56 protein-coding genes and 1 tRNA gene (2 of these 57 cut by a window edge) are annotated in these 55,660 nt (G+C 71.7%); 36 read left to right on the plus strand and 21 right to left on the minus strand.

The window, feature by feature from the left end; genetic code table 11:
* From glp to ACZ66S_RS31060, 6 genes are all read left to right on the plus strand, one after another.
* On the plus strand, positions 1-1,037 hold the 3' portion of the coding sequence (gene glp, locus ACZ66S_RS31035) for a molybdotransferase-like divisome protein Glp (protein ID WP_469904869.1). 286 nt of this gene lie to the left of the window's left edge; only the last 1,037 of its 1,323 coding nucleotides appear in the window; its start codon lies beyond the left edge, outside the window; it ends in the stop codon at positions 1,035-1,037.
* Positions 1,038-1,099: 62 nt separating this feature from the next.
* Positions 1,100-1,579, plus strand: a complete 480-nt coding sequence (gene moaC / locus ACZ66S_RS31040) for a cyclic pyranopterin monophosphate synthase MoaC (protein ID WP_053852462.1) — start codon at positions 1,100-1,102, stop codon at positions 1,577-1,579.
* Positions 1,576-2,082 carry a MogA/MoaB family molybdenum cofactor biosynthesis protein gene (locus tag ACZ66S_RS31045; RefSeq protein WP_469904870.1) on the plus strand — a complete coding sequence of 169 codons (507 nt, stop codon included), beginning with the start codon at positions 1,576-1,578 and terminating at the stop codon, positions 2,080-2,082. Before moaC ends, ACZ66S_RS31045 begins: the two co-directional genes overlap by 4 nt.
* Entirely contained in the window at positions 2,079-2,717 is a 639-nt protein-coding gene (locus tag ACZ66S_RS31050; protein ID WP_469905027.1) for a GNAT family N-acetyltransferase, read from the plus strand. Before ACZ66S_RS31045 ends, ACZ66S_RS31050 begins: the two co-directional genes overlap by 4 nt.
* A gap of 196 nt (positions 2,718-2,913) precedes the next feature.
* A complete protein-coding gene (sepX, locus tag ACZ66S_RS31055; protein WP_469904871.1) occupies positions 2,914-4,173 on the plus strand; it encodes a divisome protein SepX/GlpR in 1,260 nt (419 codons plus the stop codon).
* A gap of 90 nt (positions 4,174-4,263) precedes the next feature.
* Positions 4,264-4,337: transfer RNA gene (locus tag ACZ66S_RS31060), tRNA-Ala, on the plus strand.
* 60 nt (positions 4,338-4,397) lie between these two features.
* On the opposite strand, the gene ACZ66S_RS31065 is transcribed toward ACZ66S_RS31060, so the two are convergent.
* A complete protein-coding gene (locus tag ACZ66S_RS31065) occupies positions 4,398-4,874 on the minus strand; it encodes a GNAT family N-acetyltransferase (protein WP_469904872.1) in 477 nt (158 codons plus the stop codon).
* 66 nt (positions 4,875-4,940) lie between these two features.
* On the opposite strand from ACZ66S_RS31065, the gene ACZ66S_RS31070 reads away from it, so the two are divergent.
* Entirely contained in the window at positions 4,941-5,744 is an 804-nt protein-coding gene (locus ACZ66S_RS31070) for an exodeoxyribonuclease III (RefSeq protein WP_469904873.1), read from the plus strand.
* 51 nt (positions 5,745-5,795) lie between these two features.
* On the opposite strand, the gene ACZ66S_RS31075 is transcribed toward ACZ66S_RS31070, so the two are convergent.
* The 3 genes from ACZ66S_RS31075 to ACZ66S_RS31085 form a co-directional block, all read right to left on the minus strand.
* Entirely contained in the window at positions 5,796-6,698 is a 903-nt protein-coding gene (locus tag ACZ66S_RS31075; RefSeq protein ID WP_469904874.1) for a recombinase family protein, read from the minus strand.
* A complete protein-coding gene (locus ACZ66S_RS31080) occupies positions 6,695-7,123 on the minus strand; it encodes a recombinase family protein (protein ID WP_469904875.1) in 429 nt (142 codons plus the stop codon). The genes ACZ66S_RS31075 and ACZ66S_RS31080 overlap by 4 nt, the downstream gene beginning before the upstream one ends.
* Positions 7,124-7,267: 144 nt before the next feature.
* Positions 7,268-7,912, minus strand: coding sequence for a MerR family transcriptional regulator (locus tag ACZ66S_RS31085; protein ID WP_469904876.1), 645 nt, complete (start codon positions 7,910-7,912; stop codon positions 7,268-7,270).
* Positions 7,913-8,038: 126 nt separating this feature from the next.
* On the opposite strand from ACZ66S_RS31085, the gene ACZ66S_RS31090 reads away from it, so the two are divergent.
* The 4 genes from ACZ66S_RS31090 (at position 8,039) to ACZ66S_RS31105 (ending at position 11,643) form a co-directional block, all read left to right on the plus strand.
* The gene (locus ACZ66S_RS31090) at positions 8,039-9,556 is read left to right on the plus strand and encodes a flavin-containing monooxygenase (protein ID WP_469904877.1); all 1,518 of its coding nucleotides are present in this window, start codon (positions 8,039-8,041) and stop codon (positions 9,554-9,556) included.
* Positions 9,553-10,470, plus strand: coding sequence for an alpha/beta fold hydrolase (locus tag ACZ66S_RS31095; RefSeq protein ID WP_469904878.1), 918 nt, complete (start codon positions 9,553-9,555; stop codon positions 10,468-10,470). The genes ACZ66S_RS31090 and ACZ66S_RS31095 overlap by 4 nt, the downstream gene beginning before the upstream one ends.
* Positions 10,467-11,351, plus strand: coding sequence for an SDR family oxidoreductase (locus tag ACZ66S_RS31100; RefSeq protein WP_469904879.1), 885 nt, complete (start codon positions 10,467-10,469; stop codon positions 11,349-11,351). The genes ACZ66S_RS31095 and ACZ66S_RS31100 overlap by 4 nt, the downstream gene beginning before the upstream one ends.
* A gap of 88 nt (positions 11,352-11,439) precedes the next feature.
* Positions 11,440-11,643, plus strand: coding sequence for a hypothetical protein (locus tag ACZ66S_RS31105; protein WP_469904880.1), 204 nt, complete (start codon positions 11,440-11,442; stop codon positions 11,641-11,643).
* A 130-nt stretch (positions 11,644-11,773) separates the two neighbouring features.
* Here ACZ66S_RS31105 and ACZ66S_RS31110 read toward each other — a convergent pair whose 3' ends face one another.
* Positions 11,774-14,986 (minus strand): S41 family peptidase, encoded by a 3,213-nt coding sequence (locus ACZ66S_RS31110; protein ID WP_469904881.1) that lies wholly within the window; start codon positions 14,984-14,986, stop codon positions 11,774-11,776.
* A gap of 184 nt (positions 14,987-15,170) precedes the next feature.
* Here ACZ66S_RS31110 and ACZ66S_RS31115 point away from each other — a divergent pair, with 184 nt between their 5' ends.
* Both ACZ66S_RS31115 and ACZ66S_RS31120 read left to right on the plus strand, forming a co-directional pair.
* Entirely contained in the window at positions 15,171-15,776 is a 606-nt protein-coding gene (locus ACZ66S_RS31115; RefSeq protein WP_469904882.1) for a TetR/AcrR family transcriptional regulator, read from the plus strand.
* A 114-nt stretch (positions 15,777-15,890) separates the two neighbouring features.
* Positions 15,891-18,086 (plus strand): MMPL family transporter, encoded by a 2,196-nt coding sequence (locus ACZ66S_RS31120; RefSeq protein WP_469904883.1) that lies wholly within the window; start codon positions 15,891-15,893, stop codon positions 18,084-18,086.
* Between the two features lie 43 nt (positions 18,087-18,129).
* Here the strand turns inward: ACZ66S_RS31120 and ACZ66S_RS31125 are convergent, their stop codons facing one another.
* Positions 18,130-18,759: a GNAT family N-acetyltransferase gene (locus tag ACZ66S_RS31125; RefSeq protein WP_469904884.1), complete on the minus strand. Its 630-nt coding sequence runs from the start codon at positions 18,757-18,759 to the stop codon at positions 18,130-18,132.
* 83 nt (positions 18,760-18,842) lie between these two features.
* Here ACZ66S_RS31125 and ACZ66S_RS31130 point away from each other — a divergent pair, with 83 nt between their 5' ends.
* The 6 genes from ACZ66S_RS31130 (at position 18,843) to ACZ66S_RS31155 (ending at position 25,738) form a co-directional block, all read left to right on the plus strand.
* Complete coding sequence (locus ACZ66S_RS31130) at positions 18,843-19,337, plus strand: YbaK/EbsC family protein (RefSeq protein WP_469904885.1); 495 nt, start codon at positions 18,843-18,845, stop codon at positions 19,335-19,337.
* The gene (locus tag ACZ66S_RS31135) at positions 19,334-20,179 is read left to right on the plus strand and encodes an EamA family transporter (protein WP_469904886.1); all 846 of its coding nucleotides are present in this window, start codon (positions 19,334-19,336) and stop codon (positions 20,177-20,179) included. Before ACZ66S_RS31130 ends, ACZ66S_RS31135 begins: the two co-directional genes overlap by 4 nt.
* 177 nt (positions 20,180-20,356) lie before the next feature.
* Entirely contained in the window at positions 20,357-21,301 is a 945-nt protein-coding gene (locus tag ACZ66S_RS31140) for an ABC transporter ATP-binding protein (protein WP_469904887.1), read from the plus strand.
* Positions 21,298-22,656, plus strand: coding sequence for an ABC transporter permease (locus ACZ66S_RS31145; RefSeq protein ID WP_469904888.1), 1,359 nt, complete (start codon positions 21,298-21,300; stop codon positions 22,654-22,656). The genes ACZ66S_RS31140 and ACZ66S_RS31145 overlap by 4 nt, the downstream gene beginning before the upstream one ends.
* A 4-nt stretch (positions 22,657-22,660) precedes the next feature.
* Positions 22,661-25,396 (plus strand): alkaline phosphatase family protein, encoded by a 2,736-nt coding sequence (locus ACZ66S_RS31150; protein WP_469904889.1) that lies wholly within the window; start codon positions 22,661-22,663, stop codon positions 25,394-25,396.
* A 66-nt stretch (positions 25,397-25,462) separates the two neighbouring features.
* A complete protein-coding gene (locus ACZ66S_RS31155) occupies positions 25,463-25,738 on the plus strand; it encodes a DUF1876 domain-containing protein (RefSeq protein ID WP_469904890.1) in 276 nt (91 codons plus the stop codon).
* A 3-nt stretch (positions 25,739-25,741) separates the two neighbouring features.
* Here the strand turns inward: ACZ66S_RS31155 and ACZ66S_RS31160 are convergent, their stop codons facing one another.
* From ACZ66S_RS31160 to ACZ66S_RS31185, 6 genes are all read right to left on the minus strand, one after another.
* A complete protein-coding gene (locus ACZ66S_RS31160; RefSeq protein WP_469905028.1) occupies positions 25,742-26,902 on the minus strand; it encodes a serine hydrolase domain-containing protein in 1,161 nt (386 codons plus the stop codon).
* 49 nt (positions 26,903-26,951) lie between these two features.
* Positions 26,952-27,398 carry an organic hydroperoxide resistance protein gene (locus ACZ66S_RS31165; RefSeq protein WP_402650003.1) on the minus strand — a complete coding sequence of 149 codons (447 nt, stop codon included), beginning with the start codon at positions 27,396-27,398 and terminating at the stop codon, positions 26,952-26,954.
* A gap of 107 nt (positions 27,399-27,505) precedes the next feature.
* A complete protein-coding gene (locus tag ACZ66S_RS31170) occupies positions 27,506-27,967 on the minus strand; it encodes a MarR family winged helix-turn-helix transcriptional regulator (protein WP_469904891.1) in 462 nt (153 codons plus the stop codon).
* The gene (locus ACZ66S_RS31175; RefSeq protein ID WP_469904892.1) at positions 27,964-28,722 is read right to left on the minus strand and encodes an energy-coupling factor ABC transporter ATP-binding protein; all 759 of its coding nucleotides are present in this window, start codon (positions 28,720-28,722) and stop codon (positions 27,964-27,966) included. The genes ACZ66S_RS31170 and ACZ66S_RS31175 overlap by 4 nt, the downstream gene beginning before the upstream one ends.
* A complete protein-coding gene (gene cbiQ / locus ACZ66S_RS31180) occupies positions 28,710-29,471 on the minus strand; it encodes a cobalt ECF transporter T component CbiQ (RefSeq protein ID WP_469904893.1) in 762 nt (253 codons plus the stop codon). The genes ACZ66S_RS31175 and cbiQ overlap by 13 nt, the downstream gene beginning before the upstream one ends.
* A 1-nt stretch (position 29,472) precedes the next feature.
* Complete coding sequence (locus tag ACZ66S_RS31185; RefSeq protein WP_469904894.1) at positions 29,473-30,516, minus strand: energy-coupling factor ABC transporter permease; 1,044 nt, start codon at positions 30,514-30,516, stop codon at positions 29,473-29,475.
* 168 nt (positions 30,517-30,684) lie between these two features.
* Between ACZ66S_RS31185 and ACZ66S_RS31190 the strand changes: the two genes are divergently transcribed.
* Positions 30,685-31,032: an SsgA family sporulation/cell division regulator gene (locus ACZ66S_RS31190; RefSeq protein WP_053847292.1), complete on the plus strand. Its 348-nt coding sequence runs from the start codon at positions 30,685-30,687 to the stop codon at positions 31,030-31,032.
* Positions 31,033-31,039: 7 nt separating this feature from the next.
* Here the strand turns inward: ACZ66S_RS31190 and ACZ66S_RS31195 are convergent, their stop codons facing one another.
* From ACZ66S_RS31195 to ACZ66S_RS31205, 3 genes are all read right to left on the minus strand, one after another.
* Entirely contained in the window at positions 31,040-32,713 is a 1,674-nt protein-coding gene (locus tag ACZ66S_RS31195) for a penicillin-binding transpeptidase domain-containing protein (RefSeq protein ID WP_469904895.1), read from the minus strand.
* Between the two features lie 95 nt (positions 32,714-32,808).
* Positions 32,809-34,431 carry a penicillin-binding transpeptidase domain-containing protein gene (locus ACZ66S_RS31200; RefSeq protein ID WP_469904896.1) on the minus strand — a complete coding sequence of 541 codons (1,623 nt, stop codon included), beginning with the start codon at positions 34,429-34,431 and terminating at the stop codon, positions 32,809-32,811.
* A 125-nt stretch (positions 34,432-34,556) separates the two neighbouring features.
* Positions 34,557-36,296, minus strand: coding sequence for a dolichyl-phosphate-mannose--protein mannosyltransferase (locus ACZ66S_RS31205; protein WP_469904897.1), 1,740 nt, complete (start codon positions 36,294-36,296; stop codon positions 34,557-34,559).
* Between the two features lie 85 nt (positions 36,297-36,381).
* On the opposite strand from ACZ66S_RS31205, the gene rsmI reads away from it, so the two are divergent.
* From rsmI to ACZ66S_RS31245, 8 genes are all read left to right on the plus strand, one after another.
* Positions 36,382-37,242 (plus strand): 16S rRNA (cytidine(1402)-2'-O)-methyltransferase, encoded by an 861-nt coding sequence (gene rsmI, locus ACZ66S_RS31210; protein WP_469904898.1) that lies wholly within the window; start codon positions 36,382-36,384, stop codon positions 37,240-37,242.
* 234 nt (positions 37,243-37,476) lie between these two features.
* Positions 37,477-37,875 (plus strand): hypothetical protein, encoded by a 399-nt coding sequence (locus ACZ66S_RS31215; RefSeq protein ID WP_469904899.1) that lies wholly within the window; start codon positions 37,477-37,479, stop codon positions 37,873-37,875.
* Between the two features lie 46 nt (positions 37,876-37,921).
* On the plus strand, positions 37,922-38,806 hold the full coding sequence (locus ACZ66S_RS31220) for a TatD family hydrolase (protein ID WP_469904900.1): 885 nt from the start codon (positions 37,922-37,924) through the stop codon (positions 38,804-38,806).
* 118 nt (positions 38,807-38,924) lie between these two features.
* Positions 38,925-40,304, plus strand: a complete 1,380-nt coding sequence (locus ACZ66S_RS31225; protein WP_469904901.1) for a ubiquitin-like domain-containing protein — start codon at positions 38,925-38,927, stop codon at positions 40,302-40,304.
* Positions 40,305-40,385: 81 nt separating this feature from the next.
* Positions 40,386-41,267, plus strand: a complete 882-nt coding sequence (gene rsmA, locus ACZ66S_RS31230; RefSeq protein WP_469904902.1) for a 16S rRNA (adenine(1518)-N(6)/adenine(1519)-N(6))-dimethyltransferase RsmA — start codon at positions 40,386-40,388, stop codon at positions 41,265-41,267.
* Positions 41,264-42,163 (plus strand): 4-(cytidine 5'-diphospho)-2-C-methyl-D-erythritol kinase, encoded by a 900-nt coding sequence (locus ACZ66S_RS31235; protein WP_469904903.1) that lies wholly within the window; start codon positions 41,264-41,266, stop codon positions 42,161-42,163. The genes rsmA and ACZ66S_RS31235 overlap by 4 nt, the downstream gene beginning before the upstream one ends.
* A 49-nt stretch (positions 42,164-42,212) precedes the next feature.
* Positions 42,213-44,015, plus strand: a complete 1,803-nt coding sequence (locus ACZ66S_RS31240; protein ID WP_469904904.1) for an ABC-F family ATP-binding cassette domain-containing protein — start codon at positions 42,213-42,215, stop codon at positions 44,013-44,015.
* Between the two features lie 218 nt (positions 44,016-44,233).
* Positions 44,234-44,920, plus strand: a complete 687-nt coding sequence (locus ACZ66S_RS31245) for a helix-turn-helix transcriptional regulator (RefSeq protein WP_469904905.1) — start codon at positions 44,234-44,236, stop codon at positions 44,918-44,920.
* 188 nt (positions 44,921-45,108) lie between these two features.
* Here the strand turns inward: ACZ66S_RS31245 and ACZ66S_RS31250 are convergent, their stop codons facing one another.
* Together ACZ66S_RS31250 and ACZ66S_RS31255 are read right to left on the minus strand one after the other, a co-directional pair.
* Positions 45,109-45,402, minus strand: a complete 294-nt coding sequence (locus tag ACZ66S_RS31250) for a hypothetical protein (RefSeq protein ID WP_469904906.1) — start codon at positions 45,400-45,402, stop codon at positions 45,109-45,111.
* A 21-nt stretch (positions 45,403-45,423) separates the two neighbouring features.
* Positions 45,424-47,112: a sodium:solute symporter family protein gene (locus ACZ66S_RS31255; RefSeq protein WP_469904907.1), complete on the minus strand. Its 1,689-nt coding sequence runs from the start codon at positions 47,110-47,112 to the stop codon at positions 45,424-45,426.
* A 111-nt stretch (positions 47,113-47,223) separates the two neighbouring features.
* Between ACZ66S_RS31255 and galT the strand changes: the two genes are divergently transcribed.
* From galT to ACZ66S_RS31275, 4 genes are all read left to right on the plus strand, one after another.
* Complete coding sequence (gene galT / locus ACZ66S_RS31260) at positions 47,224-48,309, plus strand: galactose-1-phosphate uridylyltransferase (protein ID WP_469904908.1); 1,086 nt, start codon at positions 47,224-47,226, stop codon at positions 48,307-48,309.
* On the plus strand, positions 48,306-49,268 hold the full coding sequence (galE, locus tag ACZ66S_RS31265; RefSeq protein ID WP_469904909.1) for a UDP-glucose 4-epimerase GalE: 963 nt from the start codon (positions 48,306-48,308) through the stop codon (positions 49,266-49,268). The genes galT and galE overlap by 4 nt, the downstream gene beginning before the upstream one ends.
* Complete coding sequence (galK, locus tag ACZ66S_RS31270) at positions 49,268-50,416, plus strand: galactokinase (protein ID WP_469904910.1); 1,149 nt, start codon at positions 49,268-49,270, stop codon at positions 50,414-50,416. The genes galE and galK overlap by 1 nt, the downstream gene beginning before the upstream one ends.
* Before the next feature lie 88 nt (positions 50,417-50,504).
* Complete coding sequence (locus tag ACZ66S_RS31275) at positions 50,505-51,293, plus strand: hypothetical protein (RefSeq protein ID WP_469904911.1); 789 nt, start codon at positions 50,505-50,507, stop codon at positions 51,291-51,293.
* On the opposite strand, the gene ACZ66S_RS31280 is transcribed toward ACZ66S_RS31275, so the two are convergent.
* The gene (locus ACZ66S_RS31280) at positions 51,283-51,741 is read right to left on the minus strand and encodes a GNAT family N-acetyltransferase (protein WP_469904912.1); all 459 of its coding nucleotides are present in this window, start codon (positions 51,739-51,741) and stop codon (positions 51,283-51,285) included. The two genes, ACZ66S_RS31275 and ACZ66S_RS31280, sit on opposite strands and share 11 nt — an antisense overlap.
* Positions 51,742-52,014: 273 nt before the next feature.
* On the opposite strand from ACZ66S_RS31280, the gene ACZ66S_RS31285 reads away from it, so the two are divergent.
* Complete coding sequence (locus tag ACZ66S_RS31285) at positions 52,015-52,782, plus strand: LuxR C-terminal-related transcriptional regulator (RefSeq protein WP_469904913.1); 768 nt, start codon at positions 52,015-52,017, stop codon at positions 52,780-52,782.
* Here ACZ66S_RS31285 and ACZ66S_RS31290 read toward each other — a convergent pair.
* The gene (locus ACZ66S_RS31290) at positions 52,741-53,238 is read right to left on the minus strand and encodes a MarR family winged helix-turn-helix transcriptional regulator (protein WP_007382615.1); all 498 of its coding nucleotides are present in this window, start codon (positions 53,236-53,238) and stop codon (positions 52,741-52,743) included. The two genes, ACZ66S_RS31285 and ACZ66S_RS31290, sit on opposite strands and share 42 nt — an antisense overlap.
* Positions 53,239-53,327: 89 nt before the next feature.
* Between ACZ66S_RS31290 and ACZ66S_RS31295 the strand changes: the two genes are divergently transcribed.
* The 3 genes from ACZ66S_RS31295 to ACZ66S_RS31305 all read left to right on the plus strand — a co-directional run bounded on the left by ACZ66S_RS31295 (position 53,328) and on the right by ACZ66S_RS31305 (position 54,719).
* The gene (locus ACZ66S_RS31295; RefSeq protein ID WP_469904914.1) at positions 53,328-54,128 is read left to right on the plus strand and encodes a trans-aconitate 2-methyltransferase; all 801 of its coding nucleotides are present in this window, start codon (positions 53,328-53,330) and stop codon (positions 54,126-54,128) included.
* The gene (locus ACZ66S_RS31300) at positions 54,128-54,481 is read left to right on the plus strand and encodes a VOC family protein (RefSeq protein ID WP_469904915.1); all 354 of its coding nucleotides are present in this window, start codon (positions 54,128-54,130) and stop codon (positions 54,479-54,481) included. The genes ACZ66S_RS31295 and ACZ66S_RS31300 overlap by 1 nt, the downstream gene beginning before the upstream one ends.
* A 64-nt stretch (positions 54,482-54,545) precedes the next feature.
* Entirely contained in the window at positions 54,546-54,719 is a 174-nt protein-coding gene (locus tag ACZ66S_RS31305; RefSeq protein WP_469904916.1) for a CsbD family protein, read from the plus strand.
* A 74-nt stretch (positions 54,720-54,793) separates the two neighbouring features.
* On the opposite strand, the gene ACZ66S_RS31310 is transcribed toward ACZ66S_RS31305, so the two are convergent.
* Both ACZ66S_RS31310 and ACZ66S_RS31315 read right to left on the minus strand, forming a co-directional pair.
* Positions 54,794-55,474: a TetR family transcriptional regulator gene (locus ACZ66S_RS31310; RefSeq protein WP_469904917.1), complete on the minus strand. Its 681-nt coding sequence runs from the start codon at positions 55,472-55,474 to the stop codon at positions 54,794-54,796.
* Positions 55,471-55,660: the 3' end of an acyl-CoA desaturase gene (locus ACZ66S_RS31315; RefSeq protein WP_469904918.1), read on the minus strand. 821 nt of this gene lie beyond the right edge of the window; only the last 190 of its 1,011 coding nucleotides appear in the window; its start codon lies off the right edge, out of view; it ends in the stop codon at positions 55,471-55,473. Before ACZ66S_RS31315 ends, ACZ66S_RS31310 begins: the two co-directional genes overlap by 4 nt.

Genomic DNA, 55,660 nt, shown 5'->3' on the forward strand with positions numbered 1-55,660 from the left:
CCGAGCTGCTGCACGTCGGCCCCGGGCAGGCCGCCCGCATCATGACCGGCGCCCCGCTGCCGCCCGGCGCCGAGACCGTCGTCCCCGTCGAGTGGACCGACGGCGGGCTCGGCGAGGGCCCGGTCAGCGGGATGCGCGCCCGCAGCCTCGCCCCCGAGGGCGCCGAGGGGCACGTGCACGTGTACCGGCCCGCCGAGGCGCGCGCCCATGTGCGCGCCCAGGGCAGCGACGTCCGGGCCGGCGACCGCGCCCTTGAGGCCGGGACCGTCCTCGGCCCGCCCCAGATCGGCCTCCTCGCCGCCATCGGCCGCGGCACCGTCCGTGTGCGCCCGCGCCCGCGCGTGGTCGTCATGTCCACCGGCAGCGAACTCGTCCAGCCCGACGAGGGGCTCGGCACCGGCCAGATCTACGACTCCAACAGCTTCGCCCTCACCGCGGCCGCCCGGGACGCCGGAGCCATCGCCTACCGGGTGGGCGCCGTCGCCGACGACGCCGAGACCCTGCGCTCCACCATCGAGGACCAGCTCGTCCGCGCCGACCTCATGGTCACCACGGGCGGCGTGAGCGTCGGGGCGTACGACGTCGTCAAGGAGGCGCTGACCTCCGTGGGCGACGAGGACGAACCGGGCAGCGGCATCGACTTCCGCAAGCTCGCCATGCAGCCCGGCAAGCCCCAGGGCTTCGGCACCGTCGGCCCCGACCACACCCCGCTGCTGGCCCTGCCCGGCAACCCGGTGTCGTCGTACGTCTCCTTCGAGCTGTTCGTCCGCCCCGCGATCCGCACCCTCATGGGGCTCGACGACGTCCACCGGCCGCGCACCCGGGCCACCCTGGCCGCGGACAGGGCACTGACCTCGCCCAAGGGCCGCCGTCAGTTCCTGCGCGGCACCTGTGCCGACGGGCGCGTCAGCCCGGTCGGCGGCGCCGGCTCCCATCTGGTGGCCGCCCTCGCGCAGGCGGACGCGCTGATCGTCGTACCGGAGGACGTGGAGAGCGTCGAGCCCGGCACCGAGGTCGAAGTGGTCCTGCTCGGCTGACCACCCGTGGTTGGCGGTACCGTGTCGCGCACAACAGGCCGGACCGGGAGCGCAGCACAACCATGAGTACGCAGGACCGACTGACGCACATCGACGAGGCGGGAGCCGCCCGCATGGTCGATGTCTCCGGCAAGGACGTCACCGCACGCACCGCGCGCGCGAGCGGGCGCGTCCTCGTCTCGCCCCGAGTGATCGAGCTGCTGCGCGGCGAGGGCGTCCCCAAGGGCGACGCCCTGGCCACCGCGCGCATCGCGGGCATCATGGGCGCCAAACGCACCCCGGACCTCATCCCGCTGTGCCACCCGTTGTCGGTGTCGGGTGTGAAACTGGATCTGTCGGTCGCGGACGACGCCGTGGAGATCCTGGCCACCGTGAAGACCACGGACCGCACGGGTGTCGAGATGGAAGCCCTCACCGCGGTCTCCGTCGCCGCGCTCACCGTGATCGACATGGTCAAGGCGGTCGACAAGGGAGCGGTCATCACGGACGTACGGGTCGAGGAGAAGACGGGCGGCAAGTCGGGCGACTGGAGCCGGGCATGACCTATCGGGCTCTGGTCGTCACCGCCTCGAACCGGGCCGCCGCCGGTGTCTACGAGGACAAGGGCGGCCCGCTGGTCGCCGACGGCCTGCGACGCTTCGGCCTCGCGGTCGACGGCCCGCAGGTCGTCCCCGACGGGGACCCCGTGGAAGCCGCCCTGCGCGCCGCCGTGGAGGCGGCCTACGACGTCGTCGTCACCACCGGCGGCACCGGCATCTCGCCCACCGACCGCACCCCCGAGGCGACCCGCGCGGTGATCGACCACGAGGTCCCGGGCATCGCGGAGGCCATCCGGGCGTTCGGACGGGACAAGGTGCCGACCGCCGCGCTCTCCCGCGGCCTGGCCGGGGTGGCGGGACGCACACTGATCGTCAACCTGCCGGGTTCCAGCGGCGGGGTCAAGGACGGACTGGCCGTCCTGGAGCCCCTGTTGGTCCACGCCGTCGACCAGATCCGCGGCGGCGACCACCCCAGACCCGGCGCCGGCACTGGGGGTGCGAGCTGAACAGCCCGTCATGGCCCGTCGTACTGGCGGACGGCGATGTCGTCCTGAGGCCGATAAGGATGCGCGACCAGCGGGTCTGGCGCGAGGTGAACCGGCGCAACCGGGACTGGCTGCGGCCTTGGGAGGCGACCATTCCGCCGCCCACCCCGAGCGGCCCGATCGCGCACCGGCCGACCTACCGTCAGATGGTCCGGCACCTGAGGTCCGAGGCGAACGCCGGCCGGATGCTGCCGTTCGTCATCGAGTACCGGGGCCAGTTGGTCGGGCAGTTGACGGTCGCCGGGATCACCTGGGGCTCGATGTGCTCGGGGCACGTCGGTTACTGGGTGGACCAGTCGGTGGCCGGACGCGGGGTGATGCCGACCGCTGTGGCACTTGTCGTGGACCACTGTTTCCGCACGGTCGGTCTGCACCGCATCGAGGTCTGCATTCGCCCCGAGAACGTGCCGAGCCGACGGGTCGTGGAGAAACTCGGATTCCGCGAGGAGGGACTGCGGCCGCGCTATCTCCACATCGACGGCGCCTGGCGGGACCATCTCGTGTTCGCGCTCACCGCGGAAGAGGTGCCCGACGGGTTGCTCAGGCGCTGGCAGCGGGCACGCTCCAGCAGTACGCCGCACGACAATCCCGCATAGGCGTCCGGCGGGACCGTAAATTGAATAAGTGTTCGAAAATGATCGGTGCATGACCGTCTCACGGCATTGAATTCGCGTCTGAGGCGGCCTGCTGATCGGATCGGTCACAAAAAAAGCTCGAAATATCAGCCAGATCGTGCGACACACCGGCGCAATTGGCAGATGGCCTCACGCAAACCCCTCTACCGTGTGAGGCGTGAGCAGCAGCGGCCTCATCTACGCAGTCATTGTCGGGGCCTGGGCCGCCTACTTGGTGCCGATGTGGCTCCGTAGGCAGGACGAGCTGAACGAGGCCCGTCCGACGGAACGCTTCAGCACCGCCATCCGGCTGCTGTCCGGACGGGCGGGCATGGAGCGTCGATACGCCAAGGACCTGCGCGCGCGCTCCGCCGACGAGGGGGAGCACGACGCCGACGAACCGGATGTCGTCACCGAGTCGGTGGACGTCCGGGCCTTCGCCATGCCTCCGACCCGTCCGCAGACCCAGGCGCCGGTCCAGCCGCCGGCACCGGAGCGCCGCGAGGCGCCGCGCGAGCCCGCGCGGGAAGCCGAGCGGGACACCGGGCACGGCGAACCGGCACGCGCGAAGAACGCCCCCGCGCCCGAACCCGGCGGCGCCCCGACGCGCAAGCAGACACCCGCCTCCGCGGCCCGGCGCACGGCCGCCGCGGAAGCGGCCGCGGCACGCGCCCGGCGCATGAAGGTGCTCGCGCGCCGACGGCGTACGACCGTGCTGCTCTTCCTCGCCTTCACCCTCGGCGCGATCGTCGCCGCCGTCGGAGGACTCGCCTTCCTGTGGGCACCCGGCGTCCCCGCGGTGATGCTCAGCGCGTACATCGCCTACCTGCGCTCCCAGGAACGCCGCCGCTTCGCCTACCAGATGGACCGGCGCCGGGCCGAGATCGCCGCCCAGCGTCTGCGGGAGCGGGCCCGCCAGCCACGTCGGCGCACGGCCGTGAGTGCCGGCGCGGACGCCGACGAACCGGACGAGGGACCAGGCACCGAGACCGACCCCGGGCTCTCCGCCCTCGCCGCCGACCGGCGCGCCCTCGTCGAGCAGACCGACCACGCCGAGTGGGTCGACCAGCAGCGCGAGCGGCAGCGCAGGCCGGGACACGGGGAGAGCTGGGACCCGGTGCCGGTGCCGCTGCCCACGTACGTGACCGCGCCGGTCGCCCCGCGCGCCACCTCGGACGTCGACCTCGGCGCGCCGGACGCGTGGAGCTCGGCCCGGTCCAGTGCCGTGACCCCCGAGCAGTCCGGCCAGGACGCGGCGCCCGTCGCGGAGGACGGGGGATCGGAGGACCGGTCCGCCGACGAGGAGGACAGGCCCGCGGCGGACGGTCGCACCGACGCCCGTCGCGCCGCCTCCGCCCGCCGGGCACGCGAGCGTGGCCGTACGCCGCTCTTCGACCAGTACGAGGAAGGCGACCGGCCGCGCGCGGCCAACGAGTGAGTCGCGACCCCCGAATCGCCGCGCCCTGACCAGCCCCGGAACGGATTTCCAAGCACCCGGATGAGGATGCTAGAGTTTCACTCGTTGCAAGGGCCTGTGGCGCAGTCCGGTAGCGCACCTCGTTCGCATCGAGGGGGCCAGGGGTTCAAATCCCCTCAGGTCCACGCATCATGAAGACCCGCTCCTGATTCAGGAGCGGGTCTTCTGTCATGCGTACGGCGTTCTCACAGCGCCTTCGCGTAGCAGCGGCTCTCCTCGTGGAAGCGGTAGTAGCCGAACTTCACGCAGGGTTCGTAGCCGCTGGACGTGTACAGGGCGATGGCCTCCGGCTGCTTGGTGCCGGTCTCCAGGACCATGCGGGTGCGGCCGGCCGTGCGCGCGTGGTCCTCCAGGGCCGTGAGGATGCGGCGGGCCAGACCCCGGCCGCGCGCCGGCTCGACGACGTACATGCGCTTCAGCTCGGCGTCGCCGTCCAGGTTGCCCTCGCCGTTCGCGTCCTGGGCGCGCCAGCCGCCCGTGGCGACGGGGGCGTCCGTCTCGTCGTACGCGATCAGGTAGACGCCGTTCGGCGGCTCGAAGTCCTCCGGGGCCAGGGTCGTGGCGTCGCCGCCGTCGCCGTAGCGGACGTGGTACTCGGCCTGTACCTCGTCGTTCAGCTTCACGGCGTCCGGGTGGTCGAAGGAGACCTGGCGTATGCGCATGTGCTTCCCCACAAAATGATCAAGTCCGCAAAAGGGTCTGGTCCAGTGTGCCGGTATCGTTCCCGGGTGCTCACTGTGACCTCCGCCAATGTGAACGGACTGCGCGCCGCCGCGAAGAAGGGCTTCGTGGAATGGCTCGCGGAGACCTCCGCCGACGTGCTCTGCCTGCAGGAGGTGCGCGCCGAGCCGGAGCAGTTGCCCGAGACGGTCCGTGCCCCCGAGGGCTGGCACGTGGTGCACGCGCCGGCCGCCGCGAAGGGCCGCGCCGGCGTCTCCCTCTACACCCGCCGTGAGCCCGACCGGGTCCGCATCGGCTTCGGCTCGGCCGAGTTCGACGGCAGCGGGCGCTATGTCGAGGCCGACCTGCCCGGCGTCACCGTCGCCTCCCTCTACCTGCCCTCCGGCGAGGTCGGCACGGAGCGGCAGGACGAGAAGGTCCGCTTCATGGACGAGTTCCTGGTCCACCTGAAGGGGCTGCGCGAGCGCGCCGCCGCCGACGGCCGCGAAGTCGTCGTCTGCGGCGACTGGAACATCGCCCACCAGCCGGCCGACCTCAAGAACTGGCGCGCCAACCAGAAGAGCTCCGGCTTCCTGCCCGAGGAACGGGCCTGGCTGAGCCGAGTCCTCGACGAGACCGACGGCGGGTACGTCGACGTCGTACGTTCCCTGCATCCGGACGCCACGGGGCCGTACTCGTGGTGGTCCTACCGGGGGCGGGCGTTCGACAACGATTCCGGCTGGAGGATCGACCTCGCCGTCGCGACGCCGGGCCTCGCGGCCAAGGCGGTCAAGGGGTTCGTGGAGCGGGCGGCCAGCCATGAGGAGCGGTGGTCGGACCATGCTCCGGTGACGGTCGTCTTCGACATGTGACAGGCGGCCCGGATGGCGTGGGAGCACCTCACCCGGGCCGCCGACCAGTCGTCAGCCGGTCTGTCGCACGTAATTCCGCTGCCCGAGAGCGAATGTCAACCGGGAGACATCCGGTCCGGCGTAGCGTGCGGGGCCACCTCCCGGGCGGCCCTTCGCGACGGTGACGCGGACGCTCTGGAGCAGGAGACGCTCTCGGGACGCGTCGTCCTCGCCCGTCATCCGGCGGTACTCGTCGAGCACGTATGCCTCGAGCCAGTCCGACCGCATTGCGGCGGCGGCCGGGCAGTCCTCGCCCCGTGCGGTCGCGCGGCAGACGTAGTCGCCATAGGGATAGCCCTTACGGGCGGCGAAGTACATGCGGCCGTCGCAGCCGGTGCAGTACGCGATGCCGGTGAGCAGTGCGGTGGTCCGGTTTCTCGGACGGCGCGTGCCGTTGGAACGCGCGAGGAGGGCTTTCTGCAGGTCCTCGTACTCCTCATCGGACAGCAGCGGCTGCCCGATGAGAACAGGGGTGCCCGAGGTGTTGCGCACAGTCTGGCCTCGGTGTGTGCGATGGCCCATGAGGGAAGGGCTTCGCAACACCTTGGAGAGGGTGCCTGAGGTCCAGCGGAAGCGTTCGAAATCCCGTCCGTGGCGACGGCCGCCCATCGGGCGGCCTTGCATCTGGGCGTGGCGGTCGCGGGGCACCGGCACCTCGGATGCGTTCAACTCACGGGCGATGGCGATCAGTGAATCTCCGGCGTGGACCTTCTTCGTGATCATGCGAATGAGTTCAGCTGCGCCGAGGTCGGGAGTCAGGCACCAGCCGCTGCCGGAGGGGTGCGGCGCCCTCTGATACCCGAACGGGACCAGCCCGCCCCCGTACCGCCCCGCTTCCCGCAGTGCTTCGTGGCTGCTCGTGAGCCGGTTCGAGATCGTGCGGGACTCCTGTTCGGCGTCGCGAGCCAGTTTCACGCATCGCTGGATCGTGGAGCCGTCAGCCCAGGGCGTGACAACAAGAGGGGGAGCGGATTTCGGCATTCCGAAGACGAGCGTTCTGCTGTGCTGCCGTCCCCAGGCTCCAACTCCGTCATGTGCGCCACGGAACGCACCGCGCGATCCACGTGCGCCCATACGACTGCTTCGTATTCGTGAGGTCGGCTCAGCCATGAAGAGAGAGAAGGCCGTTCGAACGGTGATGTCACGCGTGCGGATACGCCGAGGTCCGACGCTTCGGCGACGAGAGCCAGGCCGAGCCGTTGAGCACAACCGTGAATGACGGACCGCTGCCGCTCAGGCGAAGTCGTCGCGGTGGTGAGGTGGCTGAGGCGTACGGCGGCGAGGGCCCTGACGGGTTGACCGGAAGGGAGAGGTCCTGGTCGGGGACTACGCTGGGGCATGTCGGCGCTCCTGGAGAGTGTCGGCCATACCCCGGGACTGGTCGCACAGTCGCCGGGGCCTTTTCGATCTCACTATCGGAGTGCGAACCGGGTTACGTCTGCTGTAGGTCGCAAAGTGCTCCGATCGAGTGAACTCGTCAGGTGTTAGTCCCGCTTGCGCAAGCGGCGGTCCAGGGCCAGGGAGAGTTCTGCTTCCACCACGCTTCGGGCCAGGGGGCGCAGGCGGTGGAGGTCGGGTTCGGCGGCGTGGCGCAGGATCAGGTCGGCGAACATCTCCGCCAGGTCGTCGACGTGTTCGCGGACGCGTTTGCCGGCGGCCAGGACCTCGCCCAGGGGGATGCCCTCGCGGACCAGTTCGGAGGAGACGTCCAGGAGGCGGCGGCTGATGTGGACGATCTCGTCGCCGTCGGTGCCGAGGTAGCCGAGTTCCATGGCGGCGGCGAGGTTCTCGGGGGTGACCTCGCCCTCGAAGCGGGCGGCGAGTTCCTCGGGGGTGAGGCGGACCGGTTCCTCCTCGGTGGGCGGTGCCACCCCGAGGACGTCGGCGACGTCACGGCCGTGGTCGAGGGCCTCCGCCAGTTCCGCGATGCCGGTGAGGGTGTGGCCGCGCTCCAGGAGGGCGGCGATCGTGCGCAGGCGGGCCAGGTGGTGGTCGTCGTACCAGGCGATGCGGCCCTCGCGGCGCGGCGGCGGGATGAGTTTGCGTTCGCGGTAGAAGCGCAGGGTGCGCACTGTGATGCCGGCCAGGCGGGCCAGTTCCTCCATGCGGTATTCGCGCTTGTCCGTCACGACCGCAGCCTATGTTGTACCGCCGGTAACTTTCCCTCCCGCGCCCCCTACCCATCGGTACGGAGCTGCTCTACGCTCCCATTGCGCCAGTGTTCACTGGCAGAGTCGGGCAGGGAAGGCATCGGCATGGCCGAACACGAGCATGTGCGGGTGGCGGTGGTCGGGTCCGGGTTCGGAGGACTGGGGGCCGCCGTACGGCTGCGGCGCGAGGGAGTCACCGACTTCGTCGTGCTGGAGCGGGCCGACAGTGTGGGTGGCACGTGGCGGGACAACAGCTATCCGGGATGTGCCTGTGACGTGCCGTCCCATCTGTACTCGTTCTCCTTCGCACCCCACCCGGACTGGCCCCGCACCTTCTCCGGGCAGGAGCACATCCGTGCCTATCTGGAGCATGTGACGGACGTCTTCCGGCTCCGCCCGCACATCCGTCTCAACTCCGAGGTCAAGCGGATGACCTGGGACAGCGAGCAACTGCGGTGGGACATCGAGACCGCCAGTGGCAGCCTGTCGGCCGACCTCGTGGTCTCCGCCACCGGGCCGCTCTCCGATCCGAAGATCCCCGACATCCCGGGGCTGGAGTCCTTCCCGGGCAAGGTCTTCCACTCCGCCCGCTGGGACCACGACTACGACCTGCGCGGCAAGCGGGTCGCCATGGTGGGCACCGGGGCCTCCGCCATCCAGATCGTCCCGGCCATCCAGCCGCTGGCCCGGAACGTCACGCTCTTCCAGCGCACCCCGCCCTGGGTGATGCCCCGCATGGACCGGGCGATCAGCGGCGCCGAGCGCTGGCTGCACCGGCAGCTCCCCTTCACCACCCAGGTCCGGCGCGGACTGCTGTGGGGCATCAGGGAGTTGCAGGTCCAGGCGTTCACCAAGCACCCCAACGAACTCGGCGCGGTCGAGCAGTTGGCCAAGCGCAACATGGCCCGGGCCATCAAGGACCCTGCGCTGCGCGCCAAGCTCACCCCCGACTACCGCATCGGCTGCAAGCGGATCCTGCTGAGCAGCACGTACTACCCGGCGATCGCCCAGCCCAACGTGGACGTGGTCGCGAGCGGGCTCAGCCGTGTCGAGGGGTCGACCCTCGTCGCCGCCGACGGCACCGAAACACAGGTCGACGCGATCGTCTTCGGCACCGGCTTCCACGTCACCGACATGCCGATCGCGGACCGGGTCGTCGGCGCGGACGGGCGGACCCTCGCCGAGTCCTGGAAGGGCGGGATGGAGGCGCTGCGGGGTGCCTCCGCCGCCGGGTTCCCCAACTGGATGACCATCATCGGGCCCAACACCGGGCTCGGGAACTCCTCGATGATCCTCATGATCGAGTCCCAGCTCAACTACCTGGCCGACTACGTGCGCCAGCTCGACGTCCTCGGCGGCCGCGCGGCCCTCGACGCCCGCCCCTCCGCCGTGCGGGCCTGGAACCACCGGGTGCAGGAGCGCATGAAGCGCACGGTGTGGAACACCGGTGGCTGCACGAGCTGGTACCTCGACGCCAACGGCCGCAACAGCACGATCTGGCCCGGCACGACGACCGAGTTCCGGCGGGCGACCCGGCGGGTGGACCTCGCTGAGTACGAGGTGCTGCGGCCCGCCGGGCAGGCCGTCGCGGTCGCGGACGAGAGTGCGGAGGCCGCCGTATGAGCCGGTCGTCCCATGTCGTGTCCGGGCCGTACGCCCCGCCCGCCCCGGCGCGTGAACTCACCGTGTTCTCCGCCGACGGCGCTCGCCTGCACGTGGAGGTGCACGGTCCCGAGGGCGCGCCGCCGGTCGTGCTCGCCCACGGCTGGACCTGTTCCACCGCCTTCTGGGCCGCCCAGATCCGTGAACTCGCCGTGGACCACCGGGTCGTCGCGTACGACCAGCGCGGCCACGGACGCAGCCCGGCGAGCCCGTCGTGCAGTGCGGAGGGGCTCGCCGACGACCTCGAAGCCGTGCTGGAGGCGACCCTCGAGGCGGACGAGAAGGCCGTGATCGTCGGTCACTCCATGGGCGGGATGACGGTGATGGCGGCGGCGGAACGCCCCGGGTTCCGCAGGCACGCGGCGGCCGTCCTGCTGTGCAGCACCGGTTCGTCGCGGCTGGTCGCCGAGTCGACCGTCGTACCGATCCGGGCCGGGCGGCTGCGCACCTGGCTGACCCGGCACGTCCTCGGGGCGCGGGCGCCGCTCGGGCCGGTCACGCCGCTGGCCCTGCGGATCCTCAAGTACGGGACGATGGGCCCCGGTTCGGCCCCGCACATGGTGGAGGCCTGCGCGCGGATCGTGCACGCGTGCCCGCGCAAGGTGCGGTACGCCTGGTCGCAGGTCCTCGATCTGCTCGACCTGGACCACGGTGTACGGCAGCTCGCCGTGCCGACGGCCGTCGTGGTGGGGACGGCCGACCGGCTCACCCCGCCCGTGCACGCACACCAGTTGGCCGCCGCGCTGCCCCAGTGCCTCGGGGTCACCGAACTGCCCGGTGCCGGCCACATGACACCGGTCGAGGCTCCCGAGCCCGTCAACGCGCGGATCCGGGAGCTCGTCACCACGTACGTCCAGGTCAAGGAGGGCGCATGAGCAGGGTCGGACTCGAAGGACAGGTCGCGGTCGTCACGGGGGCGGCGCGGGGCGTGGGCGAACTGCTCGCCCGCAAGCTGTCGGCACGCGGGGCGAAGGTCGCGCTGGTCGGCCTCGAACCGGACGCGCTCAAGCAGCTCTCCGAGCGGCTGCACGGCGACAGCGACCACTGGTACGCCGACGTGACCGACCACGAGGCGATGGCCCGGGTGGCGGCGGAGGTGAAGGAGCGGTTCGGGAAGGTCGACATCGTGGTCGCCAACGCCGGGGTCGCCACCGGCGGGCCCTTCGTCGACTCCGACCCGCAGGCGTGGCGGCGGGTGATCGAGGTCAACCTCGTCGGGTCGGCCGTCACCGCGCGGGCCTTCCTGCCGGTGCTGATGGAGAGCCGCGGCTATCTGCTCCAGATCGCCTCCCTCGCCGCGATCACCCCGGCACCGATGATGACCGCGTACTGCGCGTCCAAGTCCGGTGTGGAGGCGTTCGCGCACAGTCTGCGGGCCGAGGTCGGGCACAAGGGCGTGCGGGTCGGGGTCGGTTACCTGTCGTGGACCGACACCGACATGGTGCGCGGGGCCGACCAGGACGACGTCATGCGGGAGTTGCGGCAGCGGCTGCCGTGGCCGGCCAACAAGACCTACCCCTTGGGGCCGGCCGTCGAGCGGATCGTGGCCGGGATCCAGCGGCGGTCCAGCCATGTGTACGGCCAGGGGTGGCTGCGCGGGATGCAGGGCATGCGGGGCTACCTGCCGGGGCTCATCGGGACCGTCGGGCAGCGCGAGATGCGGCGGTTCGGGCAGCGGCTGGAGGGCATGAGGGTCGGGCTCGTCGGTGCGGGTGGGGCGGCGGACGAGGAGGCACGCGCTACGCACCGTAACTGATCGAAATGCGTTCTTTGTCCGGGCGTGTGAATCTGGTCGAGGCCCCGGCCAGGGGCTCTTCCCCTCACCCCCACGGGAGTGAACCCACATGGGTATGAAGGACCAGTTCCAGGACAAGTCCGAGCAGTGGCAGCAGCAGGCCAAGCAGAAGGCCCAGGAGGGCCGGGAGCAGGCCCAGCGCGGTCGTCAGGGTCAGGGCCAGGGCCCCGACCGCGACCGGATGCGCGACGAGGAGTCCGAGCGGCTCCAGCGTGAGGAGCAGGAGCGGCTGGACCCCGACTACGACATGTAGTCACTGCTCGAAGTGTGGGGTGTCCTCTGTTGGTTGGAGGGCGCCCCACACTTGTCGTTGTTCGACTGCCGGCCGGTGGGGGTTCTCGCGCAGTTCCCCGCGCCCCTCAAGGCGATAACCGCGCCCCCTCTCAATTTCTGGGCGGCAACTTCGGCCTCGACCGGTCCGGGACGTCCCGGTAGTCCGGCGGTGCTGCAGGAGGGTTGGTTTCCAGGAGGTCCAGCGCCAGTGTGACCGCGTCGTCGAGTTGGGCGTGCCGGCCCTCCGCCCAGTCCAGGGGGGTGCGCAGGATCTCCAGGTCGGGGGCGACGCCCTGGTTCTCGATGGACCAGCCGTACGCGTCGAACCAGGCCGCGTTCATCGGGACCGTGATCACCGTGCCGTCGCCGAGCTGGTGCCGCCCGGTCATGCCGACCACTCCGCCCCAGGTGCGCTGGCCCACCACCGGGCCCAGTCCCAGGAGTTTGAAGGCCGCCGTGATCATGTCGCCGTCGGAGGAGGTCGCCTCGTCGGCGAGCGCGACGACCGGTCCGCGCGGGGCGTTCGAGGCGTACGACACCGGCTGGGCGTTCCTCGTCAGGTCCCAGCCGAGGATCGTGCGGGTCAGTTTCTCCACCACCAGCTCGCTGATGTGGCCACCCGCGTTGCCGCGCACGTCGACGATGAGGGCGGGCCGGGAGACCTCCATGCGCAGGTCCCGGTTGAACTGGGCCCAACCCGAGCCGCCCATGTCGGGGATGTGCAGATAGCCGCACCGGCCGCCGCTCAACTCCCTGACGACGGCCCGGCGTTTGGCCACCCAGTCCTGGTAGCGCAGGGGGCGTTCGTCGAGCAGCGGGACCACGGCCACCCGGCGGGCCCGGCCCTCGCCCTCCGCCGGGGTGAACGTCAGCTCCACCGTCGTGCCGCCCGCCGCCGCGAGCAGCGGGTACGGGCCGGTGGCCGCGTCGACCGGGCGGCCGTCCACGTGGGTGAGGACCGCGCCCTCGCGGATGCCCGTGCCGGCCAGCGGGGAGCGGGCCTTGGAGTCCGAGGAGTCGCCGGGCAGGATCCGCCGGACCGTCCAACCGCCGTCCCGGAGGACGAAGTTGGCGCCCAGCAGGCCCTGGCGGCGCTGGTAGTGCGGAGGGCCCTCGTTGCGGCGGGCGGCGGTGACGTAGGCGTGGGAGGTGCCCAGTTCGCCGAGGACCTCGCGCAGCAGGTCGGCGAACTCGTCGGGGGAGGCGACGCGTTCGAGCAGCGGGCGGTACTGGTCGAGCACCGCGTCCCAGTCGATGCCGCACATCCCCGGATCCCAGAAGTAGGACCGGATCAGCCGGCCCGCCTCCTCGTACGACTGACGCCACTCGGCCGCCGGGTCGACCTCATGGAGGATGCGGCGCAGGTCGATCCAGACGGTCGAGTCGCTGTCGCCGGACTCGGTGGCGGGGGTGGCGCGCAGGTCGCCCTCGTCCACCACGACCAGCCGGGAGCCGTCGCCGCTGACCGCGAACCAGTCCAGGTGCTCGACCAGTTCGGACTTCTTCGCCTTGCTGATGCCGAAGTGTTCGAGGGTGGGGCGCTCGGAGGTGTCGTCCGGGTTGACGAAGGTCTCGCCGAGGGCGCCCGAGATCGGCCAGCGCAGCCAGACCAGGCCGCCGCCCGCGACCGGGTGCAGCGCCGAGTACTTGGAGGCGGGGACCGGGAAGGGGGTCACCCGGCTCTCCAGTCCTTCGAGTTCGACGGTCACCGCGCCGCCGTCGCCGCTCTCGTCCTCGACGGGGTCCAGACCGCCGGCGGCCGGGCGGCCCTCCGGGTTCAGGGCGAAGGGGGAGGGGGTGGCCGAGGACAGCGGTACCAGGTAGGGGCGGCAGCCCAGCGGGAAGGACAGGTCCCCGGTGTGGACGTCGTACACCGGGTCGAAGCCCCGCCAGGAGAGGAAAGCGAGGTAGCGGCCGTCCCGGGTGAAGACCGGGTTCTCGTCCTCGAAGCGGCCGTTGGTGACGTCCACGATCAGCCGGTCCTTGATGCGGGCCATCTTGATCTGGCGCAGGGAGCGGCCGATGCCGGGGTGTGACCAGGTCAGCCAGGAGCCGTCGGGGGAGAAGGCGAGGTCGCGGACCGGGCCGTTGACCGAGCGGATCAGCTCGGTGACCTCTCCGTTGGATTCCTCCGTCGCGTCCAGGAGCAGCAGGCGTCCGTCGTGCGCGGCGATGGCCAGCCGCTCGCCCCTCGGGTCGGAGACCAGTTCCAGGACCCGGCCCAGCTCGCCCGAGGCCAGCCGGCGGGGCTCGCGGTCACCGGTCGCCCGGGGCAGGTAGGCGACCTCCACGGCGTCCTCGCCCTCCGCGTCCGTCACGTAGGCGACCTGGCCGACGGAGCCGAGCATCTCCGGGAGCCGGACCCGTACGCCCGGGGTGTCGGTGATGGTGCGGGCCGGGCCGTCCCGGTGGGTGAGCCAGTACAGGCTGCCGCGGACCACGACCGCGCTCGCGCGGCCCGTCTCGTCGACCGAGATGCCGTCCACGTGCTGGGCGGCGGGCACCTGGTAGGGGCGGCGGCCGGCCCGTGGCCCGCTCAGCCGTACGTCGAGCCTGCGGGGCTCGCAGGTGAGGTCGTCGACGATCCACAGGTCGCCGCCGCACTGGTACACCACCCGGGTGCCGTCGCCGGCGGCGTGCCGGGCGTAGAAGGCGTCGTGGTCGGTGTGGCGGCGCAGGTCGGAGCCGTCCTGGGCGCAGGAGTACAGGTTGCCGACGCCCTCGTGGTCGGAGAGGAAGGCGATTCGGTCGCCGACGAACATGGGGGAGTGGAGGTGGCCGCCGAGGTCGGGCAGCAGGCGTTCGCCGTGCAGCCAGAGGCGGCCCGTCGCGCCGCCCCGGTAGCGCTTCCAGGCGGCCGGTTCGTGCGGGGGCGTACCCGTCAGCAGGAGGGTCCTGCGGTCGTCGGCGACCTGGATGTCGGAGACCGGGCCCCAGGGGAGCTTGTGGCCGGGGGAGCCGTCGGTGGGGACCTTGTACGCCCAGGTGAAGTAGGAGAAGGGCTCGCCGTGGGAGGCGACGGCGAGGATGTCGCCGGTCGGGGTCCAGCCGGTGACCTGGGTGTCCGTGGAGCCCCAGTAGGTGAGCCGGCGGCCCGGTCCGCCGTCCGTCTCGCACAGGTGGATCTCGGGCACGAGGCTGCGCCAGCTCGTGTAGGCGATGTGGCGGCCGTCGGGCGAGAAGCGCGGATGGCCGACCTTGGTGCGGTCGACGGTCAGGCGCCAGGCGCGGCCCGGGCCGTCGAGGGGGGCCAGCCAGAGGTCGTCCTCGGCCACGAAGCACAACAGGTCGCCGCTCAGATGCGGTAGGCGCAGATAGCTCACCTCCCCATGCTTTTCCGGGGGATGGACCGGAGCAACTCGTGAAAAACCGGCCGCTGCCAGGGTGCGGTGTTCCGGGGTGACCCACAACACGAACGAAACCGTTTCGTTTCGTTGGCGGATGCGCTACATTCGTGTCGTACGAAACAGTGTCGTTCCACGTCCCGGAGCGGAAAGGGTGAGTGACATGACCGAGGTCTCGGCCGCGCGTCGCAGCCGCATCACCCCCGAGCGCGAGGCCGAGCTGTACGAGGCCGTGCTCGAACTGCTCAGGGAGGTCGGTTACGACGCCCTGACCATGGACGCGGTCGCCGCGCGCACCCGCTCCAGCAAGGCCACGCTCTACCGCCAGTGGGGCGGCAAGGCCGAACTGGTCGCGAGGGCGGTGCGGCACAGCAAGCCGGGCGGTATCGGTCTCGACGAGATCGACACCGGGTCGCTCAAGGGCGACCTGCACGCGCTCACCATGCGCTCGGACGACTGCACGATGGAGCAGAACTCCGCGCTCATGCGGGGGCTGGCCATGGCGGTCCACGGCAACCCGGACCTGCTGAGGGCGTTCCGCGAGCACCTCGTGGAACCCGAGATGGCGGAGTTCCGCGGACTGGTCCAGCGTGCGGTCGACCGGGGCGAGGTGCGTCCCGACAACCCGGCGATCGAGTTCATGATGCACATGATGCTCGGCGGGTTCGCGGCCCGCACGATGATCGACGAGCTGCCGCCGACCCAGAGCTTTCTGCTTTCGTACATCGACGCCGTGGTCCTCCCCGCCCTCGGTGTCGCGACCGACTGATCCCCAGTCACCCCAGTCTCCCCAGCAAGCCCTCCACCTGACGTAACCGCTCACGTCGTCGGGCTGATCACCCCTGCCCTGAAGACCCCACGACCTGACCGGGAGTTCGCCCTCGTGGCCTCTTTCCTCTACCGGCTCGGCCGGCTCGCCTTCCGGCGACGGCACTTCGTCGCCCTCATGTGGGTGGCCCTGCTGACGCTCGCCGGCGTCGGCGCGGTCAATGCGCCCGCCGCCGGATCGACCTCCTTCTCCATCCCGGGAACGGAGGCGCAGAAAGCATTCGACCTGCTGGAGCAGCGCTTCCCCGGGGCCAGCGCCGACGGCGCGACCGGACGCATGGTCTTCAAGGCGCCCGAGGGCGAGAAGATGACCGACGCCGCCCACCGGGCCACCGTCGCCAAGACCGTCAAGGAGCTGGGCGACGGCTCCGAGGTCGTCTCCGTCACCGACCCGTTCACCACGAACGCGGTCAGCGGGGACGGCACGGTCGCCTACGCGTCGGTGCGCTACGACGCCCCCGCCATGGAGCTCAAGGACGCGACCCGCAAGGCCCTGGAGCAGGCCGCCGACGACGCCCGCGACAGCGGGCTGACCGTCGACGTCGGCGGTGACGCGCTCCAGGCCGGGGCGGAGGCGGGAGCGATCGGGGAGGTCATCGGTCTCGCGATCGCCGCGGTCGTCCTGGTCGTCACCCTGGGCTCCCTGGTCGCGGCCGGGCTGCCGCTGCTGACGGCGATCATCGGCGTCGGGATCGGCGTCTCCACCATCACCGTCCTCGCCAAGGCGCTCGACCTCGGCGACACCACCTCCACGCTCGCGGGGATGATCGGCCTCGCGGTCGGCATCGACTACGCGCTGTTCATCGTCTCCCGCTACCGCGCCGAGCTGGCCGAGGGCCGCGACCGCGAGGAGGCGGTCGGCCGGGCCACCGGCACCGCCGGATCCGCGGTCGTCTTCGCGGGCCTCACCGTCGTCATCGCCCTTGCCGGGCTCGCGGTCGTCAACGTGCCGATGCTGACCAAGATGGGCCTCGCCGCGGCCGGCACCGTCGTGATCGCCGTCCTCATCGCGCTGACCATGATCCCGGCGCTGCTCGGGTACGCGGGCCGCAGGATCCGCCCGGCGGGCGAGAAGCGCGGCACGACATCCGGGCAGCCGGTGAAGCCCAACCTCGGCACCCGCTGGGCGAGCTTCGTCATCCGCCGCCCCGCCGCCGTGCTGCTGCTCGGCGTGCTCGGCCTCGGCGCCGTCGCCCTCCCGGTCAGCCAGTTGGAACTGGGCCTGCCCGACGACGGCTCGCAGTCGACGTCCACGACCCAGCGCCGCGCCTACGACCTCCTCTCGGAGGGCTTCGGACCCGGCTTCAACGGGCCCCTGATGATCGTGGTCGACGCCAAGGACAGCGCCGACCCGAAGGCCGCGGCCGCCGCCGTGACCGACGGCATCAAGGGGCTGGAGGACGTCGTCACGGTCACCCCAGCCACCTTCAACAAGGCCGGCGACACCGCGACCGTCACCGTCATCCCGGACTCCAAGCCGTCCTCCGCCGAGACCGAGGACCTGGTGCACGCCATCCGTGACGACGTCGCGTCCAAGGCCGACGCGGACGTCCTGGTCACCGGCACCACCGCGATGAACATCGACTTCTCGCAGAAGCTCTCGGACGCCCTCGTCCCGTACCTGGCGCTGGTGGTCGGCCTCGCCTTCCTCCTCCTGATCGTGGTCTTCCGCTCGATCCTCGTCCCGCTGAAAGCGGCCCTCGGCTTCCTGCTGTCGGTGCTCGCCGCGCTCGGTGCCGTGGTCGCGGTCTTCCAGTGGGGCTGGCTCGGCGGGCTGCTCGGCGTCGAGGAGACCGGCCCGATCATGTCGATGATGCCGATCTTCATGGTCGGCGTGGTCTTCGGGCTCGCGATGGACTACGAGGTCTTCCTCGTGACCCGCATGCGCGAGGCGTACGTCCACGGCGAGTCCCCGAGCCAGGCCGTCGTGACCGGGTTCAGGCACAGCGCCCGGGTCGTGGTCGCCGCCGCGGTCATCATGATGGCCGTCTTCGGAGGCTTCATCAGCTCCGGCGAGTCGATGATCAAGATGATCGGCTTCGGCCTCGCGATCGCCGTCTTCTTCGACGCGTTCGTCGTCCGCATGGCGATCGTCCCCGCGGTCCTCGCCCTGCTCGGCCGCCGCGCCTGGTGGCTGCCGAGGTGGCTGGACCGCGCGCTGCCCAACGTCGACGTCGAGGGCGAGGGCCTGCGCGCCCACGACCGGAAGGACGTCGACCCCGACGAGGACCGCGAACTGGTCCGCGTCTGACACCCGGCGGGTGAGCAGGACGAGCCGGTGCGGGGGATCCCCCTCACCGGCTCTCCGTTGCCGTGGACCGGCCGAGATACGTGACCGGCCCGGCGTCCGGTACGGCGATCTCGTGGAAGCCGAGACGGTCGTAGAAGGCACGGGCGGGCCTGTTGGCGGTGACCATGCACAGGTGCACGGCGGCCACGCCCCGCTCGTGCAGCGCGCGGAACAGGGTCGTCATGAGCGCCCGCCCGTACCCGCGCCCCTGCCACGCCGGCAGCAGGTCGATGTGCAAGTGGGCCGGGTAGTCGGCGACTTCGGGCACGACCATCCGCTCCGGGCGGTGCAGCAGCGCGACGATCTCCTCGTCCGGGGTGCGCGGCGGGCCGCTGGGCTCCGGATAACGGTCGGCCACGAGGGGCAGCCACCGCTCGCGGTACTCCGCGACGAACCGAGGTGTGTCGGCGGTCCCCACGACATAGCCGACGGCCGCGCCCGTCCCGTCGTCCAGGACGAAGGCGAGGTCCGGTTCGAGATGGGCGTACGGCGCCGCGAAGGCCGCGGGGAAGACACCGGGATCGGTGTAGTGCGGCCGGCTGTCCCGGCCCTCGTGCGCGGTGCGGACGCAGATCTCGTCGAGGGCGTCGCGGTCCCGGGGGCCGTAGGGGCGTATGACGGGAGTCGGGGTCATGGCGGCATCCTGCCCGACGGGACGGCGAACGGCCCCGCAAACCGGGTCGCGTGGCCCGTACACCCACCGCTAGCGTGGCGGGCATGACGACCGCCGACGCCGCCCACCCCCGTTTCGCCGAGGCCCTGCGGGAGCTGGGACTCGACGAACTGAACGAGCAGATCCGCCGGTTCCCGGACGCCACCCGTACCGCCGCCGAGGCCGCCGCCGCCGTCGGCTGCGAGCTCAGCCAGATCTGCAAGTCGCTGATCTTCGCTGCGGACGGGGTGCCGGTCCTGGTCCTCATGGACGGGGCCTCCCGGGTCGACGTCGAACTGGTCCGGCGGGAACTGGGCGTCGACAAGGTCACCCGGGCCCGGGCCGACGTCGTACGGGAGACCACCGGCTATGCCATCGGGGGCGTGCCGCCCTTCGGGCACCGGACGCGGACCCGGGTGCTGGCCGACCGGTCGCTGCTCGACCACGACCTGGTGTGGGCCGCCGCCGGCGATCCGCACGCCGTGTTCCCCATCGCGCCCAAGGACCTGGTGGCCCACGCGGGCGCCACCCTCGTGGACGTCCGCGAGCGCCCGGCGTGACGCCGCTCGTCACGGCGGCCGTGCTGCTCGCCGCCGTCACGCACGCCAGTTGGAACGCCATCGCGCACCAGGTCACCGACAAGCTGGTCGGGTTCACGCTGATCTCGGGCGGCGGGATGCTCATCGGGCTGGCGGTGATCCCGTTCACGGCGGTCCCGGCGGCGGCGGCCTGGCCGTACCTGCTCGCCTCGTCCGGCATCCACATCGCCTACTACGCGCTGCTGATGAAGTCCTTCCGGCTCGGGGACTTCGGGCAGGCCTACCCGATCGCGCGCGGCACCGCGCCCCTCGTGGTGACCGTGCTCGCCGCCCTGTTCGCGCACGAGGTGCCCGACGGATGGGCGGCCGCCGGAATCGCCCTGTCCTGCGCGGGACTCACCGGGGTCGCGCTGTGGGGGCTGCGCGGCCGCCGGCCCGACTGGGCGGCGATCGGGGCGGCGTTGGCGACCGGGCTGACCATCGCCGCGTACACCGTCGTCGACGGGCTCGGCGTGCGCGCCTCCGGCTCCTCCCTCGGGTACATCGCCTGGCTGATGGCGGTGCAGGGCGTGGTGATCCCGGCGTACGCCCTCTACCGGTTCCGGGGTGGACTGGCCGCCGTGCTGCGGCCGTTCGCCGCGGTCGGGCTCCTCGGCGCCGCCCTGTCCGTGGCCGCGTACGGGCTCGTCCTGTGGGCCCAGACCAGGGCGGAGCTCGCTCCGGTCGCCGCGCTGCGCGAGTCCTCGATCATCGTGGGCGCGGCCATCGGCGCGGTGTTCTTCAAGGAGCGGTTCGGGGCGCCGAGGATCGCGGCGGCCGGACTCCTCGTGGTGGGCATCGGACTGATGCTGCACGCCGGTTAGCCGGCCCCTTCCGGGAAGTTTCCCCAAGCGCGTCCCAAGTCCTGCCCAACACCGGCTCTTCGACCGCCCTGCTTGGCCATGCCTTGACGGTTCGTTCCACGGGCGTTCAGCCGGCCGTCCGTGGCGGGGGTGTGTGGCGTCCCTAGGGTCCCTGCGGACTTCGGAAGAAGGGGACCCATGGACACACTCCACGCAGTCCGGGCCCGCGGGATCACCAAGTGCTTCGGTGACGTCGTGGCGCTCGACGGCGTCGACCTCGAGGTGACGCACGGTCGGATCCACGGCCTGGTCGGGCCGAACGGGGCCGGGAAGACCACCCTGCTCGGGCTGTTGCTGGGTCTCGCCGTCGCCGACGCGGGCACCCTGGAGATCCTGGGGACGCCGGTCGGGCGGGCGTTCACCGCACCCGACGGGGTCGCCGGGTTCGTGGACGGGCCCGGTCCGTACCCCTCGCTCACCGCCCGGCAGAACCTGGCCGCGCTGGCCGGACTCCGCGGCCGGGACGCGCGTACCGCCGGTGTCGACGAGGTGCTCGACCAGGTCGGGCTCACCGACGTCGCCGACGACAAGGCGCGCGGTTTCTCCCTCGGCATGCGCCAGCGGCTCGGGCTCGCCGCCGCGTTGCTGACCCGGCCGCGGCTGCTGGTCCTCGACGAACCGTCCAACGGCCTCGACCCGGCCGGGAAACGGCATGTGCACGGCGTGCTGAACCGGCTCGCCGCGGACGGCACGAGCGTCGTCGTCTCCAGCCACCGGATGGACGACCTGGAGGCGATGTGCTCCGAGGTCACCATCCTCGCCGTGGGCCGGGTCGTGTTCTCGGGCCCGCTCGGCAAGCTGGCCGCCGAGAGCCGTGAACTCGACTACCGGGTACGGACGTCCGACCCGCGGGCCGCGCGCCGGCTGGCCGACGGCACGGACGGGGTCCGGGTCGTCGACGACGGCGGCGGCACAGCGCAGGACGCCGGACCGCTCGTCGTGCGCGCGCCGGTCCCCGCCCTCGACGACCTGGTGGCGCGGCTCGTGACGGCGGGTGTCGCGGTGCGTGAACTCGCCCCCGTGGTCTCGCCCCTGGAGGCCGCGTTCCTGGCCCTGACCGAGGACGGGGGCCCGAGCCGATGACGACCACCACCGACACCGTCACCGCGGCCCCCGCCCCCGCCCGCCCGGTCCCCCTCTCGCGCGGCTACCGCTTCGAACTCGTCAAGCTCGTCGCCCAGTGGCGGGTGCGCCTCCTCGTCCTCGCCTGCTGGATCGCGCCGGGGCTGTTCGTCGCCGGGGTGGCGCAGCAGAGCACGCTGCCCTCCGACACCCTCTTCGGCCGCTGGATGCACGCCACCGGCTGGGCCGGACCGCTGGTGATCCTCGGTTTCGCGGGCACCTGGGCGCTGCCGCTGCTGACCTCGGTGGTCGCCGGTGACGTGTTCGCCGTCGAGGACCGGCTCGGCACCTGGCGGCACCTGCTGATCGCGGTCCGCTCACCGCGCCGGATCTTCGCCGCGAAGGTGCTGGCCAGCGTCACCGTGATCCTGCTGCTCGTGGCCGGCCTGGCCTGTTCCGCGACGGTCGGCGGGCTCGCGGCCGTCGGCAACCGGCCGCTCGTCGGCCTCGACGGCCGTCTGCTGGCCCCGTCCGACGCCGCCGTGCGGGTCCTGCTGGCCTGGGTCGCGGCCCTCGCGCCCACCCTGGCCCTCGCCGCGATCGGCCTGCTCGGGTCGGTGGCCCTCGGCCGGTCGCCGACCGGGCTGCTGCTGCCGGCGCTGGTCGCGCTCGGCATGCAGGTCGCCCAGATGCTGCCGCTGCCCGTGGCCGTACGCCTCGCCCTGCCCGGCTACGCCTTCGTCTCCTGGAACGGCCTGTTCACCCACCCGGTCCAGCTCGCCCCGCTCCTGACCGGCGTCGCGGTCAGCCTCGCGTGGGCCGTGCTCGCCACCGCACTCGCCCAAGTCCTCTTCCTGCGGCGGGACTTCACCCAGCTCGCGCACGACGGGGGCGGGCGCCGCGCGTTCACCGTGGGCGTGCTGCCGCTGGCCGGGCTGACCGCCCTCAGCATCGCGCTGATCACCGTCACGACCGACTCGACGGGCATCACCCAGACCAAGGTCCAGCGGTCCCTCGCCACGGCCTTCGCCCACCTCTACCGCGTGCAGACCGGGCAACTGCACCGCCCCGCCGTCACCGAGGCGCAGCTCAGGGCCTCGGCGGCGTGCACCAAGAGCGACGGCCGGGCCGCCCAGCAGGGGGCCGGCAACGACTGGCGGTGCGTCGTGACCTGGCACCTGCCCGGCGTGCCGGTGACCGGGACGGCCGTGTACCAGCTCGACGTCGGATCGGACGGGCGGTTCGTCGCCGACGGCGACGGCCCGAAGGAAGTGAACGGCTACTTCCTGGTGCGGACCCCCACCGGGGACGCCCCCAACCCGCTGTGGCAGTTCGACGGCAACGTCGAGCTGCTGGACACCACTTCGAAGGGATAGTCCCATGCAGGTAACTCGGCAGCGCCGCGGCGCCGCGAGAGCCGTCCGCCTCAGCCGCCGGAGCACGCTGGTGGCGGCCGGTATCGCCGTCGCCCTCGGCGTCACCGGCACCGCGGTCGCCGCCACCCACCAGTTCGGCACCCGGCGGGTCGCGGAGAACACCGCCAGGGGCGAGGTCATCTCCAGCGACCAGTTCCTCAAGCCGTACGGCAACCGGACCGTCATCACCGACGGCAAGATCATGTCGTCGGCGGTCAGTCCGGACGGCACCCACCTCGCGGCCGCGGTCACCGACGGCGACGCCGCGCTCGTGATCATGGATCTGGCGACCGGGCGGGTGAAGCAGAAGATCGGCGCCAACGCGGCGGACGACCTGCGCATCGGCAGCGCCGCGGTCGGCCAGGAGGGCCCCGCCTACTCGCCCGACGGCAAGCAGCTCTGGCTGGGGCAGGCCGGTGGCTACACCCGGTTCACCGTCAGGGCGGACGGCACCCTCGCCGACCCGACGGCCGTCCCCGTCCCGGCCGTCGGCACCCAGCAGGCTCTCGTCGGCGGGGCGGTGTTCTCGGCCGACGGCTCCACCGTGTACGCCGCGGTCAACGGCCAGAACCGGGTCGTCGCCCTCGACGCCACCACCGGCGCCCTCCGGCGGAGCTGGGCCGTCGGCATCGCCCCGCGCGGGATAGCCCTGGTCGACGGCAAGCTGTACGTCAGCAACGAGGGCGGCCGCCCGGCCAGGCCCGGCGAGACCACCATGAACTCGTACGGCACCCAGGTGCCCGCGAACCCCGACACCGGTGCCTCCACCACCGGCACGGTCAGCGTCATCGACACCCGCGCGGACACGGCCGTCCGGACCGTCGACGTGGGTCTGCACCCGACCGCCGTGTACGCGAAGAAGGGCACGGTGTTCGTCACCGACACCGCCGACAACACCGTCTCGGTCATCGACACCCGCAAGGACGAGGTCGTCCAGACCATCGCCACCCAGCCCTGGCCCGAGGCGAAGGTCGGCTACGAGCCCGACGCGGTCACCCTCACCGACGACGGCCACCTGCTGGTGACGCTGGGCCGCGCGAACGCCGTCGCCGTGTACCGCTACAAGTCCGCACAGGAACCGGCGAGTTACGTCGGCCTGCTCCCGACCGACTACTTCCCCGCCGAGATCACCACCGTCGGCGGGAAGGTCGTCGTCTCCAACACCCGGGGCATCGACGCCCGCCGCCCCACCACCGCCTCCGGACACGGCACCCACGACACCACGTCGAGCCTCACCGAGTTCACGCTGCCGAGCGACCGCGTGATCAGGTCCCGGACGGCCGAGGTCTTCCGGCAGAACGGCTGGACGCCCGGCTCGGTCACCACGGCCAAGGGCGGCGGCCACGCCCAACCCGTGCCGGTTCCCGCTCGCCTCGGCGACCCCTCGACGATCAAGCACGTCTTCCTGCTCGTCAAGGAGAACCGCACCTACGACCAGGTCCTCGGCGACCTCCCGCAGGGCGACGGCGACCCCGCGCTCACCACCTTCGGCGCCAACGTCACGCCCAACCAGCACGCCCTCGCCCAGCAGTTCGGCCTCTACGACAACTTCTACGACATCGGCACCAACTCCGCCGAGGGCCACAACTGGCTGATGCAGTCGGACAACCCGGAGTACACCGAGTCCTCCGCCGGTGAGTACACGCGCAGTTACGACACCGAGAACGACGTCCTGGGCCACCAGAAGTCCGGGTTCATCTGGACCGGCGCGCAGTCCGCCGGCCGGTCGGTCAAGGACTTCGGCGAGTTCCAGTCCACCGAGTCCAAGCCGGCCGGCGCCACCTGGCAGAACCTGTACTGCGACTCCAGGACCATGGCCGCGACCGGGGCGCGGACCCAGTACCCGATCCGGACCGGCTCGGCGATCCCCTCGCTCAACAAGGTGTCCGTGCAGGGCTTCCCGATGTTCGACCTGGACGTCCCGGACGTCTACAAGGAGCAGGTCTGGAAGCAGGACTTCGAGAAGAACGGCCCCGCGAACCTGAACATGTTCTGGTTCTCCAACGACCACACCGGCGGCCCCGCCAACGCCTCCGCCGCGGTCGCCGACAACGACCTCGCGGTGGGCCGCATGGTCGACGAGATCTCCCACAGCCGGTACTGGAAGGACTCCGCGATCTTCGTCGTCGAGGACGACTCCCAGAACGGCCTCGACCACGTCGACGGCCACCGCGCCCCGGTCCAGGTCATCAGCCCCTACGCCCAGCGCGGCACCGTCGACAGCCACTACTACACGCAGATCACGATGATCCGCACCATCGAGCAGATCCTCGGGATCCACCCGATGAACCAGAAGGACAGCGCGGCCACCCCGATGTACGGGGCGTTCACGAAGAAGGCGGACACCACCCCGTTCACCGCGGTCCCCAACCGCACCTCGCTCACCCTCGGCGTGAGCCCCGCGCCCTCCTGCGGCACCGACACCCCGGCCGCCCAGGACACCGACGCGGCGCCCGCGCCGACCTCCGCCGCGGTGCCGAAGGCCCGGCAGGGGCTCGCGGCGCAGTGGCGGACCTGGGCCTCGCACCAGCGGCTGACCGGCCCGCACGCCGTGCCGGACTACGCCAACGCCGAGCAGATGAACCGCTACACCTGGTACCAGACGCACGACTGGACCACGCCCTACCCCGGCGACCGGAAGGTCTTCGCGCCGAACGACGTGCCGGGTGCCTACCTGCCCTCGGCGGAGTCCGACGGCTGAGCCGGCCCGTGCGTCGGGATGCCGGAAGGAGCACTCTGGAAGCAGAGGTTTCCGGAGGTGACCGTCATGACGCACACCGCTGTGGGATGGCACGTAGAGCTGGAGTTCCGGGAGGACGAACGGCACACGGAGGCCGTCGCTCTGGTCCGCCTGCCCGACGGGACCGAGATACGGGCGCGCGGACACGCCAGCCGCCACCGCAGCGACCCGAACCAGCCGCGGGTCGGTGAGGAGGTGGCGGGAGCACGGGCGCTGAACGAACTCGCCATGCAGTTGCTGACCAAGGCGCACGACGAGATCGACGACGCGTCCGGGCGGACGTCCCACTCGATCAACGTGTAGCCGTCACAGGGCCGCCCGCACCGCCCTGACCAGCGCCTGCGCCCGGGGGTCCGCCGTGACCGTCTTGCGGAAGCCGTTGGTGACATAGCCGAGGGCGATGCCGGTCTCCGGGTCGGCGAAGCCGAGGGAGCCGCCGCGGCCGGGGTGCCCGAAGGAGCCCGCGCCGAGGAACGGCGAGGCGCTGCCGTGCAGCATGTAGCCGAGCCCGAACCGGGTGTTCACCACGAGCACCCGGTCCGGGCCCGCCGACTCCTCGGCGCGGGCGAGTTCGACGGTGGCCGGGTCGAGGAGACGCACGCCGTCGACCTCGCCGATCAGTGCCGCGTAGACGCGCGCCAGCCCGTCGGCCGTCGCGATCCCGTTGGTCGCCGGCAGGGCGCTCGCCCGGTACGCCGGCGTGTTCTGGTCGGGGAAGGGGGTGATCGCGGCGAAGGCGCGGCGGGTCAGGGAGCCGGGATCCTCGTAGGCCTCGGTGACGGACCGCTTGGGGCGGGCGCGCAGACCGCCGGCGGGCTCCGGCCCCTCGACGCGTCCGACCCGTCCCGTGCGCCCGGCCGCCTCCTCCCGTGCGGGCAGCCCGAGCCAGAACTCCGCCCCCAGCGGTCCGGCGATCTCCCGCGCGATCCACTCGCCGGCGCCGAGCCCGGTCACCCGTCGCACCAGCTCGTCCAGCATCCAGCCGTACGTCAGCGCGTGGTACCCGTGGTCGGTGCCGGGCTCCCAGACGGGTGCCTGCGCGGCGACCGCCTCGGGGCCCCTCAGCGGGTCCAGGGCCTCCTCGGGGGTGAGCGGGCGGTCGAGCACGGGCAGCCCGGCGCGGTGGTTCAGGACCTGCCGGACCGACACCCGCTCCTTGCCGCGCGCCTTGAACTCGGGCCAGTACTCGGCCACCGGCGCGTCCAGGTCCAGCTCCCCGCGCTGATGCAGCATCAGGGGTACGGCGGCGGCGACGCCCTTGGTCGCCGAGCGCACCACCTGCGCGGTGCCGTGCCGCCAGGGCTCGGTGCCGTCGACGTCCCGGGTGCCGGCCCACAGGTCGACGACCTTGCGTCCGTCCCGGTACACGGCGACCGCGGCGCCCCGGTCCCCGAGCGCCTCGAAGTTCCGCGCGAACACGTCCCTGACCGGCTCGAAGCCCTCGGCGACTGTGCCGTTCACGTCCACGCCGTACTCCTCCTGCTGCTGCCGCCCGCTGCCTGGCTCGGTGCCCCCCTCAGCCAAGCAGAATCGTCACGTCGATGTTCCCGCGGGTCGCGTTGGAGTACGGGCAGACCTCGTGGGCCGCGTCCACCAGCTTGGCCGCGAGGTCGGCGTCGAGGACCGGGAGGGAGACGCTGAGGGCGACCGCGAGGCCGTAGCCGCGGTGCTTGTTGGGGCCGATGCCGACCTTCGCGGCGACCGTGGAGCCGGTCAGGTCGTAGCCCTCGCGGTTGCCGACGAGGATCAGCGCGTTGTGGAAGCAGGAGCTGTAGCCGGCGGCGAAGAGCTGCTCCGGGTTGGTGCCGTTGCCGTCCCCGCCGAGCGCCGGCGGCATCGCGACCTTCAGCTCGATCTGGCCGTCCTGGCTGGTGACGAAGCCGTCGCGGCCGCCGTGGGCGGTGGCCTCCGCCACGTACATGATCTTCGTCGGCCGGGTGTCGACGGCGGTCTCCTCAGGCATGGCGGGTCTCCCCCCAAAGAAGTGCGCACAAGTACATCGTGCACAAGGTACCGGCCGGTAGGTCGGGACCGGGTTACCAGGGGGTAGCAACCGTGGGTAACAGAAGGTCAGCGGGGGCGGTCGGCCGCCGCCTCGGCCCGGTGCGCGAGCCGCCGCAGTTCCTCGCGCAACCGCGCGGCCTCCGTGCCGTCGAGCGCCGTGGCCTCCAGCAGCGCGCCGGGGACACGTGCCGCACGCTCCCTGAGCTCCTCCGCGCGCCCCGTGCACGCGACACGCACCGAGCGCTCGTCGGCCGCCGCCCGCTCCCGGCGCACGAGCCCCGCCGCCTCCAGCCGCTTGAGCAGCGGCGACATCGTGCCGTAGTCCAGCCGCAGCGCCCCCGCGAGCTCCTTCACGCTGGTCTCCCCGCGCTCCCACAGCACCAGCAGCACGAGGTACTGCGGGTAGGTGAGCCCGAGTTCGTCGAGGAGCGGCCGGTACGCGGCGGTCACCGCGCGCTGGGCGGCGTACAGCGCGAAGCACAACTGGTCGTCGAGCAGCGGTGATCCGGCGTCCTCTTCGTTCGTCACGCGCCCATTGTCACGGACCGCGGATCGAATCCGAAGGGCAACTCCAGCCGGTGGGCGCGCATCAGCTCGTCGTCGGCGAGGAGTTCGGCGGTCCTACCGTCCGCGGCGATCGTGCCCTCGCTCAGGATCAGCGAACGCGGGCACAGCTCCAGCGCGTACGGCAGGTCGTGCGTGACCATGAGGACCGTCACGTCCAGCGAGCGCAGGATGTCGGCCAGTTCGCGGCGGGAGGCCGGGTCCAGGTTGGAGGAGGGCTCGTCCAGGACGAGGATCTCCGGCTCCATGGCGAGCACGGTCGCCACCGCCACCCGGCGCCGCTGCCCGAAGGACAGGTGGTGCGGGGGCCGGTCCTTGAACTCCGCCATGCCGACCCGGCCGAGCGCCCGGTCCACCCGCTCCTCCAGCTCGGGCCCCCTGAGCCCGGCCGCCGCCGGCCCGAACGCCACGTCCTCGCGCACGGTCGGCATGAAGAGCTGGTCGTCGGGGTCCTGGAAGACGATCCCGACCCGGCGCCGGACCTCGGCCATGTGCTTCCTGTCCACGGGCAGCCCGGCGACCCGCACCGTGCCCACCCCACCGCTCAGGATGCCGTTGAGGTGCAGCACCAGGGTGGTCTTGCCGGCGCCGTTCGGGCCGAGCAGCGCGACCCGCTCGCCGCGCGCGATCGAGAAGTCCACGCCGAACAGCGCCTGGTGCCCGTCGGGGTAGGCGAAGGCCAGTCCGGTCACTTCGAGGGAAGCTGTCACAGGGTCCATCCCAACACGCAGACGACGAGGGCGGTCACGGGGAGCGCGAAGGCGTACGACCACTGCGCCCGGGACGCGGTCACCTCGTCGATGACCGGCATCGAACCGGCGTACCCGCGGCTGACCATGGCCAGGTGCACCCGCTCGCCGCGCTCGTAGGAGCGGATGAACAGCGCGCCGGCCGACTTCGCGAGGACGCCCCAGTGCCGGACGCCGCTCGCCTCGAACCCCCGTGACTCCCGCGCGATCCGCATCCGCCGCATCTCGTCGGTGATGACGTCGCCGTAGCGGATCATGAAGGACGCGATCTGGACCAGGAGCGGCGGGAGCCTGAGGCGTTGCAGGCCGAGGAGCAGTTCGCGCAGTTCGGTGGTGGAGGCGAGCAGCACGGACGCGGCGACGCCGAGCGTGCCCTTGGCGAGCACGTTCCACGCGCCCCACAGGCCGCTCACGCTCAGGGACATGCCCAGCACCTCGACCCGCTCGCCCTCCGCGACGAGCGGCATGAGCACCGCGAACGCCACGAACGGCACCTCGATCAGCAGCCGCTTCAGCAGGAAGCCGGCCGGCACCCGGGCGGCGCGGGCGACGGCGCCCAGCAGGACGGCGTACAGGCCGAACGCCCACATCGCCTCGCGCGGGGTCGAGACGACGACCACGACGAAGGCGAAGGCGGCCGCGAGTTTCGTGTGCGGCGGCAGGGCGTGCACGGGCGAGTGCCCGTGCCGGTACAGCCGGTGTGCGTGCCCCGCCCCCATGTCAGACGCTGCTCGTGCTCGCCGGGGAGACGTCGGCCGTACGACGCCTGCGGACCGCCCAGAAGACGCCGGTGCCCGCGACCACGGTCACGCCGACGCCGATCACGCCCGCCAGCCCCCCGGACAGGCGGGCGTTCTCGACGTCCTTCACGCCGTAGTCGGCGAGCGGGGAGTCCGAGGTGGCGTGCTTCTCGGTCTTCGCGTCGATGCCCTTGTCGGCGGCGACCTTCTCCAGCCCGTCGGGGTTGGCGGAGGCGTAGAAGCTGACGAACCCGGCGAGCACCAGGGAGGTGACGAGACCCGTGATCCACACCTTGCGGTGGGAGCGCGCGGCGGCCACGGGCGCGGCGTCCGGCACGTCGACCAGCTCGCCGCCGACCCGCAGCCTGAGCTTCTGCTGCAGGCCCCGCGCGCCGTACACCAGGTCGGGGCGTACGGCGACGACGGCTCCGACGGTCAGCGCGGTGATGGCCGCCTCGCCGATGCCGATGAGGACGTGGACGCCGATCATCGCGGTGGCGACCTTGGCCAGGGAGACGTCGGTGGTGCCGCCGACGGCGTAGACCAGGGTGAAGGCGACGGCCGCGGCGGGCACCGAGAGCACGGCGGCCACGAAGGAGGCGGCGGTGATCGAACCGCGCCGGCGCGGGAGCACCTTCACCAGCCCGCGGAAGACGGCGTACGCCACGACCGTCGTGACGACGGCCATGTCGGTGATGTTCACGCCGAGCGCGGTCAGGCCGCCGTCCGCGAACAGGATGCCCTGCATGAGCAGGACGACCGAGACGCAGAGGACGCCGGTGTAGGGGCCCACGAGGATCGCGGCCAGGGCTCCTCCGAGCAGATGACCGCTGGTCCCCGCGGCGACGGGGAAGTTCAGCATCTGCACGGCGAAGATGAACGCCGCGACCAGGCCCGCCAGGGGCGCGGTGCGTTCGTCCAGCTCACGGCGGGCACCGCGCAGGCTCACCGCGACGGCGGCCGCGGCGACCACACCGGTCGCGGCCGAGATGGGGGCGTCTATGAATCCGTCAGGCACATGCACCGTTCGATGATAGTGGCTTGTTGCGAACTCTTTGCAAGAGAGCTGTGCCACGAACAGCAAGTCACGGGCTTTCGGTCCCGGGGGCGGAACGCAGGAAATGTGCGACGCTGGGTAGGGAATGGATGCACAGCTTCCGCACAGGTCACGCAGCGTGAGAGGGCCGTCACGATGTCTGTAGTCGAACAGTACGCGCGAGCCCACATCGTTTCGGACGCGGACATCGCACAGGACGAGGCGGTCCCGGTGGTCCTGCGCTACGACCCGGAGACCGACCCCCGCTCGGTCCGGGTCGGCCTGCCGGGCACCCACGAGTGGACCTTCTCCCGGGCCCTGCTGGAGCAGGGCCTCAGGGCTCCGGCCGGCAGCGGCGCGGTACGGGTGTGGCCGTGCGGGCGGGTCCAGGCCGTGGTGGAGTTCCACTCGCCGCACGGGGTGTCGGTGGTGCAGTTCGAGCAGAAGGCCCTGCTGCGGTTCCTGCGGCGGACCTACATGGCCGCCGCACCCGTACGGGGCTGACGCGGGCCTAGCCGCCCAGCTTCAGCAGGGCCGCCACGATCGGGCCGGCCGTGTCGCCGCCGTGGCCGCCCGCCTGGACGACACCCGCGGCCGCGAGGTCGCCCCGGTAGGCGGTGAACCAGCCGTTCGGCTTCTTCTGGCCGTCGACCTCCGCGGAGCCGGTCTTCGCGCCCACGTTGCCGTACACCCCGGACATCGCCTCGGCCGCCGTGCCGTAGCCCGCCGTGTACGCCATCAGCTCACGGAGCTGCGCGAGGGTGCCCGAGGACATCGAGCGCGAGGCGGTGGCCAGCGTGCGGTGGTCCACGCTCGGGGACACCAGGTAGGGCTGCTTGAAGGTGCCCGACTCGACGGTGGCGGAGACCGACGCCATGTTCAGCGGGTTCATCCGGACCCCGCCCTGGCCGATGAGCGAGGCCGCCTTCTGGGCCGCGCTCTGCACCGGCACCGAGCCGTCGAAGGACGGGACGCCGATCGCCCAGTTGTTCATGGACAGGCCGAAGACCTGCTGGGCCTGCTCGGTCAGGCTGTCGTCGTCCAGCTTGCCCGCCTGGCTGATGAAGGCGGTGTTGCAGGAGCGGGCGAAGCTCGCCTTGAAGGTGCCGCCCTTGATCTCGAACTTGTCGTCGTTCTGGAACTTCCACCCGCCGTACGTGAAGTACTTCGGGCAGGGGTGCGCCTTGTCCGGCGAGGCGAGGCCCTTCTCGATCAGCAGCGAGGAGGTGACGACCTTCATCGTGGAGCCCGGGGCCAGGGAGCCCTGGAAGGCGGTGTTGAAGCCGTGGCCGGCGTTGGCCACCGCGAGGATCTCGCCGGTCGACGGGCGCAGCACCACCACCGAGGACTTCGCCTGCTTGGCGACCTGTGCCTCGGCCGCCGCCTGGAGCGTCGGGTTCAGGGTCGTCCTGACGGTGCCCGGGGTGCCCTTGCTGAGCTCCACCAGGGTCTTGTCGGAGGACTTGGAGTCCTTCCCGCGGACGACCCGCAGCTCGATGCCCGCCTTGCCGCCGGCCTTCTTGCCGTACTTCTCGCGCAGCCCGTCCAGGACGGTGCCCAGCGAGGGGTACTCGGCCTCGGTGATCTCGCCGCCGTCCCGGTCGACCGCCTTGATCGGCGGGGTCCCGGACTCGCCGGTGACCAGGGTGTCGCCGTCCTTCAGGTCGGGGTGGACGACCGAGGCGGTCCAGTCGACCCGCGGCTTCCCGGTGGCGGTGTCGCGCACGACGGTCAGCGAGCTGTCGTAGACGAGCGGCTTGCTCATGCCCTTGTACGTCACCGTCGCCTTGACGGAGAAGGGCACCTTGTCGCCGGTGCGGGCGCCCTGGGCGAGGGTGGCGCCGGTGATGTGGGCGTCCTTGGTCCAGCCGGTGAGCAGGGCGGTGGCGGCCTCGGCGTCGCTGGTCGCGGCCGCCGCCGCGGTCACCTTGCCCTGCTGCCAGGAGGTCAGGAAGGCGGTCGCCGTGGTGGTGACCTCGCTCGCCGACAGCGGGCCGGTCCTGACCTTCGGCTTCTGGTCCTCGGCGGACACGGAGGTGTTCTGCGCGCGGTCGTCGGCCGCGGCCCCGGCGCCGTACAGCGCGTAGACGCCCAGGCCGGCACCGCCGACGACCACGGCGATCATCCCGCCGACCACGGCGGGCTTGGTCTTCCGTCGCTCGGCGACGCGCCTTCTGTTACCCACGACCTACGCTTCCTTCGCGCTGTGCAGGGTCCCCGTTGCCCTCATCAGTCCCAACGACGGCAACAGCCTAGAGTCCCCGTCCCGCCCGGGTGACGTCAGCCCGCGGCTCGTAGCACGTCTGCGACAATCGGGCCCGCCGCGTCGCCGCCGTGGCCGCCCTCCTCCGTCATGGCCGCCGCGGCCACGTCGTTGCGGAAACCGGTGAACCAACTGTTGGACACCTGCTGCCCGTCGACCTCCGCGGAACCGGTCTTCGCGCCGATGTCCCCGCGCAGCCCCGCCATCGCCGGGGCCGCCGTGCCCTGGGTCGCGGTGAGCCGCATCATCTGCCGGAGCTGGGAGGCGGTGTTGTACGGCAGCCCCTTCGCGGTGGCCAGTTCGCGGTCGTCGAGCTTCGGCGAGACCAGGTAGGGCTGGCGGAAGGCGCCGGTGATCGCGGTGGCGGTGACCGAGGCCATGTTCAGCGGGTTCATCTGGACCTGGCCCTGACCGATCGCGTTCGCCGCGCGGTCCGGGCCGCTGACGGCGGGCACCTTCCCGTCGAAGGAGACGATGCCGGTCTTCCAGTCCTCGCCGATCCCGAAGCGGTTCCGGGCCTCCAGCGTCAGCGACTCGTCGGTCAGCGGCTTCTCGTCGATCAGCTTGATGAAGGCGGTGTTGCAGGACCGCAGGAAGCTGTTGGCGAGCGAGGCACCCTCGTTGGGCGCCATGTTGGTGAGGTTCTTGAAGGTCTGCCCCTGCCACACTGCGCTGTCCGGGCAGGGCGCCGGGCCGGTCATCGAGGTCACGCCGTTGTCGATGAGCATCGCGGCGGTGATGATCTTCATGGTGGAGCCGGGGGCCTTGGTGCCCTCGAAGGCCGCGTTGAAGGCGTCGGTGCGGTTGTTGGCCACGGCCAGCACCTCACCGGTGCTCGGCTTGACGGCGACCACGGACGACTGGTTGTACCGCTTGACCGCCTTCTCGGCGGCCGCCTGGGCGCGGGCGCTGATGGTGGTCGCCAGCTTGCCCGCCCGGCCCTCGGCCAGGGTCAGCAGCGAGGTGTCGGGGGTCTGGTCCGGGTGCTTGATGACCAGTTCGACGCCGGGGGTGCCACCGGCCTTGTCCCCGTACTTCTCGCGCAGCGCGTCCAGGACCGGGCCCAGCGAGGGGTACTTCTCCTTGGTCAGCACCTTGCCGTCGCGGTCCACCGCCTCGATCGACGGGTTCGCGGACTCGCCGGTGGCGAGCCGGTCGTCCCGCTGGAGCTTCGGGTACACCAGGGAGGGCTGCCAGTCGACGAGCGCCTTGCCGGTGGTCACCCCGCGCACCACGGTCAGCTCGCTGCGGTACGCCAGCGGCTTGGACTTCCCGTCGTACGACACCGTCGCCTTCACGCTGTACGGCACGGTCGCGCCGGTCGCCTTCCCGGGGGTGACGCGCACGTCGCCGATGTGCGCGTCCGTGCCGTAGGACGTCAGCAGCACCTCGGCCGCCGTGCCGTTGTTGGTCAGCGCGGCCGCGGCCGCCGCGTCGCCCTTCTCCCAGGCCGTGAAGAAGCCCTCGGAGGTCTCCTCGATCTCGTCGGCGCTCGGCGGCCCGCTCCGCTTGGCGTCCCCGACCCCGCCGCTCCCGTCGTCGCTCAGCGCCGACACGAAGTTGTACGCGCCGTATCCGGCCCCGCCGACCATCACGGCGAACACCGTGCTGACGACAGCGACCTTCACCCCCTTGGCCATGGTGTGGCCCCCTCCCCGAATTCCCCGTTGTTGTGGGCAGCCTAAGCGGGAGGTGTGACAAGCGGGGAAGGAGTTTCCCGATTCGTTGAAGCGAGTGCTCAATCACATACGTGAACACCCGTCTCCTAGACCCATGTATCCAGCCACATCCGCGACCGCCAGTCGTCGATCGGGATGCTTGTGCCGGTGTACAGGGGCCAGAAGTAGATGAAGTTCCAGGTGATCAGGAGGACCAGGACGCCCGCTGCCGTGGCGCCCGCCACACGGCGGGTGTCGGAGGAGCGCGGGGGACCGACGAGGGCGCCGACGAGCATGGCCACGGCCAGGCACAGGAAGGGGAGGAAGACGATCGTGTAGAAGAAGAAGATCGTGCGTTCCTGGTAGTTGAACCAGGGCAGGTAGCCGGCCGCGATCCCGCAGGCGATGGCGCCCGCACGCCAGTCGCGGCGGAAGAACCAGCGCCACAGGACGTAGAGGACCGCGAAGCAGGCGGCCCACCACAGCAGGGGCGTGCCGAGGGCCAGGACCTCACGCGCGCACTTCTCGCCCGCGTCGACCGGGCAGCCGTCGGTGCCGGGCGAGGGGGACTCGTAGAAGTACGAGACCGGGCGGCCGTCGACGAGCCAGCTCCACGGGTTGGACATGTAGGTGTGCGGCGAGGACAGGCCGACGTTGAACTTGTAGACCTCGTGCTCGTAGTGGACCAGGCTGCGCCACCAGTCGGGCAGGAAGGTCCAGGCGCCGCCCTTGCCGTCGGTCGCCGCCCAGTTGCGGTAGTAGCCGCCGGTGCCGTCCGCGGGGGAGAGGATCCAGCCGATCCACGAGGTGAGGTAGGTGACGACCGCGACCGGCACCATGGCGAGGAACGCGATGCCGAGGTCGTACTTGAGGACCGCCACGTAGGGCTGCCGGGCGCCCGCGACCTTGCGCGCGCCGACGTCCCACAGCACCGTCATGATGCCGAAGGCGACGAGGAAGAACAGTCCGTTCCACTTGGTGCCCATGGCCAGGCCCAGCAGCAGGCCCGCAAGCCAGCGGTAGGGGCGCCACCCCAGGCGCAGGGTGTCCGCGATGTGCGCGTCGGGGCGCACGAGACCGTGGGAGTCGACCGGCAGCGCGGCCGCGAGTCTCTCCCGGGCCCGGTCGCGGTCGACGACCAGGCAGGCGAACGCGGCCAGCACGAAGAACATCAGCACGCCGTCGAGCAGCGCGGTCCGCGCCATCACGAAGGCCAGGCCGTCCACGGTCATCAGCGCGCCCGCCAGACAGCCGAGGAACGTGGAGCGGAAGATCCGGCGGCCCACCCGGCACACGATCAGCACCGACAGCGTCCCCAGCAGCGCCGTCATGAACCGCCAGCCGAACGGGTTCAACCCGAACATCAGCTCGCCCAGTCCGATGACGTACTTGCCGACCGGCGGATGCACCACGTACGCCGCCTCCGTCGGCAGCGCCACATGCCCGTTCGAGGACAGGATCTGGCTGTCGACGTTCTTGCCCCAGCTCAGTTCGAAACCGCGGTGGACGAGCGCCCACGCGTCCTTGGCGTAGTACGTCTCGTCGAATATCACCTTCTTCGGGCTGCCCAGGTTCCAGAACCGCAGCAGCCCCGCCACCAGCGTCACCAGCAGCGGTCCCAGCCAGCCCGACCAGCGCGTGACCCGCTCGGCGAGCACCCGGGGCACGCCCAGCACCTGCCACATCCGCGGACTGGGTGTCGCGAAGGGCGGAACCAGGCGTTCACGCACGTCGCCTCTGGCCTCGGGCGTGTAGCCGAAACGGCGCAGCCTCTGCTGCCACGACGGCCGCCGGTCCTGGGGGGCCTGGTCCTGCCGGGTGTCCGTGGAGGACGCGGTACTGGTCACCGCGCCATCGTAAGGAACGGCGCTGTGTGAGTCCCGTGCATGGGCGGATGCGTCCGGTTCGGAGCACTGCTGGGAGGATGGGGCGGTGACTGGAACCCTTGTCTTGGCGGGCACCCCCATCGGCGACATCGCGGACGCTCCTCCCCGGCTCGCGGCGGAACTGGCCGGGGCCGACGTGGTCGCGGCCGAGGACACCCGGCGGCTGCGGCGGCTGACCCAGGGGCTCGGCGTGACGCCCAAGGGACGGATCGTGTCGTACTTCGAGGGCAACGAGGCCGCCCGCACCCCCGAGCTCGTCGAGGAACTCCTCGGCGGCGCACGGGTGCTGCTGGTCACCGACGCCGGGATGCCGTCGGTGTCCGACCCCGGGTACCGGCTGGTCGCCGCGGCCGTGGAGAAGGACGTCCGGGTCACCGCCGTACCGGGACCGTCCGCGGTGCTCACCGCGCTCGCGCTGTCCGGGCTGCCCGTCGACCGGTTCTGCTTCGAGGGGTTCCTGCCGCGCAAGGCCGGCGAACGGCTGTCGCGGCTGCGGGAGGTCGCCGAGGAGCGGCGCACCCTCGTGTACTTCGAGGCCCCGCACCGGCTCGACGACACCCTCGCGGCCATGGCCGAGGTCTTCGGGGCGGACCGGCGCGCGGCGGTGTGCAGGGAGCTGACGAAGACGTACGAGGAGGTCAAGCGGGGGGCGCTGGGCGCGCTCGCCGAGTGGGCCGCGGACGGTGTCCGGGGGGAGATCACCGTCGTCGTCGAGGGGGCGCCCGAGAAGGGGGCCGGGGAGATCGACGACGCGGAACTGGTGCGCAGGGTGCGGGTGCGCGAGGAGGCGGGGGAGCGGCGCAAGGAGGCGATCGCCGCCGTGGCCGTCGAGGCGGGAGTCCCCAAGAGGGTGGTCTTCGATGCGGTCGTCGCCGCGAAGAACGCCCCCTCCCCAGACGCTGGATGAGGTGGGTCACACCCCCTCTGAGCAGGGCGCATGACTTCTGAGCGTGCGCCCCATGTGCGCGCAAAGCGGTGTCTCGGAATGCAAAGCTCCGCACCCCTCCGCAGGCCGTTTTGGCAAGGAAAGTCCAAATCGGGTCCAACAGTCGGCAGGCCTGTCGCCATCGGCTCCCGGGAGGCGTCCACTGGGGTGAGGGACGTACCCGTCCTTCGAACCAGCGGACACACAGGAGCTGGCATGAGCGAGATCGCAGGGCACCCCGGTGCGACGGCCGTGGTCAACGAGTCCTACTCCTTCGCCTGCATGCGCTGCGGGCACGGCTGGGAGCAGTCGTACGAGATAGAGCACCACGTCGACGGCGACGGCCGGGAGTTCGTGCAGTACGTGGCGGAGGGACGGGTCGTGCCCTCTCCGCTCTCCCGGCCCACCTGCGCGAACTGCGACCACCACGTCGTACGGATCATGCGGCCCGGCCGGGTCGCCTCCGCCCGTGACGCGGACCACCGCCGGCACCGCACGCCCGCCGCCGGGCCCGTGGAGGCACCGGTGCCCGGGAGCCCGACGGCGGAACCCGGCGCGGAGCACCACTGGCACCTGGCCGACCTGCTGCACGTCTTCCAGCGCAAGGCGGGCTGACCGCACCGCAGTCCGGCCCGGCATGCCCCTTTCGTAGGATCGGGGCATGCCTTCGAACAGCCCCCGCGACAAGAACGCGGCCCCGCCGCTCCCGGAGCCCCTGCGGGTACCGGTCGCCGACTCCCACACCCACCTGGACATGCAGGACGGGACCGTGGAGGAGGGGCTCGCGAAAGCCGCGTCGGTCGGGGTGACCACGGTCGTCCAGGTCGGCTGCGACGTCCGGGGCTCCCGGTGGGCGGCCGAGACGGCCGAACGGTACGACGCCGTCCACGCCACCGTCGCGCTGCACCCCAACGAGGCGCCCCGGATCGTCCACGGCGACCCCGACGGCTGGTCGCGGCAGGGCGCGCGCGAGGCCGGCGGCACCGGGGCGCTCGACGAGGCGCTCGCGGAGATCGACCGCCTGGCCGCACTCCCGCAGGTCAGGGGCGTCGGCGAGACGGGCCTCGACCACTTCCGCACCGGGCCCGAGGGCAAGGAGGCGCAGGAGGCGTCCTTCCGCGCCCACATCGAGATGGCCAAGCGGCACGGCAAGGCGCTCGTCATCCACGACCGCGACGCCCACGCGGACGTCCTGCGCGTGCTGAAGGAGGAGGGCGCCCCCGAGCGCACCGTCTTCCACTGCTACTCCGGCGACGCCGAGATGGCGCAGATCTGCGCGGCCGCCGGATACTTCATGTCCTTCGCCGGCAACGTCACCTTCAAGAACGCCCAGAACCTCAGGGACGCGGTGGCCGTGGCGCCGCTCGAACTCCTCCTGGTGGAGACCGACGCGCCCTTCCTGACGCCGGCGCCGTACCGCGGACGGCCCAACGCGCCCTATCTCATTCCGGTCACGGTGCGCGCCATGGCCGCCGTGCGCGGCATCGACGAGGACGCGTTGGCCACGGCACTCGCCGCGAACACCGCACGCGCCTTCGGGTACTGACCCCGTCGAACGTAACTCCGGGTAGCCGCGTCGCTTTGGAGAGTGACGGTCGCTCCGCTAGGTTCTGTGGGCCCGATCCGGACCCCTCTGGACCCCTCGGCCCCTGGAGCGTGTCGGCGTGAGCAGCTCGCAGTACGAGACGACGTACGAGCCGTACGAGTCCTACGGCCCGACCGAGCCGTACGACCCACCGGTGTACGGCGGTTGGGACACACCCCCCGCCGACCCGCACACCGTGGACACGCTCCCGTACGGGGTGGACGGGACGCCGGTCCCGCCGTACGTGGACACCTACCGGCCCGCCTACGAGGCGCCCGGCGCCGAGCTGCCGACGGTCCCCGGGATGCGGGCCTCGGCGGGCCGGCGGGCCGCCCGCCGACGCCGCGCGCGGTACCCGGAGCGGCCGGAGAGCCCGATGCGCCGGCTGCTGCCGCAGGCGCTCGTCGTCGCGTTCCTCGCCGGCGGCACCACCGCGTTCGTCGCCAAGGACAAGGCGATCGAGCTCACCGTCGACGGCAAGCCCCGCACCCTGCACACCTTCGCCGACGACGTGGGCGAACTGCTCGCCGAGGAGGGCGTCGCGGTGGGCGCGCACGACGTGGTCGCGCCCGCCCCCGGCCAACAGCTCGCCAGCGGCGACGAGGTCGCGGTGCGGTACGGGCGGCCGGTGCGGCTCACGCTCGACGGGCAACGGCGCGAGGTGTGGACCACGGCACGCACGGTGGACGCGGCGCTCGAACAGCTCGGGGTGCGCGCGCAGGGCGCGTACGTGTCCACCTCGCGCTCCCGGTGGATCGGGCGGGAGGGGCTCGCGCTGGACGTGCGCACCGAGCGGTCCGTGACGATCATGGCCGACGGCCGGGCGCGGACCATCCGCACGAACGCGGCGACCGTGGCGGACGCCGTCGAGCAGGCCGGGGTCACGCTGAGCGGGATGGACACCACCTCGGTGGCGCCGGGCAGCTTCCCCCGCGAGGGCCAGACCGTCACGGTGCTGCGGATCACGGGGTCCAGGGAAGTGCGCGAGGAGCAGATCCCCTACCGCGAGCAGCGGAGCGAGGACGCCTCCCTCTTCAAGGGCACGGAGGTCGTGGAGCAGGCGGGGGCACCGGGCGTGCGCCGGGTCACGTACTCCCTGCGGACCGTCAACGGGGTGCGGCAGAAACCGCGCCGGACCAGGGTCGAGGTGGTCCGGGAGCCCCGGACGCAGGTCGTTCGGGTGGGGACCAAGCCGAGGCCGACGTCCGTCCAGGGCGCCGACCACCTGAACTGGCAGGGCCTGGCGCACTGCGAGTCCGGGGGCCGCCCGAACGCGGTGGACCCCTCGGGGACGTACGGCGGGCTGTACCAGTTCGACACCCGGACCTGGCAGGGGCTGGGAGGCTCGGGCCGGCCCCAGGACGCACCGGCGGCCGAGCAGACGTTCCGGGCCAAGAAGCTGTACGTACGGCGGGGGACGAGCCCGTGGCCGCACTGCGGCGGCCGACTGCAGGGGTGAGGGTGCCTGGCCTGGACCGACCTTCGGGGGCGCGGGGAACTGCGCGACCAGCCCCCACCGGCGCGCGGATAGGCTGTGCACGTGAGCAGCCCCTCCCCAGACGCCCTACTCGGCCCGGCCGACATCCGCGAACTCGCCGCAGCCCTCGGCGTCCGCCCGACCAAGCAGCGCGGCCAGAACTTCGTGATCGACGCGAACACGGTCCGGAAGATCGTCCGCACCGCTGACGTCCGGGACGACGACGTGGTCGTGGAGGTAGGCCCCGGCCTCGGGTCACTCACCCTCGCGCTCCTGGAAACCGCAGACCGCGTCACCGCCGTGGAGATCGACGACGTACTCGCCTCCGCACTGCCGGCCACGATCGCCGCCCGCATGCCCGCCCGCGCGGACCGTTTCGCGCTGGTGCACTCGGACGCGATGCACGTCACCGACCTCCCCGGCCCATCGCCGACGGCACTCGTCGCGAACCTCCCGTACAACGTCGCCGTACCCGTGCTGCTGCACATGCTCGACACCTTCCCGAGCATCGAGCGCACCCTCGTCATGGTCCAGGCGGAGGTCGCCGACCGGCTCGCCGCGGCGCCCGGTTCGAAGGTGTACGGCGTCCCGTCCGTGAAGGCCAACTGGTACGCCGAGGTCAAGCGGGCCGGGTCGATCGGCCGTAACGTCTTCTGGCCCGCTCCGAACGTCGACAGCGGGCTCGTCGCGCTCACCCGCAGGACCGAGCCGGTCCGGACCACCGCGTCCAAGCGCGAGGTGTTCGCCGTCGTCGACGCCGCCTTCGCCCAGCGCCGCAAGACCCTGCGGGCCGCACTCGCCGGCTGGGCCGGGTCGGCCGCGGCCGCCGAGACCGCCCTCGTGGCCGCCGGGGTCTCGCCCCAGGCCCGCGGCGAGGCGCTCACCGTCGAGGAGTTCGCTCGGATCGCCGAGCACGCACAGCAGAAGGAGCCGGTCGAGCAGTGAGCGTCACCGTCCGCGTCCCCGCCAAGGTCAACGTCCAGCTCGCCGTCGGCGCCGCCCGCCCCGACGGCTTCCACGACCTGGCCAACGTCTTCCTCGCGGTGGGCCTCCACGACGAGGTGACCGTGACCCCCGCCGACGAGCTCCGCGTCACCTGCGAGGGCCCCGACGCCGCCCAGGTCCCCCTGGACCGCACGAACCTCGCGGCCCGCGCGGCGATCGCCCTCGCGGAGCGCCACGGTCTGGATCCCGCCGTCCACGTCCACATCGCCAAGGACATCCCCGTCGCCGGCGGCATGGCGGGCGGCAGCGCCGACGGCGCCGGCGCGCTGCTGGCCTGCGACGCGCTGTGGGGCACCGGCGCCTCCCGCGCGGAACTCCTCGACATCTGCGCCGAGTTGGGCAGTGACGTGCCGTTCAGCCTGGTCGGCGGGGCCGCCCTCGGCACCGGGCGGGGCGAGAAACTGCGCCCCCTCGACGTCGGCGGCACCTTCTCGTGGGTGTTCGCGATGGCCGGGCGGGGCCTGTCCACCCCGGCCGTCTTCCGGGACTTCGACCGGCTCACCGAGGGCCTCGACGTCCCCGAGCCCGTCGCCTCCGAGCGACTGCTCGACGCGCTGGCCGACGGCGACCCGGACGCGCTCGCCGCGGCCGTCTCCAACGACCTCCAGCCCGCCGCCCTCTCCCTCTTCCCGGAGCTCGCCGACACCCTCGCGGCCGGCAGTGCCGCGGGCGCCCTCGCCGGGCTGGTCTCGGGGTCCGGGCCCACCACGGCGTTCCTCGCCCGCGACAGTGGCTCGGCGGCGCGGATCGCGGACGCGCTGCGCGGCTCCGGCACCTGCCGGGCGGTGCGCACGGCGTCGGGGCCGGTGCCGGGTGCGACGGTGATCCGGCCGTAGCGCTCGGACTACCCTGGAGGGTCGATCGATCCCCCCGGGCAGGAGAGAAATGGCCGTCAATCTGGTCAATGTCGAGAACGTCAGCAAGGTGTACGGCACCCGTGCCCTGCTGGACGGTGTCTCGCTCGGCGTCTCCGAGGGCGATCGCATCGGCGTCGTGGGCCGCAACGGCGACGGCAAGACCACCCTGATCCGCATGCTCGCCAAGCTGGAGGACGCCGACACCGGACGCGTCACGCACTCCGGCGGACTGCGGCTCGGGGTCCTCACCCAGCACGACTCCCTCGACCCGGCGGCCACCGTCCGGCACGAGGTCATCCGGGACATGGCCGACCACGAGTGGGCCGGCAACGCCAAGATCCGTGACGTGCTGACCGGGCTGTTCGGCGGGCTCGACCTGCCCGGCTTCCCGCAGGGCCTCGACACCGTCATCGCGCCGCTCTCCGGTGGTGAGCGCCGCCGTATCGCCCTCGCCAAGCTGCTCATCGAGGAACAGGACCTGATCGTCCTCGACGAGCCCACCAACCACCTCGACGTCGAGGGCATCTCCTGGCTGGCCAAGCACCTGCGCGAGCGGCGCTCGGCGCTCGTCTGCGTCACCCACGACCGGTGGTTCCTCGACCAGGTCTGCACCCGCATGTGGGACGTGCAGAAGGGCGACGTCTACGAGTACGAGGGCGGCTACTCCGACTACGTCTTCGCCCGCGCCGAGCGCGAGCGGATCGCCGCCACCGAGGAGACCAAGCGGCAGAACCTCGTCCGCAAGGAGCTGGCCTGGCTGCGGCGCGGTGCCCCGGCGCGTACGTCCAAGCCGCGCTTCCGCGTCGAGGCCGCCAACGAGCTCATCAAGGACGTGCCGCCGCCGCGGGACACCAGCGAGCTGATGAAGTTCGCCTCCTCGCGGCTGGGCAAGACCGTCTTCGAGCTGGAGGACGTCACCGTCCAGGCCGGCCCGAAGGTACTGCTGAAGCATGTGACGTGGCAGCTCGGACCGGGCGACCGGATCGGTCTCGTCGGGGTCAACGGCGCCGGCAAGACGTCCCTGCTGCGCGCCATGGCCGAGGCCGCGCGGACCGAGGGCGAGAAGCAGCCCGCGGGCGGCCGGGTCGTGGTCGGCAGGACCGTCAAGCTCGCCTACCTGTCCCAGGAGGTCGCCGAACTCGATCCCGCGCTGCGGGTCCTGGAGGCCGTCCAGCAGGTGCGGGAGCGCGTCGACCTCGGCAAGGGGCGCGAGATGACCGCCGGACAACTCTGCGAGACCTTCGGCTTCAACAAGGAGAAGCAGTGGACCCCGGTCGGCGACCTGTCCGGCGGTGAGCGGCGACGGCTGCAACTGCTCAGGCTGCTGATGGACGAGCCCAACGTCCTCTTCCTCGACGAGCCGACGAACGACCTCGACATCGAGACGCTGACCCAGTTGGAGGACGTCCTCGACGGCTGGCCCGGCTCGATGATCGTCATCTCCCACGACCGGTTCTTCGTCGAGCGGACCACCGACCGGGTCTTCGCGCTGCTCGGGGACGCCACCCTGCGGATGCTGCCGCGGGGCATCGACGAGTACCTGGAGCGCCGGCAGCGGATGGAGGAGGCGGCCGCCGCCTCGGCGCCCGTGGTGGAGAAGCCCGCCGCCGAGCGGAGCTCCGCCGACCAGCGGGCCGCCAAGAAGGAGCTCCAGAAGATCGAGCGGCAGCTCGACAAGATCTCCGAGAAGGAGACGAAGCTGCACGCGTCCATCGCCGAGAACGCCACGGACTTCGGGAAGGTGGCCTCCCTCGACGCCGAACTGCGCGACCTCGCCGGGGAGCGCGAGGAGCTGGAGATGCGCTGGCTGGAGCTCGCCGAGGACGCGTGAAGGTGCGGCACATCGTCCTCGAACGACAGGAAAGCCGGGAATTCAGCACTTCCGGGACACTTCTCACCGGTAGGGGAAGCGCAACGTCGAACTAGCGTGTAGCTTCCGGGGGCATGAAGGGCGGGGGTGCCGGGAGAGGTCCTCTGCCCGTGCGGATCAGTGGGCATCCATAGTGGGGCATTCACGCGGATCCATTGGGGGGACTGGGGGGTTGCTCGATGGGAGTTCGGCTCATGGTGGTCGACGACCACCGATTGCTCGCCGAGGCACTGGCCTCGGCGCTGAAACTGCGCGGGCACCGGGTGCTCGCGGCGGCGGCGCCCGCCGCGGGGGCGGCGGAGCTGGTGATCAGCCGGGCGCCCGAGGTGTGCCTGCTGGGGACGGCCACGCCGGCCGAGCCGGGGATGTTCGACCCGGTCGTGAAGATCAAGCGGGAGCGGCCGCAGGTGGCGGTGCTGGTGCTGGGCCCGGTGCCGAGCCCTCGGGGGATCGCGGCGGCGTTCGCGGCGGGGGCGTCGGGCTATGTACGGCACGACGAGCGCATCGAGGGGGTCGAGCGGGCGATCATGAAGGCCAGGGCGGGGGAGGCGGCGGTCGCCCCGCAGTTGCTCCAGGGGGCGTTCAGCGAGCTGCTCAATCCGGCGGCCCAGCCGGACGACGAAGGGCAGCGGCTGCTCCAGATGCTGACACCGCGGGAGGTGGAGGTGCTGGTGCGGGTGGCCGACGGGGAGGACACCCGGCTGATCGCGGCGGGGATGGGGATAGCGCCGTCCACGGCCCGGACGCATGTGCAGCGGGTGCTGATGAAGCTGGGGGTGGGGTCCCGGCTGGAGGCGGCGGCGCTGGCGGCGCGGACGGGGTTGCTGGAGCGGGCGGGGCCGGTACCTCCGGTGGTTGAGCCGTGAGTCTGCGGGTTCGGTGGGGGCGGGCGTTTTCGCGCAGTTCCCCGCGCCCCTGAATGCCTGCGGCGGCCCGTTGCTGTCCGGTGGGGGTTCGTGCAGCGCGTGCGGTGCGTGGCGCGGGCGACTGCACCCACCCAGGGGCGCGGGGAACTGCGCGACCAGCCCCCCGCGCCCGCACCGCCCGACAGCCTCTACGCGCCGTCGGTCTCCTCGTCCACCTTCGGCGGCACCGCCGGCTTCAGTCTCTGCCAGATCAGGAAGAAGATGCCGAGGGCCAGCATCCCGAGGCCGGTCCAGAGGTTGATGTTGACGCCCTCGGCCTTGTCGAGGGTGGCGTCGGAGGGGTTGATGCCGGCGATCGTGACGATGACGCCGTAGAGGACGAACAGGCCGCCGATGATGCGGCGCAGGTCGAAGATGCGGGCCGCCGTGGCCGACTTGGCCTGGAGTTCGGCGACCTCTCGCTGGACGTCGTGTTCGGACATGGTTCCTCAATTCTCCCGCGGTCAGAACGAGAACGGGATGTAGCAGGCGGCAGCCAGCACGACCGCACCCCAGCCCAGCAGGGCCGGCCTGCGGTACCAGGCGTCGTCGCCGGCGGCGGGGGGCTCGGACATGCCCGGGGACGTCGTGCCGTAGACGAGGCCCTGGAGTTCCTCGGCGGGCTTGGGGGCGGTGAACAGGGACACGGCGACCATGACCACCGCGCCGGCCACGAAGCCGACGATCGCGGAGACGAAGTTGGCGCCCTGGTCGGAGGGGATGTCGATGATGCCCTGCTTGTAGATCCAGAAGTAGTTCACCATCGCCGCGACCGTGCCGGCGAGCAGCCCCCAGAAGCCGGACTTGGTGGACGCGCGCTTCCAGAACATGCCGACGATGAAGACGACGAACATCGGCACGTTGAAGAAGGAGAACAGCGTCTGGAGGTAGCTCATGATGTTCGAGAAGGACGAGGCCAGGAAGGCTGTGCCCACCGACGCGCAGACGCCGATCACCGTGATCAGGCGGCCGAAGCGGACGTAGTACTCGTCCTCGCGGCCCTTCCGCACGTAGCGGCCCCAGATGTCGTTCGTGAACACCGTGTTGAAGGAGGACACGTTGGCCGCCATGCCCGCCATGAAGGCGGCCAGCAGGCCGGTGACCGCGATGCCCAGGACGCCGTTCGGCAGGAGCTGTTCCATCAGGTACGGGATGGCGTCGTTGTACTGGTAGCCGGAGTCGGCGGTGCCGAAGCCGGGGATCAGGGCCGCCGCCACCAGGCCCGGGATCATCACCAGGAAGACGATGAAGATCTTCGGGTACGCGGCGATCAGGGGGGTGCGCTGGGCCGCGGAGAGGTTCTTCGCCGACAGGGCGCGCTGGACCTCCGCGAAGTTCGTCGTCCAGTAGCCGAAGGACAGCACGAAGCCGAGGCCGAGGACGATCGTCAGCCAGTTCGCGCCCAGCGGGTTGTCGCTGCCGATGCCCGTGCCGCCCCACGCCGTGGTGAAGTTCGCCCCGTGCTCCGCCGTCAGCTTGTCCGTGAGGCCGCCCCAGCCGCCCACCTTCTTCAGGCCGAGGAAGACCAGCGGGATGAGGGCCGCGAGGATCACGAAGAACTGGAGGACCTCGTTGTAGATCGCGGAGGACAGTCCGCCGAGGGTGATGTAGGCGAGGACGAAGGCGCCCGCGACCACGATGGCCACCCACTGCGGCCAGCCCAGCAGGGCCTCCACGACGATCGCCAGGGCGTAGAGGTTGACGCCCGCGATCAGGATGGCCGCGAAGGCGAACAGGGCCGAGCTGAGCAGGTGCGCCCACTTGTCGAAGCGCAGCAGGAGCATCTCGGGGACCGAGCGCACCTTGCTGCCGTAGTAGAAGGGCATCATCACCAGGCCGAGGAAGACCATGGCCGGGATGGCGCCGATCCAGTACCAGTGGACCGTGTAGGCGCCGTACTGCGCGCTGTTGGCGGCCATCCCCAGGATCTCCGTGGCGGCCAGGTTGGCGGAGATGAAGGCGAGACCCGTGATCCACGCCGGCAGTGAGCGTCCGGAGAGGAAGAAGTCCAGGCTCGTCTTCACCGATCTACGGGCCGCGAAGCCGATGCCGAGGACGACGACGAAGTAGATCCCGAGGATCGTGTAGTCGAGCCAGTTGGTGGGGAGCCTGAGCTCGGCGGCCAGGTATGCGCCTTTTGTGGGGGTTTGCATAGTCAGCAATTGAACACCTCGACTGGTGCGCTTTGTTTGATTCCGATGATGACTTGGGTGGGTGTTTATGGTTACATGTGTTTAGTTATGTTTGAGTGAAGGAGCGCAGCGGTGAAGAAGACCTCGACCCGGCTGGCCGACGGTCGCGAGCTCATCTACTACGACCTGCGCGACGACACCGTCCGCGACGCCGTGGACCGGCGGCCGCTGGAGCGGACCGTCACCACGTCCGAGGTCCGTCGTGATCCGCTGCTCGGCGACTCCGTGGCCATCGCCTCGCACCGGCAGGGCCGCACCTACCACCCGCCCGCCGACGAGTGCCCGCTGTGTCCCTCGCAGGGGGAGCGGCTGAGCGAGATCCCGGACTCGTCGTACGACGTCGTGGTCTTCGAGAACCGTTTCCCCTCCCTGGCGGGCGACTCGGGGCGCTGTGAGGTCGTCTGCTTCACCTCGGACCACAACGCGTCCTTCGCGGACCTCACGCAGGAGCAGGCACGGCTCGTCCTGGACGCATGGACCGACCGGACGTCGGAGCTGTCGCATCTGCCCTCCGTGGAGCAGGTCTTCTGTTTCGAGAACCGGGGTGCGGATATCGGTGTGACCCTGGGTCACCCGCATGGCCAGATCTACGCCTACCCCTTCACCACCCCTCGCACCGCACTGATGTTGCGCTCTCTCGCGGCGCACAAGGAGGCGACCGGAGGGGAGAACCTCTTCGACGCCGTCCTGGAGGGCGAACTCGCCGGCGAGCGGGTCGTCCTGGAGAGCGAGCACTGGGTCGCCTTCGTGCCCTACGCGGCGCACTGGCCGTACGAGGTGCACCTGTACCCCCGGCGCCGGGTGCCGGATCTGCTCGGCCTCGACGAGGACGCCCGCACAGAGTTCCCCCAGGTCTATCTGGAACTCTTGAGGCGCTTCGACCGGATCTTCGATGGGCCGGGTGGAGGGAAGGAAGGTGCGGGTGAGCCGCCGACCCCGTACATCGCCGCCTGGCACCAGGCGCCCTTCGGCCAGTTGGAGGAGTTCGAGGGGGTCAGCCGCGACGACTTCGCGCTGCACCTCGAGCTTTTCACCATCCGTCGCACGTCCGGCAAGCTGAAGTTCCTCGCGGGCTCCGAGTCGGGCATGAACGTCTTCATCAACGACATCCGGCCGGAGGCCGCGGCACAGCGACTGCGAGAGGTAGCGAGTTCATGAAGTACCTGGTGACAGGTGGCGCGGGATACGTCGGCGGTGTCGTGGCCCAGCACCTGCTGGAGGCCGGCCACGAGGTCGTCGTCCTCGACAACCTCTCCACCGGCTTCCGCGAGGGCGTCCCGGCCGGGGCCGCCTTCGTCGAGGGCGACATCCGCGACGCCGCCAAGTGGCTGGACCCCTCCTTCGACGGCGTGCTCCACTTCGCCGCGTTCTCGCAGGTCGGCGAGTCGGTCGTGAAGCCCGAGAAGTACTGGGACAACAACGTCGGCGGGACGATGGCGCTGCTCGGCGCCATGCGCGAGGCCGGCGTGCGCAAGCTCGTCTTCTCCTCCACGGCCGCCACCTACGGGGAGCCCGAGGAGGTGCCGATCGTCGAGTCGGCGCCGACCCGGCCGACCAACCCGTACGGCGCCTCCAAGCTCGCCGTCGACCACATGATCACCGGCGAGGCGAACGCGCACGGGCTCGGTGCCGTCTCCCTGCGCTACTTCAACGTCGCCGGCGCGTACGGCAAGCAGGGCGAGCGGCACGATCCCGAGTCGCACCTCATCCCGCTGATCCTCCACGTCGCCCAGGGCAGGCGCGAGGCGATCTCGGTCTTCGGCGAGGACTACCCGACCCCGGACGGCACCTGCGTCCGCGACTACATCCACATCGCCGACCTGGCCGAGGCCCACCTCCTGGCCCTGAAGGCCGCCACCGCGGGCGAGCACCTCATCTGCAACCTCGGCAACGGCGAGGGCTTCTCCGTCCGCCAGGTCATCGAGACGGTCCGCAAGGTGACCGGCCACCCGATCCCCGAGGTCGTGGCCCCCCGCCGGGACGGCGATCCGGCCACCCTGGTCGCCTCCGCCGCCACCGCCCGCGAGAAGCTCGGCTGGAACCCGTCCCGCGCGGATCTCGCGGGGATCGTCGCGGACGCCTGGGAGTTCGCGCAGTACATCGCGAGGGAGCAGTAGTGGAGCAGGTGCAGCGTAGTTTCGTGGAGCTCTACGGAACCGAGCCCGAGGGTGTCTGGTCGGCGCCGGGTCGCGTCAACCTCATCGGTGAGCACACCGACTACAACGACGGCTTCGTGATGCCCTTCGCGCTGCCGCACACCTCGGTCGCGGCCGTCTCCCGGCGCACGGACGGCGTCCTGCGCCTGCACTCGGCCGACGTCGAGGGCGGAGTCGTGGAGCTGCGCCTGGACGACCTCGCCCCGGAGAGCGACCGGAACTGGACCGCCTACCCGGCCGGAGTCGTCTGGGCGCTGCGGGAGGCCGGACACCCGGTCACCGGCGCCGACGTGCACCTCGCCTCGACGGTCCCGGCGGGCGCGGGCCTGTCCTCCTCGGCCGCCCTGGAGGTCGTCGTCGCGCTCGCGCTGAACGACCTCTACGACCTCGGCCTCCAGCGCTGGCAGTTGGCCCGGCTGTGCCAGCGCGCCGAGAACGTCTACGTCGGCGCCCCCACCGGGATCATGGACCAGACCGCGTCCGCCTGCTGCGAGGACGGCCACGCCCTGTTCCTCGACACCCGGGACCTCGCCCAGAAGCAGATCCCCTTCGACCTCGCCGCCGAGGGCATGGTCCTGCTGGTCGTCGACACCCGCGTCAAGCACGCCCACAACGAGGGCGAGTACGGCAAGCGCCGGGCCGGCTGCGAGCGCGGAGCGGCCCTGCTCGGCGTGGACGCGCTGCGGGACATCCCCTACGGCGAGCTCGACGCGGCCCTCGAACGGCTCGGCGACGACGAGGAGGCCGTACGCCTGGTGCGGCACGTCGTCACCGAGGACGAGCGGGTCGAGAAGGTCGTCGCCCTGCTGGAGTCGGGCGAGACCCGCGCGATCGGCCCGGTGCTGGTCGCCGGACACGCCTCCCTGCGCGACGACTTCCGGATCTCCTGCCCGGAGCTGGACCTGGTCGTCGACACCGCGCTCGCCTCGGGCGCGCTGGGGGCGCGGATGACCGGCGGCGGTTTCGGCGGCTCGGCGATCGTGCTGGCCGAGGCGGCCGACGTGGAGACGATCACCAAGGCGGTCCAAGAGGCGTTCTCCGCGGCCGGGTTCACCGCTCCGCGGGTGTTCGAGGCGGTGCCTTCGGCGGGGGCGCGGCGCCTGGTCTGAGACCGGCTGACCGCTGTTTTGCCCGGCTTGATCCGAACTTGGGGAAAGCCGGGCCTCTCCCTGACACGCGCGCCAGTAGCGTCGGAGCGTGAGTCGAGGGCGCCTTCGCATCCTGTCGGCGATCGGCATCGGCTGCTACGCGCTCGCCGCGATCGCCGGCTTCTTCGTCCTGGCGGACCACCAGGGCCACGCACTCCTCGTGCCCCTGTGGATCGCGCACGGCGTGCTCCTCGCCGTGCTGCTCACCAGGCTGTGCGCCGACGAGACGGGCCTGTCCGCGGCGCTGCTGGTGGTGGGGGCCTCCCTGGCGGCCGTGTACGTCGCCGACCTGGCCCGCGACGAGCTCACCCTGGACCGGCGGGGCGAGCGGGTCACCGCCACCGTCGTACGGGACTGGCCCGCCCCGGACCGGGGGCGGGAGGCGGACACCTACGACTACGCCCTCGCGCGCCGCGACGGCACCAGGCTCCCGGGTCCCGCCCTCCAGGCCGCGTCCGGCCGCTTCGCCGTCGGGCAGACCGTCATCGTGCTCGCCGACCCCGAGGGGGTCCTGCGCCCCCGGCTCCCGGACGACACGGGCGGGACCGGGGACGTGCTGGGGGTGGGGGCGTTCGCGCTGATCGCGCTCGGGCTCGTCGCGGCCACCGCCCGCCGGGGTGCGGCCGTCGCGCGCCGGCGGGAGGAACGGGCCAGGACGGCGGAACAGGAGCACACGCTCCGGGAGGCGCTCCGCACGGCCTCGGCCGACGACCACGGCTTCGTCGAGGTGCACCCCGCGCACTACCCCGACGTCCCCCACCGCCGCGCGGCCGGCATCGCGGGGGAGCTGGGTCTGGAACCGGCGGACGAGCCGGGCTCCTGGCGCTTCAGGCGGTGAGCCGCTTGGTCAGCGTGTACTCCGTGACCCCCGGCGGATAGTCCGGGATCACGCACACCACCTCGTAGCCCTGCTTCCGGTAGAACTCCGGCGCCTGGAAGTCCCAGGTCTCCAGGCGTACGGCGGTGCAGCCCCGGCCGTGGCGCGCCAGGTGCTCCGCGTGTGCGAGCAACTGCGAACCCAGGCCCGCCCCGCGGTGCCGTCCGTCGACCCACAGATAGGTCACGTGCAGCCAGCTCGTCCAGGTGTGGCCGACCAGTCCGCCCGCGAGCGCGCCGGAGTCGTCCAACGCCCAGACGTGGAGCGGAAGTTCCCGTTCACCTGGGGTTCCACGCAGTGCGCGCAGGACCGGGGAGGCCGCCGTGTTGGCCTCCAACAGCCGCTTGCGGAGCAGATCCTGCCGGGCTTTGTCGACTTCTGTCTCCAGACGAAACATGCGGCTCACCATAAACGCACCGGACAGCCAGTTCTGCAAATAACCTTCCGCTCCTGCCCCCCGGCCGTACCCTGATGAACAGCACCGGTGGGGGCCGGTGCTGATCAGGGGGCGAGACAGTCGGGTACGGCGCCCGAAGTGGGGGTAGCAGTTCTTGCACGGCGGCGGCCGTGCGGCCATCGTGCTTCGCGCGTCGTACCCGCGGCGGTGTCGTCTCCCGAGTCGTCCTCAGACGAAGACGATGGGGTATCCCCTGCTCTTCGAGAGCTTGGGGAAGGGGGTTTCGTGGTTCGTATCCGAGTCCTGGTCGTCGACGACCATCGCATCTTCGCCGAGTCGCTCGCCGCCGCGCTGGCGGCCGAGCCCGACGTGGAGGTCTCCGCGGCCGGCAGCGGTCCCGCCGCGCTGCGCAGTCTGGAGCGCGCGGCCGCCGAGGGCCGCCGTTTCGACGTGCTGCTCGTCGACGCCGACCTGGGCGGCAACGTCCAGGGCATCAGGTCCGCCATGTCCGTGCAGGACGGTACCGGGGACGGCCTCGTCGACGGCATATCGCTGGTCGCCGGGGTCCGTACGGCGCAGCCCGCGGTCCGGATCGTCGTGCTCGCCGAGAAGGACGACCCGCGGCGGGCCGCGCTCGCCCTCCAGGCCGGCGCCTCGGGCTGGGTCGCCAAGGACTGCTCGCTGTCCCGGCTGCTCACCGTCATCCGGGGGGTGCTGCGCGACGAGACCCATCTGCCGCCCGCCCTGCTCACCGGGGTGCTGCGGGAGCTCACCGCCGCCCGCAAGCACCGCACCGAGAGCGAGCGGCTGGTGGAGTCCCTCACCCCGCGCGAGCGGGAGGTGCTGCGCTGCATGGTGGCCGGGCTCGGCCGCAAGGCGGTCGCGGAGAGACTGTTCCTCTCCCCGCACACCGTGCGCACCCACATGCAGAACGTCCTGGGCAAGCTGGGCGTGCACTCCACCCTGGCCGCCGTCGCCCTGGCGCGGCGCGCGGGCGTGGGCCCGGTCGACCTAGCCGGGGATGTTGTCGAACGGGGCGGTCAACTGGCGTAGCAGCCCGGCCAGTTCCCCGCGCTGGGCGCGGGAGAGCTCGGCGAGGATCGCGCGCTCCTGTTCCAGCAGACCGGCGAGGGCCTGGTCCGCGCGGTCCTTGCCGTCCTCCGTGAGCCGGACCAGCACCCCACGCCGGTCGCTCGGGTCGGGCAGCCGCTCCACCAGGCCCTTCTTGGCCAGCCGGTCGATGCGGTTGGTCATCGTGCCCGAGGTGACCAGCGTCTGCGTCAGCAACTGCCCCGGCGAGAGCTGGTACGGCGTCCCCGCGCGCCGGAGCGCGGTCAGCACGTCGAACTCCCAGGGCTCCAGGCTGTGCTCCGCGAAGGCAAGCCGGCGCGCCCGGTCCAGGTGCCGGGCCAGCCTGCTCACCCGGCTGAGCACCTCGAGCGGTTCCACGTCGAGGTCAGGGCGCTCCCGGCGCCACGCAGCGACCAGCCGATCGACCTCGTCCTCCATGACGATCAGTGTAGTGGTTGTGTCGACGTGAAGTCTCTTGATGTCGAGTCTCTTGACATCAAGAGACTGGGTTGGGGAAGGTGAGAGGCATGACGACCCCCACCTGGGACCCGGCCCAGTACCTGCGCCACGCGGACCACCGCGCCCGCCCCTTCACCGACCTGCTCGCCCGCATCCCGGACCCGCCTGGCGAACCGCCCCTGATCGCCGACCTCGGCTGCGGTCCCGGAAACGTGACGGCCCTGCTCGCCGCCCGCTGGCCCACGGCCCGGATCACCGGTTACGACAACTCCGCCGAGATGCTCGACAAGGCACGCGTCGAGTACGCCGGCCCCACCGCCGGCGGCGGCCGGCTCGACTTCGCCCACGCGGACGTCCGCACGTGGACGCCCGCGCGGCCGTACGGCCTCATCGTCAGCAACGCCACGCTCCAGTGGGTGCCAGGGCACGTGGAGCGGTTCCGGGACTGGGTGGCGGGACTGGCACCGGGCGGCACCTTCGCCTTCCAGGTGCCCGGGAACTTCGGCTCCCCGAGCCACCGGCTGATGCGCGAGCTCGCCGAACGGGCCGGGCTCGCGCACACCCTGCGCCACGAGGACGCCGTCCGCACGCCCGAGGCCTATCTGGCGGAACTGGCCGACCTGGGCTGCGAGGTGGACGCGTGGGAGACGACGTACGTCCACCTGCTCCAGGGCGAGGACCCGGTCCTCGACTGGGTCAGGGGCACCGGCCTGCGCCCGCTCCTCACCGCCCTCGCCGACGACCCGCAGACCAGGGAGGAGTTCCTGACCGCCTACCGGGCGGCCCTGCGCGAGGCGTACCCGGCCGGACCGCACGGCACGCCGTTCCCCTTCCGCCGCGTCTTCGCCGTCGCCCGCAGGAAGGGCTGATGCTCAGGTCCGTGGACCATGTGCAGCTCGCGGCTCCGCCCGGCTCCGAGGACCTGCTGCGCGCCTTCTACGCCGGTGTCCTCGGCATGACGGAGCTTCCCAAGCCGCCGGAGCTCGCGGCCCGGGGCGGGTGCTGGTTCCGGGCGGGGGCGGTGGAACTGCACCTGGGGATCGAGGACGACTTCCGACCGGCCAGGAAGGCCCATCCGGGGCTCGTGGTCGCGGACCTCGCGGCGTGCGCCGCCCGGCTGGCGGCGCACGGTGCGGAGGTCCGCTGGGACGCGCATCTGCCGGGGCGCCGGCGCCTCTACGCGGACGACCCCGTCGGGAACCGGCTTGAGTTCCTTGTTTGACCGGGGTCCGACGGGTCACCCGCAGTGAGGACAGCGGAGTCTGCAAGCGCTGGGAGTGAGAACGGTGGCAGGAGACCAGAAGGCCAAGGCCAAGAAGGAACAGGCCAAGGGCAAGGCCAAGGAGGTCGTGGGCCGCGCGGTCGGCAACGAGAGCATGGAGGCCGAGGGCCGCATGGCGCAGTCCAAGGGCGACGCGCGCCAGGCCAAGGAGAAGGCGAAGGACACCTTCAAGCACTGACGGCACGCAGACGAAGGCCCGTGCACCGCACAGGTGCACGGGCCGTCGTGCGCGCCGGCTCAGCTCTTTCCGCCTCAGCTCTTTCGGCGGCCTATCAGACGGGGCTTGGCCTCCAGGCCGTCCAGGCCGTGCCAGGCGAGGTTCACCAGGTGTGCCGCCACCTCCGCCTTCTTCGGGCGGCGCACGTCCAGCCACCACTGGCCGGTCAGGGCGACCATGCCGACCAGGGCCTGGGCGTACAGCGGGGCCAGTTTGGGATCGAAGCCGCGTCGCTTGAACTCACGGCCCAGGATGTCCTCCACCTGGGTCGCGATGTCGGAGATGAGCGAGGCGAAGGAGCCCGTGGACTGGGGGATCGGGGAGTCGCGGACCAGGATGCGGAAGCCGTCCGTGTACTCCTCGATGTAGTCGAGGAGGGCGAACGCGGCCTGTTCGCACAGTTCGCGGGGGTGGCCGGCGGTCAGCGAACTGGTCACCATGTCCAGCAGGCGCCGCATCTCGCGGTCCACCACCACCGCGTACAGGCCCTCCTTGCCGCCGAAGTGCTCGTACACCACCGGCTTGGAGACGCCGGCCTTCGCGGCGATCTCCTCCACCGACGTGGCCTCGAAGCCCTTCGCGGCGAACAGCGTGCGACCGATCTCCAGCAACTGGGCGCGGCGCTCGGCCCCCGTCATCCGGGTGCGCCGGGCTCGCCGCGGCTTCGCTTCGCTGCTCGGGGTACTGCTGGAGTCGGTCGCCACGGCGTCCATCATGCCGCCTCGGCGGTCTCCTCCTTGCGCCGGGAGTCGTCCCCGTCCGTGATCCGGCGTGAATCGATACGCGAGCGTGACGGCCAGCGCACGTCATACGCCCAGCCGAGCATCTCGAACCAGCGGATGATCCGTGCGGAGGAGTCGACCTGACCCCGCATCACCCCGTGCCGCGCCGACGTCGGGTCG

The organism is Streptomyces sp. NPDC107471 (genome assembly GCF_055582845.1).

Bases quoted from the DNA above. Each gene is read 5' to 3' on its own strand.
- ACZ66S_RS31145 (WP_469904888.1), top strand. From the start codon at position 21,298: ATGACGACCACCACCGACACCGTCACCGCGGCCCCCGCCCCCGCCCGC.
- ACZ66S_RS31245 (WP_469904905.1), top strand. From the start codon at position 44,234: ATGGGAGTTCGGCTCATGGTGGTCGACGACCACCGATTGCTCGCCGAG.
- ACZ66S_RS31300 (WP_469904915.1), top strand. From the start codon at position 54,128: ATGCTCAGGTCCGTGGACCATGTGCAGCTCGCGGCTCCGCCCGGCTCC.
- ACZ66S_RS31115 (WP_469904882.1), top strand. From the start codon at position 15,171: ATGACCGAGGTCTCGGCCGCGCGTCGCAGCCGCATCACCCCCGAGCGC.
- ACZ66S_RS31220 (WP_469904900.1), top strand. From the start codon at position 37,922: ATGCCTTCGAACAGCCCCCGCGACAAGAACGCGGCCCCGCCGCTCCCG.
- ACZ66S_RS31310 (WP_469904917.1), bottom strand. From the start codon at position 55,474: ATGATGGACGCCGTGGCGACCGACTCCAGCAGTACCCCGAGCAGCGAA.
- ACZ66S_RS31105 (WP_469904880.1), top strand. From the start codon at position 11,440: ATGGGTATGAAGGACCAGTTCCAGGACAAGTCCGAGCAGTGGCAGCAG.
- ACZ66S_RS31080 (WP_469904875.1), bottom strand. From the start codon at position 7,123: ATGCCCCAGCGTAGTCCCCGACCAGGACCTCTCCCTTCCGGTCAACCC.
- ACZ66S_RS31240 (WP_469904904.1), top strand. From the start codon at position 42,213: ATGGCCGTCAATCTGGTCAATGTCGAGAACGTCAGCAAGGTGTACGGC.
- ACZ66S_RS31065 (WP_469904872.1), bottom strand. From the start codon at position 4,874: ATGCGCATACGCCAGGTCTCCTTCGACCACCCGGACGCCGTGAAGCTG.
- ACZ66S_RS31045 (WP_469904870.1), top strand. From the start codon at position 1,576: ATGACCTATCGGGCTCTGGTCGTCACCGCCTCGAACCGGGCCGCCGCC.
- ACZ66S_RS31250 (WP_469904906.1), bottom strand. From the start codon at position 45,402: ATGTCCGAACACGACGTCCAGCGAGAGGTCGCCGAACTCCAGGCCAAG.
- ACZ66S_RS31290 (WP_007382615.1), bottom strand. From the start codon at position 53,238: ATGGAGGACGAGGTCGATCGGCTGGTCGCTGCGTGGCGCCGGGAGCGC.
- ACZ66S_RS31125 (WP_469904884.1), bottom strand. From the start codon at position 18,759: ATGACCCCGACTCCCGTCATACGCCCCTACGGCCCCCGGGACCGCGAC.
- moaC (WP_053852462.1), top strand. From the start codon at position 1,100: ATGAGTACGCAGGACCGACTGACGCACATCGACGAGGCGGGAGCCGCC.
- ACZ66S_RS31190 (WP_053847292.1), top strand. From the start codon at position 30,685: ATGTCTGTAGTCGAACAGTACGCGCGAGCCCACATCGTTTCGGACGCG.
- galE (WP_469904909.1), top strand. From the start codon at position 48,306: ATGAAGTACCTGGTGACAGGTGGCGCGGGATACGTCGGCGGTGTCGTG.
- ACZ66S_RS31200 (WP_469904896.1), bottom strand. From the start codon at position 34,431: ATGGCCAAGGGGGTGAAGGTCGCTGTCGTCAGCACGGTGTTCGCCGTG.
- ACZ66S_RS31155 (WP_469904890.1), top strand. From the start codon at position 25,463: ATGACGCACACCGCTGTGGGATGGCACGTAGAGCTGGAGTTCCGGGAG.
- ACZ66S_RS31100 (WP_469904879.1), top strand. From the start codon at position 10,467: ATGAGCAGGGTCGGACTCGAAGGACAGGTCGCGGTCGTCACGGGGGCG.
- ACZ66S_RS31215 (WP_469904899.1), top strand. From the start codon at position 37,477: ATGAGCGAGATCGCAGGGCACCCCGGTGCGACGGCCGTGGTCAACGAG.
- ACZ66S_RS31255 (WP_469904907.1), bottom strand. From the start codon at position 47,112: ATGCAAACCCCCACAAAAGGCGCATACCTGGCCGCCGAGCTCAGGCTC.
- ACZ66S_RS31140 (WP_469904887.1), top strand. From the start codon at position 20,357: ATGGACACACTCCACGCAGTCCGGGCCCGCGGGATCACCAAGTGCTTC.
- cbiQ (WP_469904893.1), bottom strand. From the start codon at position 29,471: ATGGGGGCGGGGCACGCACACCGGCTGTACCGGCACGGGCACTCGCCC.
- ACZ66S_RS31280 (WP_469904912.1), bottom strand. From the start codon at position 51,741: ATGGTGAGCCGCATGTTTCGTCTGGAGACAGAAGTCGACAAAGCCCGG.
- ACZ66S_RS31175 (WP_469904892.1), bottom strand. From the start codon at position 28,722: ATGGACCCTGTGACAGCTTCCCTCGAAGTGACCGGACTGGCCTTCGCC.
- ACZ66S_RS31095 (WP_469904878.1), top strand. From the start codon at position 9,553: ATGAGCCGGTCGTCCCATGTCGTGTCCGGGCCGTACGCCCCGCCCGCC.
- ACZ66S_RS31295 (WP_469904914.1), top strand. From the start codon at position 53,328: ATGACGACCCCCACCTGGGACCCGGCCCAGTACCTGCGCCACGCGGAC.
- ACZ66S_RS31165 (WP_402650003.1), bottom strand. From the start codon at position 27,398: ATGCCTGAGGAGACCGCCGTCGACACCCGGCCGACGAAGATCATGTAC.
- ACZ66S_RS31150 (WP_469904889.1), top strand. From the start codon at position 22,661: ATGCAGGTAACTCGGCAGCGCCGCGGCGCCGCGAGAGCCGTCCGCCTC.
- ACZ66S_RS31130 (WP_469904885.1), top strand. From the start codon at position 18,843: ATGACGACCGCCGACGCCGCCCACCCCCGTTTCGCCGAGGCCCTGCGG.
- ACZ66S_RS31090 (WP_469904877.1), top strand. From the start codon at position 8,039: ATGGCCGAACACGAGCATGTGCGGGTGGCGGTGGTCGGGTCCGGGTTC.